The following is a 57,420-nucleotide window of genomic DNA, read 5'->3' on the forward strand; positions in this document are numbered from 1 at the left end:
AGGGTTGCCGCAAAAGGTGTTCCGCGAACGCGCGTGGTGCGCGCCCGCCGAAGTCTGCCTACCCGAGCGCCGACCGTCCGGTCAGTGCTCGACGATGGTTGCCCCGTCGCGGTCCGCCTCCAACGGATCCACGATCGCACCCTGCGCGGTCAACGTGCCCTGCGCCAGCCGAGTCACTCGCGGTGACACCGGCGGCTCCAGGGCGGCCACCACGCGGAGGCCGGAAAGGACGTCATCGGGACGCACGGACGGGGTGACCTGCCGTACGACCAGTTCGAGTATCGCACACGGGACGGCCGTGTCCCCGGAAGGTGCCGCCGCCTGCTCCGCCATATCAATATGAATAACCGCAGATCGGGCATCGAACGTCCGGCGCCCCTGCTTCGTCATCCGCTCGACCTGCACCTCCTCGGCGGCGGTGAAAGACTTCACGGCGGCGGCGAGCACGTCCGGCTCCACGCCGGGCAGCTCGATCCGCCAGGACGACGCCTCGATCCGGTCGGCGAGACTGCCCCCGCCGGCGACCACGGCGTCGACCACGTCGAGACCGGGCGAGAGGGCCGCGTCCAGCGCCGCGCGCAGCGCGTCCGGATCGACCGGCTCCCGCAACCCGATCTCCAGGTACTCGGCCTCGCTGGCGACCCCGGTGGGCGCCGCGCTGGCGTACGAGATCTTGGGGTGCGGGGTGAAACCCTGGGAATAGGCGATCGGGACACCGGCGCGACGCAGCGCACGCTCGAAGGCGCGGGCGAAGTCCCGGTGCGAGGTGAAGCGCAGCGGCCCGCGCTTGGCGTACCGGATCCGGACCCGCTGGACGACCGGCGCCTGGCCGCCTTCGGGTTGAGGCTTTCTGGCGATCGTGTGCTCCTCGGATTCTGCCTGCCTGTGCGCCCCATCCTGGCGCAGCGGTCGAGCCGCCACGCAGCCGGGTCCCCGTACGGTGATCGGGTCAGCGCCGCACCGTCACCTCCGGCAGCGCCGGTGGTCAGTGGGAGTGGCCGCTGACCGGCACCTTGAGGCCGTTGCCGCCCACCGGGGTCAGCGGCAGCAGCTTCTGGCCGGTGGGACCGATCTGGATCTCGGTGTCCATGGCCGGGCAGACGCCGCAGTCGAAACACGGCGTCCAGCGGCAGTCCTCCTGCTCGTACTCGCTGAGCGAGTCCTGCCAGTCCTGCCAGAGCCAGTCCTTGTCCAGGCCCGAGTCGAGGTGGTCCCAGGGCAGGACCTCCAGCTCGTCGCGCTCCCGGGTGGTGTACCAGTCGAGGTCCAACCCGAAGGCGGGCAGCGTCTCGGCCGCCGCGTCCACCCAGCGCCGGTACGAGAAGTGCTCGCTCCAGCCGTCGAACCGGCCGCCGTTCTCCCAGACCCGGCGGATCACCGCGCCGACCCGGCGGTCGCCCCGCGACAGCAGGCCCTCGATCAGCGACGGCTCACCGTCGTGGTAGCGGTAGCCGATCGCGCGGCCCAGCGAGCGGTCGGCGTTGATCGCCTGCTTGAGCAGCTTGAGCCGGTGGTCGATGACCTCCGGCGACTGCATGGACGCCCACTGGAACGGGGTGTGCGGCTTCGGCACGAACCCGCCGATGGAGACGGTGCAGCGGATGTCCTTGCTGCCGGTGGCGGCCCGACCGGCCCGGATGACCTCATGGGCCATCTCGGCGATCTCCAGCACGTCCTCGTCGGTCTCGGTGGGCAGACCGCACATGAAGTAGAGCTTCACCTGCCGCCAGCCGTTGGTGTACGCGGTGACGACCGTACGGATCAGGTCTTCCTTGGTCACCATCTTGTTGATGACCTTGCGGATCCGCTCCGACCCGCCCTCGGGGGCGAAGGTCAGGCCGGTCCGCCGGCCGTTGCGGGACAGCTCCTGGGCGAGGTCGATGTTGAACGCGTCCACCCGGGTCGACGGCAGCGACAACGACACGTTGGTGCCCTCGTACTGCTGGGCCAGGCCGGAGCACATGTCGCCGATCTCGGAGTGGTCGGCCGAGGAGAGCGACAGCAGGCCGACCTCGTGGAAACCGGAGAACTCCAACCCCTCGCGGACCATCTGGCCGACCGTGGTGATCGACCGCTCCCGTACCGGCCGGGTGATCATGCCGGCCTGGCAGAACCGGCACCCCCGGGTGCACCCCCGGAAGATCTCCACCGCGTACCGCTCGTGCACCGTCTCGGCCAGCGGCACCAGGGGCTTCTTCGGGTACGGCCAGGCGTCCAGATCCATCGTGGTGCGCTTGTGCACCCGGAACGGCACGTCCGCGCGGTTGGGCACTACCCGCTGGATCCGGCCGTCGGGCAGGTAGTCCACGTCGTAGAAGCGCGGCACGTAGACGCTCTCGGTCCGGGCCAGCCGCAGCAGCAGCTCGTCGCGGCCCCCGGGGCAGCCCTCGGCCTTCCACTGGCGGACGATCGTGGTGATCTCCAGGACGGCTTCCTCGCCGTCACCGAGCACCGCCGCGTCGACGAAGTCGGCGATCGGCTCCGGGTTGAACGCGGCGTGCCCGCCGGCCACGATCACCGGGTCGGCGTCGCCCCGCTCGGCGGCCAGCAGCGGGATGCCGGCCAGGTCGATCGCGGTGAGCAGGTTGGTGTAGCCCAGCTCGGTGGAGAACGACACACCGAACAGGTCGAAGTCCCGCACCGAGCGGTGCGCGTCGACGGTGAACTGCGGCACGCCGTGGCTGCGCATCAGCGCCTCCAGGTCCGGCCAGACCGCGTAGGTGCGCTCGGCGAGGACGTCCGGCAGCTCGTTGAGCACCTCGTAGAGGATCTGCACGCCCTGGTTGGGCAGGCCCACCTCGTACGCGTCCGGGTACATCAGCGCCCAGCGGACGGTCGCCGCGTCCCACTCCTTGACCACCGCGCCCAGCTCGCCACCGACGTACTGGATGGGCTTGGTGACCTGGGGCAGCAACGGCTCCAGGCGGGGCCAGACGGAGTTCGTCGCGGCGGGGCGCGGCGTGGTCGACGGGACGCTCATGATGCCCAAGGGTACGCGCCCGCCGGTCGGCCGCCGCGCCGCACCGGTCGATGGACCGCCGGACGGTACGGCCAGCTCACCGCCGTCGGACCGACGGGCGGGTTCGGCGGGCTGGCAGTGCGGTACTAACCTCGCAGGCGGCGCGAGAGGAGATTGCCGCGATGCCGGAGCCGCAGCCGGAAACCGACCGGCCGGCCGAGGGGCTCACCCCGGCCACCGACGCGGGCCGGGATCCGGCGGTCGACGACCGGCCGCCCCCGCCCGCCACACCAGCACCAGCACAGACCACCGGTCCCCGCACCGGCCCTGCGGGCACCCGCGAGCTGCCCGTGTTGCCGGAGGACGAGCCGTCGCCGTCCGGATCCGTCAGCCCGGCCGAGCCGACCGACTCGGAACGGCCGACAGACGCGTCCGCGACCGCCTCGGCGGCGGCCGCCGAGGCGGCGTCGGAGCCGGCCCCGGACCGGTCAGGCACGGCCGGCCCGACCACGGAGGCAGCCCCGGCGGAACCGACCCCGGGTCCGGCCCCGGAGGCAGCCCGGGCGGAACCTGCCCTCGACCCGACAGCAGCGGCAGTCCCGGCGGAACCGACTCCAGAGCCGGCCCCGACCTCGGAGGCAGGTTCGGAGCCGACCTCGGACGCAGCCCTGGAGCCGACCTCGGACGCAGCCCTGGAGCGGGTCTCCGACCGGTCGACAGGCGCGGTGGACCCGACCGACGGGTCGGCAACGACGAACGCGGCGGAGCGGACGAACGCGGCGGAGCCGACCACTGGGGCGGCAACGACGGGCGCGGCGGCTCGGTTCGCGCCTGACGTCGCCGACCAGCCGGCCGGCGAGGCCACGGTGGGCGTCCCGGAGCCGGGCCGGACCGGACCGGCCGGTACCCGGCAGATGGACGCGTTGCCCGACGAGCCGAGCGTCGGCCGGGTCAGTGGCTCGGCGCCGGTGCCACCGCCACGAGCGCCGGAACCCCGCCGGTTCTGGGGCCGGCCCGCGCGGTCCAGCCCACCTCCACCGCCACCCGGGCCGCCACCGCCGGTGGACCGGACCCTGGTGGACGGGACGCTGCTGGACGGGCCCCCGGAGAGTCGTACCCCGGTCGATCCCTGGGCGGGGGTGGACACCGGCGGCTGGGACCTGCCCTCGACGGGCTATCCGGCCCTGCCGCCGACCACGCACCACCCCGAGCCGGCATCGGCCCCGCCGTGGCCCGAGTCACCTCCGGCCGGGGCGCAGCCGGCAGCCGGGCCGTACCCGGCGGCGGAGCCCTACCCGGCCGCGGAGTCGTACCCGTCCGCCGAGCCCTTCTCGGCCCCGCCGTACCCGCACACCCCCGCGCAGCCGTATCCGCCCGCGGCAGGCGGGAGCCAGCCGCACCCGACCGGCCACCCGCAGGCGTACCCACTGCCGGGGCACCCGCCGGCGTCGTCGGCCGGCTATTCGGCCTCGGCGCGGCCGGTCTCCGCGCACCCGGTGTCGCCACCGCCGCCACCGCCACCACCGCCACCACCGCCACCACCGCCGCCACCGCCGCCACCGGTGTCGGCTCCGCCCCGGCCGGTGTCACCGCCGGCCGCGCCACCGGCACAGCGCCGGGCGGACCACCGGCCACCCCCGCCGCCCGCCGCGCCGCGTCGTCGACGGCGGCGCTGGCCTTCCCGGTTCCTGATGACGTTCCTGCTCAGCGTGATCTGCTGCTGCGGCTGCCCCGCGTACTTCGGCAAGCCGGCCTGGGACCAGTACCCGGCCGCCGCGAGCCTGCCCGAGGAGGTCGCGGACCTCCGCCTGCGCTCCGACGGCGGCGACGCGGTGCGGCGGCTGGAGGCCGGGGTGGGCGAGGCCCACCTGCTGACCGAGGACACCTTCGGCGGGGTCTACGGCACCTCGGACGGCAAGCGGGTGACGGTCTTCGGCGGTACCGGATTCCGGATCACCCCGGAGAGCGACGCCGAGGGCGAGATCGACAGGCTCACCGGCGAGTACGGGCTCGGGGAGCCGACGGTGGTGCGGACCGACGTCCGGGGGCGGCACGCCCGGTGTGCCACCGGCAGCGCCGACGACACCGCCGTGGTGGTCTGCACCTCGGTCGACCACGGCAGCCTCGCCACCGCCGTCTTCACCCGGCTCTCGGTCGATGACAGCGCCGCCCTCCTGGGCACACTCCGTAGTCAGATCATCACTATCAATCAAGGGTGATCTCGATGGCGTAAAGCTTTCGCTTTTTGCCCGTACCAATCCACTTTCGGGCCCACAATCGGGACATGTCGCGGCGTTGGCTCTTCGCCGATCAGCTAGGCCCACACTTCCTCGATGACCGGCACCAGGAGGTGCTGCTGATCGAGTCGAAGGCGGTCTTCCGGCGCCGGGTCTTCCACCGGCAGAAGGCGCACCTGGTGCTCTCCGCTCTGCGCCACCGCGCGGCGGAGCTCGGCGACCAGGCCCGGTACCTGCGCACCGAGACGTACGCGGAGGGGCTGCGCACGGTCCGCGAGCCGCTGGAGGTGTGCCACCCCACCTCCCGGCGGGCCCTGGCGTTCGTCGAGCGACAACCCCGGCTGACGGTGTTGCCGGCCCGTGGTTACGTCACCAGCCTGGCCGACTTCACCGACTGGGCCGATGGCCGACGGAGCGCGCTCCGGATGGATGCCTTCTACCGGTTCGCCCGGGAACGGCACGACGTGCTGATCGAGGCGGGTGAGCCGGTGGGCGGCCGGTGGAGCCTGGACACCGAGAACCGGCAGCCGCCGCCGAAGGACGTCGACCGGTTGGCGGTCCCCGCGCCACCGAAGCTGCGGGAGGACGACATCGACGCCGAGGTCCGGGCCGATCTGGACCGGTGGGAGCGGGAGGGGATCCGGTTCGCCGGCCGGGACGGGCCACGCCGCTTTCCGGCCAGCACCAAGGAGGCCCGGGCCCGGCTGCGGCACTTCCTGCGGCACCGGCTGCCCGCGTTCGGCCCGTACGAGGACGCGATGCTCGCCAACGACCCGTGGCTGGCCCACAGCGCGCTCTCCTCCTCGTTCAACCTGGGCCTGCTCGATCCGATGGAGGCAATCCGGGGCGCGGAACGGGCGTATCACGCCGACGGTGCCCCCCTGCCCAGCGTGGAGGGCTTCATTCGGCAGATCATGGGCTGGCGGGACTTCGTCTGGCAGCTCTACTGGTACTTCGACCGTGGCTGGCGGGACAACAACGCCCTGGCCGCCCGCAGGCACGTGCCGGACTGGTGGCAGGACCTGGACGCCGACGTGGTGCGGGCGCGGTGCCTCTCCGACGTGCTGGGCGAGGTCCGCGACCACGGCTGGACGCACCACATCCCCCGACTGATGGTGCTCGGCAACTACGCCCTGCAACGTGGCTGGCGGCCGACGGAGCTGGTGGACTGGTTCCACCGCAGCTTCGTCGACGGGTACGAGTGGGTGATGACCGCCAACGTGGTGGGCATGAGCCAGTACGCCGACCTCGGTCAGATGACCACCAAGCCGTACGCCTCGGGCGGGGCGTACATCAACCGGATGAGCGACTACTGCGGCGGCTGCCCTTACGACCCGAAGAAGCGCCTCGGCGAGGACGCCTGCCCGTTCACCGCCGGCTACTGGTCGTTCCTGCTGCGCAACCGGGAGCGGCTGCCGGGCAACGCGCGGATGGCCCGCTCGATGAAGCAGCTCGACCGGCTGGCCGACCTCGACGCGGTCGCCGACCAGGAACGACGGCGCGGCGACGATCCGCCGTGAGCCGCCTCAGGCCGGGGACTCGCCGGTGGTGGGCTCGTCCCGCTTGGGGGCGTAGCGCGGGACGTACTCCTGGCCGGTGAGCTTCTGGATCTCGCCCATCAGCTCGTCGGTCATCTCCCGCAGCGAGGTCCGGTCGTCCGGCCGCCCGGTGAAGTCCAACGGCTTGCCGAACCGGATCGTGATCCGGCCGTTGCCCGGCCGGGGCACCCGGGCGCCGATCGGCTGGACCTTCTCGGTGCCGATCATGCCGACCGGCACGATCGGCACCCCGGCGGCCACGGCGAGCCGGGCCGCGCCGGTCCGGCCACGGTAGAGCCGGCCGTCGGGCGAACGGGTCCCCTCCGGATAGATGGCCACCAGGTCACCGCCGCGCAGGGCGGGCAGGGCCGCGTCGAAGGCCGACAGCGCCGCACGTCCACCGGCCCGCTCCACCGGGATCGCGCCGAGGCCGGTGAGCACGACCCGGGAGAGCGTGCCCTTCGGGCCGGTACCGGTGAAGTACTCGGACTTGGCCCAGAAGGCCAGGTGTCGCGGAACCACGGTGCCGAGGAACAGCTCGTCGGCGACCGAGAGGTGGTTGCCGGCGAAGATGGCGCCCCCGGTCTTCGGGATGTGCTCGAGCCCCTCCACGTGGGGGCGGAAGGCCAGTCGGAGCACGGGTGCCACGGTGAGTTTGCTGATCGTGTAGAGCAGCGGCACTGGTCCTCCGGACGGTCGTACCCAACGGGGGTGGTGTCATTCGCCGAGCGGTGTCACGTTAGCCGACGCGGTCCCGTCACCCGGCACCGCCCGTTGCGTGCGCGTCCCCACCGACCCCCACCGGCAGGAGACCCACGTCACATCCGGTCGTGTCACATCCGGGCCGCCACCGTCCGTCGTTGCGGTGAACCCACGACGGACGGGAGACCAGAATGAGTCGGATCGACCTGACGGCGGTGGCGCCCGAGGCGTACCGGGCAGTGTCCGAGCTGGAGCGTTACACCCGCGAGCACGTCGAGCCCACCGTGCTGGAGCTGGTGAAGGTACGAGCGTCGATGCTGAACGGTTGTGCGTTCTGCGTGGACATGCACACCCGGGAGGCCCTGGCCGCCGGCGAGTCCAGCCGACGGCTCTTCGCGGTCGCCGCCTGGCGGGAGGCGCCCTTCTTCGACGAGCGGGAACGCACCGCGCTGGCCCTCACCGACAGCCTCACCCGGCTCGGCGAGCACGGGGTGCCCGACCAGGTGTGGGACGCGGCGGCCGAGGTCTGGTCGGCGCGGGAACTGGTCGACCTGACGGTCGCGGTGGCCACAATCAACGTGTGGAACCGGATCGTGGCGGCCACCCGACGTCAGCCGTCCACCGACGAGTGACGACCGGCGGGGCCACGCAGGCGGCCGGTGTGCTCGACGCGCACCGGCCGATGCTGCTCGGGCTGGCCTACCGGATGCTCGGCAGCCTGCCCGACGCCGAGGACGTGCTCCAGGAGGCGTACCTGCGCTGGTGGGGTGTCGACCGGGCGGCGGTGGCCGAGCCACGCCGATACCTGTCGCGGGTGGTCACCCGGCTCGCCGTCGACCGGCTCCGCGCCCGGCAGGCGACCCGGGAGACGTACGTGGGCACCTGGTTGCCCACCCCGGTCGCCACCGCGTCGTCGCCGTTCGGGCCGCTGGAGCAGGCCGAGCTGCGCGACACCCTCTCCGTCGCGCTGCTGCACGTGCTGGAACGGCTCACTCCGCCGGAACGCGCGGTCTACGTGCTGCGCACCGCGTTCGAACTGCCGTACCCCGAGATCGCCGAGCTGCTGGACCGGTCGGCGGCGGACTGCCGGCAGCTGTACCACCGGGGCGTACGGCGGATCGCCGGGGACACCCGGCGCTTCACCGCCGGCCCCGCCGAGCAGCGCCGGCTGTTGGAGGCCTTCCTCGCCGCCGCCCGCGACGGTGACCTGGCCCGGCTCGCCGCGCTGGTCTCGGCCGACGCCACCGCCTGGTCGGACTCCGGCGGCCGGGTCCGCGCGGCCCGCAACCCGGTCCGCGGCGCGGACCGGGTCACCCGTTTCTTCGCCGGTATCCACGGACCCCACCGCCCACCGCTGCGGGCCGTCGAGGTGCAGCTCAACGGCGCCCCCGGGTACGTCGTGCGACGGCCGGACGGCAACCGGTACGCGTTGACCGTGGCCGCCGCCGACGGCCGGCTCACCGGCCTGTACCTGGTAAGCAATCCGGAGAAACTGACCCGGCTGGGCGGGTGAACCGGTGGTCGGGGCGGCGGGGCGCGGACCCGCTGCTGCGGCGGTCAGTCCAGCTCGGGGAACCAGAGGGCGATCTCGCGCTTGGCGCTGTCCGGCGAGTCCGAGGCGTGCGCCAGGTTCTCCCGGTTCGACAGCGAGAAGTCGCCCCGGATGGTGCCGGCCACGGCCTTGCGTCCGTCGGTGGCGCCCACCAGGGCGCGTACCACGTCGATCACCTGGTCGCCGGAGAGCACCAGGGCGACCAGCGGTCCGCTGGTCATGAAGTCCTTCAGCGGCGGGTAGAACGCCTTGTCCACGTGCTCGGCGTAGTGCTCGTCGGCGAGCGCCGCGTCCATCGTCCGGGACACCAGTGCGTCGATCCGCAGCCCCTTACGCTCGAAGCGGGCGATGATCTCGCCGACCAGGCCCCGCCGGACGGCGTCGGGCTTGATCAGTACGAGGGTGCGCTCATCCGAGCTGCTGCTGGACACGCTGGGTTCCTCCTGTGAGCAGATGACGGCTGGGCTGGGTACGGTCAGCGTAGCGACCCGGTCCGGCCTCCGGCGCGGCGGCTGCTCTTCCCCTCCGTCGCCGGTCCGGCCTAGCCTGGCTCTGATCCCTGGGAGGTCCACTGTGGCAAATGGCGGGAGCCGACCCATCGCGCCGGTGCGCAAGCTGATCGCCGCGGTGCTCGGCACCGTGGCGGCCTTCGTGATCATGGTCGGGCTGGGCATGACGAGCTGGGCCATCGTGGCGCTCGGCGTCGCCCTGTTGGCCCTGGCGATCGCCCTGGCCACGGTGCGCGGCGGTGGTCGTACCTGGGTGATCGGGGTGGGACACGTGCACAGCGTCTCCGAGCCACCCACCCAGTACGCCTTCGGCCGGTGCGAGTTGCAGCTGGTGCTGGACGCGCCGGGGATGCCACCCCGGTCCAAGAAGATCATCGAGCCCCGGGTGCCGGTGGCCAAGTGGCCGTCGCTGGGGCAGACCCTGCCGATCCGGGTCGCCCTCGACGACCAGCGGCACGTCCGGGTCCTCTGGGACGAGGTGCCGACCCACGCCGAGACGGCCGTCGCCGGTGACCTGCCGCCGGAGTTCGCGATGGCCGAGCCGGTGGACGAGGTGCTGATCCAGCAGGAGGCCCCGCCGTGGGCCGGCCGGGGATCCGACGACGAGTTCCACGACGGGCTCCGGGACGACTTCCAGGCGGACTTCCGGCAGGACTTCCAGGACGACCGCCGGGACGACGCGTCGATCGTCGAGCCGACGCGCGACGGCCTGGACGACCCGGCTGGTCGGCCGGCGCACCGGGAGCCGGTGGTGCTGCACCAGCGCCCCGGCGGTCCGGTCGTGCTGGAGGGCACGGTGGTCGAGCTGCCCAGCGGCGCGGTGCTGCCGCGTCGGGCCACGCCCGCGCAACGACCGCCCGCCGAGGAACGCCCGGACCCGGTCGCCGAGCAGCCGGTCGGGGCGACCGGGCAGGCGGCAGCAACCGAGCAGGCGGCAGCAACCGGGCAACCGGCAGCAACCGAGCGGTCGGCAGCCACCGAGCAGGCGGGTCCGGCCACTGACGAGCAGCCGACGCCGGCCGCCGAGCAGGCGGCGTCGGCCGTGGGCGAGGAGCCGATGCCGGCCGTGGACGAGGAGCCGGTCCGGCCCACCCGGCGGTCGAACCCGTCCGGCTACCCGATGGGCGACCTGCCACCCGCGCAGCGCGCGGCCTCCCCCATCGAGGACCGCTTCGAGCCGGCCCCCGCCGGGGATCCCTTTGCCCCGACGGCCCCCGACGCCCCCTTCGAGCCGGCACCCGCCGAGGAGCGTTTCGAGCCCACACCTGCCGACGACCGGTTCGTCCCGACCGCGGCCGACGACCACTTCGTGTCGGCACCTGCCGACGAGCGGTTCGTGTCGGCACCTGCCGACGAGCGCTTCGAGTCGGCGGCACCTGCCGACGGCCCGTTCACCCCGGATGTTCCCGAGGACCGGTTCGCGGCGTCGGCGACCGGGCCGCGGGCCGCGGCCGGGCCGTGGGACGGTGAGCCGGATCCGATCGACCTGCCGCTGGACGACCCGCCGGCCGCCCGCGTACACCCGTCGGCCGCCAGCGCGCACCCATCGGCGCCGGTCCACCCCGACGACCTCGACCCGGCGATCTTCGGCTACCCCTCGGACGTGGCCGACGGCCCGATCAGCGGCGTCGGGATCACCGTGCTCGTCACCGACCTGGACCGGTCCCTGGACTTCTACCGGGACGTGCTCGGCTTCACCGAGGTCGACCGGGGTGCGGGCAACGCGGTGCTCGCCTCCGGCAGCACCCGACTGGTGCTGCGCGAGGTGAGCGAGGCGGCACCGATCAGCCGCCGCCTGGTCCACGTCAACCTGGAGGTCAACGACATCCAGGCGGCGTACGAGCGGCTTCGGGACACCGGCCTGCGCTTCACCTACGCGCCCCGGGTGGTCAACCGGGGCACCAAGCTGGAGGTCTGGGCCGCCGCGTTCCGCGACCCGGACGGTCACGGCATCGCTTTGACCCAGTGGCGTGCCCTGACCGGCGCCTGACCGGCCCACCGCCGACCGCACCGAGGCCGGCCGCACCACCGCCGGCCGCACCGCCGGCCGGCTGCACCGCGCCGCCGCCGGCCGGCCGGGCCGGTGGCACAGCCGGCCGGGTCAGCCGGCGGTGGGCCCGAGGATCTGCCGGCGTACGTGCAACGCGTACGCCCACACCAGCGCGAAGATCACGCCGAGGGCCAGCAGCGACCAGTGCAGCAGGCCACCGAGCAGAAGCACCCCCTGCAGCGCGGTGCCGGCGTGCCAGGCCCAGGGCCGGCGCATCATGCCGGCGAGCACCACCGCCGCCACGGCGACCGCCACCAGCAGCCCCATGGTGGCGCCGCTGAGTTCCGTGCCGAGCGCCCGGATCGGCTGGATGCCGATCAGCAACACCAGCGCCTCCAGCCCGAGCGTGGCGGCGCCGAGCCCGCGTACCGCCCCCTCCGGGTTGCGCAGCCCGGAGGGTCGCGGTTGCTGCCCGCTCATCGTTTCAGCAGCCGGCGGGCGTCGGCCACGGTCACCACCGAGCCGGTGACCAGCACACCCACCCCGCTCAACTCACCCGGTACGTCGTACTCGGCGGCGGCGACGGCCGCCTCGATGGCGTCGGGCATCTGCTCGGCGGTCTCCACCCGGTCCGGGCCGAAGACCTCGGCGGCCAGCGCGGCAAGCGTCTCGACCGGCATCGCCCGGGGCGAACTGTTGCGGGTCACCACCACCGTGTCGAGCACCGGCTCCAGCAGCTCCAGCAGGCTGGCGGCGTCCTTGTCGGCCAGCACGCCGAGCACCCCGACCAGCTTGCTGAACGCGAACTCCTCCTGCAGCGCGGTGACCGTGGCGGCCATGCCCTGGGCGTTGTGCGCCCCGTCGAGCAGGATCGTCGGTGCGGACCGGACCTTCTCCAGACGTCCCGGTGAGCTGGCGGTGGCGAAGCCCTCACGGACCGTCTCCACGTCGAGCTGCCGTTTAGCGCCGGCACCGAGGAAGGCCTCCACCGCAGCCAGCGCCACGGCCGCGTTCTGCGCCTGGTGCGCGCCGTGCAGCGGCAGGAAGATCTCCTCGTAGACGCCGCCGAGGCCCTGCAGGGTGAGCACCTGACCGCCGACGGCCACCGCCCGGCGCAGCACCCCGAACTCGCCGCCCTCCCGGGCGACGGTCGCCCCCACCTCGGCACACCGTTCCAGGATGGGCCGGGCGGCCTCCTCCTCCTGGGCGGCGGAGACCACCGTGGTGCCGGGGTGGATGATGCCGGCCTTGGCCAACGCGATGTCCTGGATGGTGTCGCCCAGCCACTCGGTGTGGTCCAGCCCGATCGGGGTGAGCACGCAGACCCCGGCCTGGATCACATTGGTGGCGTCCTCGGCCCCGCCCAGCCCGACCTCGACCACCGCCACGTCGACCGGGGCGTCGGCGAAGGTCGCGAACGCCAGCGCCGTGGTCATGTCGAAGTAGGTGAGCGGCTCGGCGGAACGCTGGTCGACCAGCTCGGCCAGCGGGGCGATCTCCCGGTACGTGGTGACGAACCGCTCCTCACTCACCGGTTCCCCGTCCAGGCTGATCCGCTCCCGGACGGTCTCCAGGTGCGGGCTGGTGTACCGCCCGGTGTGCAGGCCGAAGGCCCGCAGCAGCGAGTCGATCATCCGGGCCGTCGAGGTCTTGCCGTTCGTCCCGGTCAGGTGGATCGACGGGTACGCCCGCTGCGGGCTGCCGAGCAGGTCGAGCAGGCTCTCGATCCGGTCCAGCTCGAAGACCATCCGGGTGAAGCCACGCTCGGCCAGCTCGGCGTCGACCGCCGCGAACTCGCCCGACGACGAGCGGTCGGCCCGGCCGCGGGCGGTGGGTGCGGTGTTCTCGGTACGTTCGGTCACGACGGAAGCGCCTCCAGGGCGGCATCGATCCGGATCAGGTCGGCCTCGGCCACGGTGAGCCGGGCCCGGATCTTGGCGACCACGGGCTCCGGTGCCTTGCCGACGAAGGCCGGGTTGTCCAGCTTGGCGCGGGCCTGCGCCACCTCCTTCTCGGCGGCGGCCCGGTCCTTGGTCAGGCGGGCCCGCTCGGCGGCCAGGTCGATCGACCCCCGGGTGTCCAACTCGACGTTGACCGCACCGGCCATGGCCAGGGTGGCGCTGGCCTGGAAGTCGTCGCCGGGAGCGTCGAGCCGGACCAGGGAACGGATCAGCGGTTCGTGGGCCGCGATGCCCGCCCCGGGCAGGCCGTCCAGCCGCGCGGCGACCCGCTGCGTCGGGCGCAGCCCCTGGTCGGACCGGAACCGCCGGATCTCGGTCACCACCCGCTGGACGGTGCCGAGTTCGCGTTCCGCGGCGTCGTCGATCCGGGTACGGTCAGCCACCGGCCAACCGGCCGTGGTGACCGTCGCGCCCCCGGTCAGGGCGGTCCACAGCTCCTCGGTGACGAACGGGATCACCGGGTGCAGCAGCCGCAGCAGCTGGTCCAGCACGTGCCCGAGCACCCGGCGGGTCCGCTCGGCCGCCTCGCCACCGGCGGCGAGCACCGGCTTGCTCAACTCCACGTACCAGTCGCAGACGTCGTCCCAGGCGAAGTGGTAGAGCAGGTCGCAGACCTTCGCGAACTCGTACCCCTCGAACTGCTCGTCGACCTCGGCGGCGACGTGTGCCAGCCGGGACAGGATCCACCGGTCGACGGTGGAGAGCTGCTCGGCGGCGGGCAGCTCCCCGCCGGTGTGCGCGCCGTTGAGCAGCGCGAACCGGGTGGCGTTCCAGAGCTTGTTGCAGAAGTTCCGGGAGCCCTGACACCACTCCTCGCTGACCGGCACGTCGCCGCCGGGGTTGGCGCCCCGGGCGAGGGTGAAACGGGTGGCGTCGGCGCCGAACCGGTCGATCCAGTCCAGCGGGTCGACCACGTTGCCGAACGACTTCGACATCTTCTTGCCGTGCTCGTCGCGGACCATCCCGTGCAGGGCGACGGTGCCGAACGGCGGCGTGCCGTCCATCGCGTACAGGCCGAACATCATCATCCGGGCGACCCAGAAGAACAGGATGTCGTACCCGGTGACCAGCACGCTGGTCGGATAGAACCTGGCCAGGTCGGCGGTCCGGTCCGGCCAGCCCAGGGTGGAGAACGGCCACAGCCCGCTGGAGAACCAGGTGTCCAGCACGTCCTCGTCCTGGTGCCAGCCCGCACCGGTCGGCGGCTGCTCGTCGGGGCCGACGCAGACGATCTCGCCGGCCGGGCCGTACCAGACCGGGATGCGGTGGCCCCACCAGAGCTGGCGGGAGATGCACCAGTCGTGCATGTTGTCCACCCAGGCGAAGTACCGCTTGGCCAGCTCGGCCGGCTCGATCTTCACCCGGCCGTCGCGCACCGCGTCACCGGCCGCCTCGGCCAGCGGGGCGGTGTTGACGAACCACTGCAGCGACAGCCTCGGCTCGACGGTGGTCTTGCACCGCGAGCAGTGCCCCACCGCGTGCACGTACGGCCGCTTCTCGGCCACGATCAGGCCCTGCTCGCGCAGGGCGGCGACGATCGCCGGCCGGGCCTCGAACCGGTCGAGACCCTGGAACGGGCCGGGCGCGGTGATCACTCCCCGCTCGTCCATCACGGTCAACGCGGGCAGGTCGTGGCGCTGGCCGATCTCGAAGTCGTTCGGGTCGTGCGCCGGGGTCACCTTGACCATGCCGGTGCCGAAGGCCGGGTCGACGTGCGCGTCACCGACGATCGGGATCCGCCGCCCGGTCAGCGGCAGCTCCACCTCGGTACCGATCAGGTGCCGGTACCGCTCGTCGTCGGGGTGCACCGCCACCGCGGTGTCGCCGAGCATCGTCTCGGCCCGGGTGGTGGCCACCACCACGTCGGCGCTGTACCGGATGGAGACCAGCTCACCGTCGTCGTCGGTGTGCTCCACCTCGATGTCCGACAGCGCGGTCAGGCAGCGCGGACACCAGTTGATGATCCGGTTCGCCCGGTAGATCAGGCCGTCGTCGTACAGCTTCTTGAAAATAGTCTGTACGGCCCGCGACAGCCCCTCGTCCATGGTGAAGCGCTCGCGGTCCCAGTCGACCGAGTCGCCGAGCCGGCGCATCTGGCCGAGGATCGCCCCACCGGACTCCGCCTTCCACTGCCAGACCCGCTCGACGAACTTCTCCCGTCCGAGGTCGTGCCGGGACAGCCCCTCGGCGGCGAGCTGTCGCTCGACCACGTTCTGGGTGGCGATGCCGGCGTGGTCCATGCCGGGCAGCCAGAGCGCTTCGAAGCCCTGCATCCGCTTACGCCGGATCAGCGCGTCCTGGACCGTGTGGTCGAGGGCGTGCCCCATGTGCAGCACACCGGTGACGTTCGGCGGCGGGATGACGATGGTGAAGGGCGGCTTGTCGCTCTGCGCCGAGGCGCGGAAGTGGCCGGCGGCTACCCACTGCTCGTACCGTCGCTGCTCTACCTCGCCGGGCTGGTACTGGCCGGCAAGGGTCGGGGCGTCGGGGCGTCGGGCATCCAGTCTCTCGGTCACAGGCAAAGTCTACGGAGCGCTTCGGCGGACCCGGCGTGCGCCACCGCTGCTTCGCGTACGGTGTCGGCTATGTCCGACGCACATCTCACCCAGCGGCCGTACGACGACGACGGCGAGCTGATCGAGCTGACCGGGGAGCCCATCCAGCTCAGCAACCGGGACCCGGAGAACGGGTCCCGCCGGTCCGTGTTCGGCTCCCGCCGTTGGCGCTGGGCGATGGGGATCGCGCTCGCCGTCGGGGTACTCGGCGCCGGCGCCCTCGGGTCGGTGGCCTGGCGGGTGGCCCAGCAGAAGGACGCCGACCTGGCCACGCCCCCGGAGGTCGCCGGGCTGACCCGGGACAGTGACGAACGGGCCCGCAGTACCGCCGACTACCTGCGCAGCGGCCTCGCCGCCAACATCGACCTGGACCGCAGCTTCGGCAACGTCTACAACGACAAGGGACAGCCGCAGCGGCCGGTGCTCATCTTCGGCGGGACGACGCTGCTCTGGCAGCCCGAGCGGGACCTCGACACCCTGTTCGAGCTGATGGCGGACGAGGCCGGGGCGGTCGACGGCCTGCGCGAGGTGCCGGCGGGCCGGTTGGGCGGCACCATGAAGTGCGGAACCACCAGTGGTGACGGTGGCGATTTCGCGGTGTGCGGCTGGGCCGACCACGGCAGCGTGGTGATGGCGCTCTTCCCGGGCCGTCCGGTCGACGAGGCCGGCACCCTCCTGCGCACCATCCGCGAGGAGATCCAGACCCGCCGCTGACCATCCGCCGGTGCTGCGCTTCCGCGGCCGCCTGCCCCGGCGGGCGGGCACCGCGTGTCTCGGGCTGGAAACAGCAGTGAGGGCCATCCCTGTCGGGATGACCCTCACTGTAAGAATGTCCGGCGGTGTCCTACTCTCCCACACCCTCCCGAGTGCAGTACCATCGGCGCTGGAAGGCTTAGCTTCCGGGTTCGGAATGTAACCGGGCGTTTCCCTTCCGCCATGACCGCCGTAACCCTATCGACATATCAAACAACACCCACACACGGTGATGTCGTTCGTTTGTCAAGAGTTGCACAGTGGACGCGTAGCAGCTTCGTAGTCAAGTCCTCGGCCTATTAGTACCGGTCAACTCAACCCGTTACCGAGCTTACATTTCCGGCCTATCAACCCAGTCGTCTAGCTGGGGGCCTTACTCCACCAAAGGTGGATGGGATACCTCATCTTGAAGCGAGCTTCCCGCTTAGATGCTTTCAGCGGTTATCCCTTCCGAACGTAGCTAACCAGCCGTGCCCCTGGCGGGACAACTGGCACACCAGAGGTTCGTCCGTCCCGGTCCTCTCGTACTAGGGACAGCCCTTCTCAAGTATCCTACGCGCACGGCGGATAGGGACCGAACTGTCTCACGACGTTCTAAACCCAGCTCGCGTACCGCTTTAATGGGCGAACAGCCCAACCCTTGGGACCTGCTACAGCCCCAGGATGCGACGAGCCGACATCGAGGTGCCAAACCATCCCGTCGATATGGACTCTTGGGGAAGATCAGCCTGTTATCCCCGGGGTACCTTTTATCCGTTGAGCGACACCGCTTCCACACGCAAGTGCCGGATCACTAGTCCCGACTTTCGTCCCTGCTCGACCTGTCAGTCTCACAGTCAAGCTCCCTTGTGCACTTGCACTCAACACCTGATTGCCAACCAGGCTGAGGGAACCTTTGGGCGCCTCCGTTACCCTTTAGGAGGCAACCGCCCCAGTTAAACTACCCACCAGACACTGTCCCTGAACCGGATCACGGCCCGAAGTTAGATACCCAAATCAACCAGAGTGGTATTTCAAGATTGCCTCCACCCATACTGGCGTATGGACTTCACCGGCTCCCACCTATCCTACACAAGCTAATTCGGATACCAATGTCAAGCTATAGTAAAGGTCCCGGGGTCTTTCCGTCCTGCCGCGCGTAACGAGCATCTTTACTCGTAATGCAATTTCGCCGGGCCTGTGGTTGAGACAGTGGGGAAGTCGTTACGCCATTCGTGCAGGTCGGAACTTACCCGACAAGGAATTTCGCTACCTTAGGATGGTTATAGTTACCACCGCCGTTTACTGGCGCTTAAGTTCTCCGCTTCGCCCCGAAGAGCTAACAGGTCCCCTTAACGTTCCAGCACCGGGCAGGCGTCAGTCCATATACATCGAATTACTTCTTCGCATGGACCTGTGTTTTTAGTAAACAGTCGCTTCCCCCTGCTCTCTGCGGCCATACAACGCTCCACCCGCGCGGGGCTTCACGTCTCCGGCCCCCCTTCTCCCTAAGTTACGGGGGCAATTTGCCGAGTTCCTTAACCACAGTTCGCCCGATCGCCTCGGTATTCTCTACCTGACCACCTGTGTCGGTTTGGGGTACGGGCCGCTAAGAACTCGCTAGAGGCTTTTCTCGGCAGCATAGGATCACTGACTTCACCTGAATCGGCTCGGCATCACGTCTCAGCCTACATGCGCCACGGATTTGCCTATGGCACGGCCTACACGCTTACCCCGGCACAACCACCGGCCGGGATCAGCTACCTTCCTGCGTCACCCCATCGCTTGACTACTACCCGCCAGGTTCCCACGCTCCCCACCATCAACCCGAAGGCCTCAAGCAGTTCGGATGGTTAGCACAACGAAGTTCATCAGGGACGCTCTTTCGCGGGTACGGGAATATCAACCCGTTGTCCATCGACTACGCCTCTCGGCCTCGCCTTAGGTCCCGACTCACCCAGGGCGGATTAGCCTGGCCCTGGAACCCTTGGTCATCCGGCGGAAGGGTTTCTCACCCTTCTTTCGCTACTCATGCCTGCATTCTCACTCGTGCCGCGTCCACAACTCGATCACTCGGCTGCTTCACCCCCGGCACGACGCTCCCCTACCCATCCACACACCTGCACCCCCACCCAAAGACGGGGACGAAGTAAAAATGTGAATGCCACAGCTTCGGCGGTGTACTTGAGCCCCGCTACATTGTCGGCGCGGAACCACTTGACCAGTGAGCTATTACGCACTCTTTAAAGGGTGGCTGCTTCTAAGCCAACCTCCTGGTTGTCTATGCGATCCCACATCCTTTTCCACTTAGCACACGCTTAGGGGCCTTAGCTGGTGATCTGGGCTGTTTCCCTCTCGACTACGAAGCTTATCCCCCGCAGTCTCACTGCCGCGCTCTCACTTACCGGCATTCGGAGTTTGGCTGATTTCGGTAAGCTTGTGGGCCCCCTAGACCATCCAGTGCTCTACCTCCGGCAAGAAACACACGACGCTGCACCTAAATGCATTTCGGGGAGAACCAGCTATCACGGAGTTTGATTGGCCTTTCACCCCTAACCACAGGTCATCCCCCAACTTTTCAACGTTGGTGGGTTCGGCCCTCCACGTAGTCTTACCCACGCTTCAGCCTGCCCATGGCTAGATCACTCCGCTTCGGGTCTAGAGCATGCGACTCAAACGCCCTATTCAGACTCGCTTTCGCTACGGCTCCCCCACACGGGTTAACCTCGCCACATGCCACTAACTCGCAGGCTCATTCTTCAAAAGGCACGCCGTCACCCCTAAAGGCTCCGACGGATTGTAGGCGAACGGTTTCAGGTACTATTTCACTCCCCTCCCGGGGTACTTTTCACCATTCCCTCACGGTACTCGTCCGCTATCGGTCACCAGGAAGTATTTAGGCTTACCAGGTGGTCCTGGCAGATTCACGGCAGATTTCAGGAGTCCGCCGCTACTCGGGAACACCCACAGAAGACCAGCCACTTTCACCTACCGGACTCTCACCGACTACGGTCAGCCTTCCCAGACTGTTCAGCTAGCAACTGGCTTTATCACTCCTCACACGAGTGTCAGCTCGTGTAGCAGGGTCCCACAACCCCGACCACGCAACCCCTGACAGGTATCACACGCAACCGGTTTAGCCTCAATCCGCTTTCGCTCGCCACTACTCACGGAATCACTAAATTGTTTTCTCTTCCTACGGGTACTGAGATGTTTCACTTCCCCGCGTTCCCCCCACACACCCTATGTATTCAGATGCGGGTGACATCACATGACTGATGCCAGGTTTCCCCATTCGGACACCCTGGGATCACAGCTTGGTTGACAGCTCCCCCAGGCCTATCGCGGCCTCCCACGTCCTTCATCGGCTCCTGGTGCCAAGGCATCCACCGTTCGCCCTTGACAACTTGACCACAAAGATGCTCGCGTCCACTGTGCAATTCTCAACAAACGACCAACCCACAACCCACCAACCCCACACCAGCAACCCACCAGGATCCGGTATGCGAGGCCAGGCCATGCCTGGCAACCTCATCACAAGGCTCTGAAAAAACAACCATGGTTGTTCCTTCAGGACCCAACAGGGTGCTCTCCGCCTTCCCCCAGCCGCACCAGGATCACCGTTCCCACCACTCCGAAAAGCAGCTGTACTAGACGACCCCGACCGTTGCCAGGAGAAAACTCACCAGTGTCTCCGCCATTCGAGCACCCCACCACCACATTCGGGCAGTGCGGGCTCCTTACCGACTTTCGTCGGAAGGTGCTCCTTAGAAAGGAGGTGATCCAGCCGCACCTTCCGGTACGGCTACCTTGTTACGACTTCGTCCCAATCGCCAGCCCCACCTTCGACGGCTCCCTCCACAAGGGTTGGGCCACCGGCTTCGGGTGTTGCCGACTTTCGTGACGTGACGGGCGGTGTGTACAAGGCCCGGGAACGTATTCACCGCAGCGTTGCTGATCTGCGATTACTAGCGACTCCGACTTCACGGGGTCGAGTTGCAGACCCCGATCCGAACTGAGACCGGCTTTTTGGGATTCGCTCCACCTCACGGTATCGCAGCCCATTGTACCGGCCATTGTAGCATGCGTGAAGCCCTGGACATAAGGGGCATGATGACTTGACGTCATCCCCACCTTCCTCCGAGTTGACCCCGGCAGTCTTCGATGAGTCCCCGCCATAACGCGCTGGCAACATCGAACGAGGGTTGCGCTCGTTGCGGGACTTAACCCAACATCTCACGACACGAGCTGACGACAGCCATGCACCACCTGTGACCGCCCCCGAAGGACCCCCCATCTCTGGAGGTTTTGCGGCCATGTCAAACCCAGGTAAGGTTCTTCGCGTTGCATCGAATTAATCCGCATGCTCCGCCGCTTGTGCGGGCCCCCGTCAATTCCTTTGAGTTTTAGCCTTGCGGCCGTACTCCCCAGGCGGGGCGCTTAATGCGTTAGCTGCGGCACAGAGAACCGGAGAGGCCCCCCACACCTAGCGCCCAACGTTTACAGCGTGGACTACCAGGGTATCTAATCCTGTTCGCTCCCCACGCTTTCGCTCCTCAGCGTCAGTATCGGCCCAGAGACCCGCCTTCGCCACCGGTGTTCCTCCTGATATCTGCGCATTTCACCGCTACACCAGGAATTCCAGTCTCCCCTACCGAACTCTAGCCTGCCCGTATCGACTGCAAGCCCGCAGTTGAGCTGCGGGTTTTCACAGTCGACGCGACAAGCCGCCTACGAGCTCTTTACGCCCAATAAATCCGGACAACGCTCGCACCCTACGTCTTACCGCGGCTGCTGGCACGTAGTTGGCCGGTGCTTCTTCTGCAGGTACCGTCACTTGCGCTTCGTCCCTGCTGAAAGAGGTTTACAACCCGAAGGCCGTCATCCCTCACGCGGCGTCGCTGCATCAGGCTTCCGCCCATTGTGCAATATTCCCCACTGCTGCCTCCCGTAGGAGTCTGGGCCGTGTCTCAGTCCCAGTGTGGCCGGTCGCCCTCTCAGGCCGGCTACCCGTCGTCGCCTTGGTAGGCCATCACCCCACCAACAAGCTGATAGGCCGCGAGCCCATCCCAAGCCGAAAAACTTTCCACCACCAACCATGCGATCAGCAGTAATATTCGGTATTAGCCCCGGTTTCCCGGGGTTATCCCAAAGCCTGGGGCAGGTTGCTCACGTGTTACTCACCCGTTCGCCGCTCGAGTACCCCGAAGGGCCTTTCCGCTCGACTTGCATGTGTTAAGCACGCCGCCAGCGTTCGTCCTGAGCCAGGATCAAACTCTCCAACAAAAACTTGTCGAAAAATCAACCCCGACAACAAACAACATGTTGCCAAAGGAATCCGAAACCAACCGATCGAAACCGGCCAGCCCGGGGTATAAAACAATTGGCACTGGCTTATCAAGCACCCTGTTGAGTTCTCAAAGAACAACCACACACCAACCAGAAACCCGAATCTTTCGGGGCCCTGTCTGGGGCAACCGCTCTAACCTACCCGAACCGGTTTTCCGCGTCAACTTCGCAGTGGAAGTCTCACCTTCTACCAGCTCTTTCCACGCTGACGCACGCCGTATCCGGCGGTCGTTTCTGTCGTGGGAATCGGCAGACCGGCCGATCACCACTCTCGCGGTGACCCGCCCGGCTCCCTGCCGGCTTCAGCATTCTACCCGGTCGGCTTCGCGATTGCAACTCCATCTTGCTGAGTTCTTCGCACCGCCCGATCCCAGCCTCGCTCGGCGTCTCCGCCACGATCCTGGTGCCCGTTCTCGGCCGGTTTGCCCTGGCCTCCCCCGTGCAGAGAGAAAGTTACGCGTCCGCCCCGGAGAAGGCAAATCAATGATCGTCAATCATCCTGACGCGACGTCCTCCGCCAGTTCCGGCCCGCGGGTGCTACCCGTCCCACCGGCGCCGGGAGGTCACTCAGGGCTCATGATGCCCGCGGGACGGCCTATGCGGTGGCCTCCCGTGCCAGAGTGTCAGACATGGATGACGTGGGCAGGTCACCGGCGCTCGCCGAGGAGGCGCTCCTCGGCCTCCTCGTACCCTTCTGGCAGGTGGTCATCGGGGCGGTGGTCCTGGTCGCCGTCGTGATGTCGATCGGGCGACTGGCCCGCCGGGGCCCCTCCCGGATGACGACCGCCCTGCTGGTCACCGCCGCCGCCATCGCGGGCTTCGCACTGCTGGGGGTCCTGCTACAGGGTTAGCTCACCCCGTCGGCTGAACTCGCCGCCCCGCGTTCGCCTCGTGGCGTCGGGCCCCCGGCCCCCGCGCGGCTCACCGCCGGTGGTCGGCCCAGCGCCAGCGCCGGTGCCAGCACCCGCGATTGGCAGGGCCGGTGATCTGTTCAGCGCCCCCGGACGGCTCAGAGCCGGCGGTTGGCCAGGCTGGGCAGCTCGGCACGGATCCGGTCCAGCTGGTCGAGGTCGACGTCGACGACGCTGAGCCCCGGGCCGTCCGGCACCTGACCGAGCACGGTCCCCCACGGGTCGACCACCATGCTGCGCCCGAAGCAGGTCCGGCCGGGATCGTGGTCCCCCGTCTGGCCGGCGGCCACGACGAAACACTGGTTCTCGATCGCCCGCGCCCGCAGCAGCACCTCCCAGTGGTCCCGCCCGGTGTGCATCATGAACGCCGCCGGCACGACGAGCAGTTGGGCGCCACCGTCGGTGGCCAGTTGCCGGTACAGCTCGGGGAAGCGCAGGTCGTAACAGATGGACAGCCCCACCCGGACCCCGTCGACGGTGACCACCACCGGCTCGTCCCCCGCCGCCACCGTCGCCGACTCCCGGTAGGAGACCCGGCCGGGGATCTCCACGTCGTACAGATGGATCTTGCGGTAGCTGGCGGCGAGGGCGCCGGACCGGTCGAAGACCAGGGAGGTGTTGTAGGTGTGCTCGGGGTCCGGGCCGACCTCGTGGAAGGAGCCGGCGACGACCCAGATGCCCAGCCGGCCCGCCACCTCGGCGAAGAACGTACCCACCACGCCGTCGACCGGTTCCGGCTCGGGCAGCCCGGCCGCGGGGCCGAGGTAGTCGACGTACTCCGGTAGGACGGCGAGGTCGGCGCCGGCGTCAGCGGCGCGGACCAGCAGGGCTTCCGCGGCGGCCAGGTTCGCCGTCCGGTCGTCGCGGGCGTTCAGCTGGCAGACGGCGACACGCATGGCGCTCCTCGGCGGTACGGCCGCCGGCAGGCGGCGGGCTCGGGTATCCGACCACCGGCAGGGCGACTCGGCGGCGCAACCGCCGCAGACGGCGGCTCAGGGGTACAGCCGCCCACAGACGGCGGCTCAGGGGTACGGCCGCTCGCACAGCCGGCGGCTCAGGGCTACGGCCGCCCGCAGGTGGCGGCTCGGCGGGTCGGGCCGCCGTCGGGACGACGGTCCACGGGCTCGGCCGCCGGTGGCGGTGGCGGCGGTTAGGAAGCGTACGGCCGCCATCCGGTGCGACGGAGAGCGTCGACGGATGGCGGCCGGTGGGGCGACTCAGGCGGACTTCTCCTCGCGCTCCCGGCGGGCCCGGCGACCGGTGAACTCGCGGGGCACGATCGTCGGGTTGACGTTCTCCAGGACCACCTCGCGGGTGATCAGCACCCGGGCGGCGTCCGGGTTGCTCGGCACCTCGTACATCACGGAGAGCAGGACCTCCTCCATGATGGCGCGCAGACCCCGGGCCCCGGTGCCACGCAGCATCGCCTGGTCGGCGATGGCCTCCAGCGCCGGCGGCTCGAACTCCAGCTCGACGCCGTCGAGCTCCAGGAGGCGTTGGTACTGCTTGACAAGCGCGTTGCGCGGCTCGGTGAGGATCTGCACCAGGGCGGTGCGGTCCAGGCTGCGTACGTTGGTGATCACCGGCAGTCGGCCGATGAACTCGGGGATCAGCCCGAACTTGAGCATGTCCTCCGGCATCACCTGGCTGAGGATGTCGTCGGTGGAGCGCTCGGAGACCGCCCGTAGCCGGGCGCCGAAGCCGGTGCCGCCCTTGCCGGTGCGCGACTCGATGATCTGGTCCAGCCCCGCGAAGGCTCCACCCAGGATGAACAGCACGTTTGTGGTGTCGATCTGGATGAACTCCTGGTGGGGGTGCTTGCGTCCACCCTGCGGCGGGACGTTCGCCACGGTGCCCTCAAGGATCTTGAGCAGAGCCTGCTGGACGCCCTCGCCGGAGACGTCGCGGGTGATCGACGGGTTCTCCGACTTACGGGCGATCTTGTCGACCTCGTCGATGTAGATGATGCCGGTCTCGGCGCGCTTGATGTCGTAGTCCGCGGCCTGGATCAGCTTGAGGAGGATGTTCTCCACGTCCTCACCGACGTAGCCGGCCTCGGTGAGCGCGGTGGCGTCGGCGATCGCGAACGGGACGTTGAGCATCCGGGCGAGGGTCTGCCCGAGGTGGGTCTTGCCACACCCGGTCGGCCCGATCAGCAGGATGTTGGACTTGGCCACCTCGACGCCCTCGTGGCCGGAGCCCGGCGCGTTGGCCGCCTCGGCCTGGATGCGCTTGTAGTGGTTGTAGACCGCGACGGCGAGCGCCTTCTTGGCCTGGTCCTGACCGATGACGTAGTTGTCGAGGAACTGGCAGATCTCCATCGGCTTGGGAAGCTCTTCCCACTTCACCTCGCCGGACTCGGCCAACTCCTCCTCGATGATCTCGTTACAGAGATCGATGCACTCGTCGCAGATGTAGACCCCGGGCCCCGCGATGAGCTTCTTGACCTGCTTCTGCGACTTGCCGCAGAAGGAGCACTTGAGTAGGTCGCCGCCGTCACCGATCCGTGCCACCTACGTTCTCCCTGCACTCATCGGCCGGAGCACCGGCCCTGACCTGCGAACCTTGCGGTCCGTCGTCCCTGCCTGACCTCGCCGGTCCGACCCAACGAAGCGGTACGGACCCGACGTTACCCGCTGGGGAAGGTTTCTCCGACCCCCAAAACGGGTGTGTCAGAGGCCGACCGGGAACGTCGCTCCCGGGTCGACCTCTGACCCGAAACTCTCTCAGCTGGCGGCGCTGGAGGCCAGCAGACCCTTCTTGCGGCTGGTCAGGATGGTGTCGACCAGCCCGTACTCCTTGGACTCCTCGGCCGTCATGATCTTGTCACGGTCGATGTCCTTGCGGACCAGGTCGATCGGGCGGTTGCAGTGCCGGGAGAGCATGTCCTCCAGCTGCGTCCGCATCCGCAGGATCTCCCGGGCCTGGATCTCGATGTCCGAGCCCTGCCCGTACCCACCCTCGGTGGCGGGCTGGTGGATGATGATCCGCGAGTTCGGCAGCGCCATCCGCTTGCCCGGGGTGCCCGCCGCGAGCAGCACCGCCGCCGCGCTGGCCGCCTGCCCGAGGCAGACGGTCTGGATGTCCGGCCGGACGTACTGCATGGTGTCGTAGATCGCCGTCATCGCGGTGAACGAACCACCCGGCGAGTTGATGTACATGATGATGTCGCGGTCCGGGTCGGTGCCCTCCAGCGTGAGCAGCTGGGCCATCACGTCGTTGGCCGACGCGTCGTCCACCTGGACGCCGAGGAAGATGATCCGGTCCTCGAAGAGCTTGTTGTACGGGTTGGACTCCTTGACCCCGTACGAGGTGCGCTCGACGAACGACGGCAGGACGTAACGGTTGTGCACGGCCGCGAACTGGGGCGGCAAACTCAGGTCGGTCATCGTCAGCTCCTCAGCTCAGGGTCCCGGCGCCTTCCGGAACCTGGGTGGCTCCGGTGATCACCTTGTCGATGAAGCCGTAGTCCATCGCCTCCTGGGCGGTGAACCAGCGGTCCCGATCCGAGTCCGCCTCGATCTGGGCCTGGTCCTGGCCGGTGTGGTGCGCCACCCGCTCCTGGAACATCCGCTTGGTGTAGAGCATCTGCTCGGCCTGGATGGCGATGTCGGAGGCCGTACCGCCCATGCCGCCCGAGGGCTGGTGCATCATGATCCGCGCGTGCGGGAGGGCGTACCGCTTGCCCCTGGTGCCCGCGCAGAGCAGCAGCTGGCCCATGGAGGCCGCCATGCCCATCGCCACGGTCGACACGTCGTTGTCGATGTACTGCATGGTGTCGTAGATCGCCATGCCGGAGTAGACCGAGCCACCCGGCGAGTTGATCCAGAGGAAGATGTCCCGGTCCGGGTCCTCCGCCGCGAGCAGCAGCAGCTGCGCGCAGATGCGGTTGGCCACCTGGTCGTTGACCTCGCTGCCCAGGAAGATGATCCGCTCCTTGAGCAACCGGTTGTAGACCGAGTCGTCGAGGTTGCCAATTGAGTCGCCACCGCGGGCTTCGATCGCCCGGCTCGGCGTCCTTGGGATGTGCATGTCGGTCATGGCAGCCCTTCGCTCTCCGTACCGTCGTACCCGACACTAACCGTTGAGTCGGACGGCAGCGCCCCGGTCGGGGCACTGTTCGCTCTCAGCGCACCGGGCGCTGCGGACGTACCCGCAAAAGGGTTTCGGCCGCCGAACGCCGCGAGCGGCGGACGACGGCCCGACCCGGACGATCAGTGCTCGTGGTTGTGCTCGGCCTCTTCCTGGGCGCGCAGCGCGTCGAGGGTGACCTCGTTGCCGGCCGAGTCCTTGATCTTGATGCGCTCCATCACCGAGGCCAGCGCCTTGCCCCGCCGGACGTCGCCGAAGACGGCGGCCGCCGCGCCGGAGCGGGCCAGCTGGTCGTAGTACTGCTGCGGGGGCATCCCGGCGCGCTGCGCCCGGTGCACGATCTCGTGCCCGAACTCGTCGTCGGAGACCTGGACGTCCTCGGCGTCGGCCAGGGTGTCCAGCAGCAGCTGGATCTTGACCCCGTCGGTGGCCGCCTCGGTCAGCTCGGCGTCGATCTGCTCCTCGGTCTTCTCCTCGGCGGCGAGGTACTCCTCCATCGAGGCGCCGATCCGCTCCAGCTGGTCGACCATGGCCGCCTTGCGGCTCTCGACCTCCTCGCGGACCACGCCCTCCGGCGCGGGCACCTCGGCGGCGGCGACCAGCTGCTCCAGGGCCTTGTCCCGGGCGGCGTAGATCTGCTCGACCCGCTTGCCCTTGCTGACCTTCTCCCGAAGGTCGGCCCGGAGCTCCTCGATGGTGTCGAACTCGCTGGCCAGCTGCGCGAACTCGTCGTTCAGCTCGGGCAGGTCCTTCTCCTTGACGGTGCGGACGGTCACCGCGACGTCGGCCTCCCGGCCGGCGAAGTCGCCACCGACGAGCTGGGTGGTGAAGGTGGTGCTGTCCCCGGCGGCCAGGCCGACCAGGGCCTCGTCCAGCCCCGGCAGGAGCTGCTTGCTGCCCACCTCGTGGGAGATGTTGCTCGCCGAACCGCCCGGCACGTCCTCGCCGTCGACGGTGGCGTTCAGGTCGATCTGCACGTAGTCGCCCTCGGCGGCGGCGCGCTCGACGGTCTTGAGCGTGGCGAACCGCTCCCGCAGGCCCTTGACCTGGTCGTCGATCTCGCTCTCGTCGATCTGCAGCTCGTCCACGGTCACCTCGATGGTGGCCGGGTCCGGCAGGGTCAGCTCGGGGCGGACGTCCACCTCGGCAGTGAAGTTGAGCGAGTCACCGTCGTTGAACTCGGTGATCTCGACCTCGGGGCGGCCGAGGGTCTTCAAGTCGTGCTCGCGGACCGCGGCGAGGATGTTCTGCGGGATGGCGTCCTGCACCACCTCGTTGAGCACGGCACCCCGGCCCACCCGCTGGTCGATCACGGCGGCCGGGATCTTGCCGCGCCGGAAGCCGGGCACCTGGACCTGCTGGCCGATCTCCCGGTACGCCTTCTTGAGGCTCGGCTCGAGCTCGACGAACGGCACCTCGATGGCGAGCCGCACGCGCGTCGGGCTCAGAGTCTCGACGGTGCTCTTCACAGGCGTACTCCTTGAACGGATCTCGGTTGAATCTGGGCGTCTCGCGGTGACGACCGGTCGCCACGGCAGGGATTGCGCCCATCGAGTGTAGGCGAGCCGGCCCGACGGCTCGGCAGCGCCCGGCGGACCACCGGCGAAGGCGGCCCACCGACGACAGTCGGGGTGGCGGGATTTGAACCCACGGCCCCTCGCTCCCAAAGCGAGTGCGCTACCAAGCTGCGCCACACCCCGTGGCGACGTGCAGTCTATGCCGTCCGCGCCCGCCGGGGACCCCGGGGCCGCCGTCGCCGCGCCGCCCGGGCCCGCCCGGCGGGTGAGCTGACTGCACGGCCGGCCCGGAGACCGGGTACGCTGTCGGCGCGCCCCTAGCGGGGTGTGCGCGGGCGTAGCTCAATGGTAGAGCTTCAGTCTTCCAAACTGACTACGCGGGTTCGATTCCCGTCGCCCGCTCCACAGCATGCCGGTCCAGGCCCGAGCTGGTACGAGGCGGCCCGAACCGCAACCTCAGCCTGCTCGACGCCCGGCGCAACTTTGCCGTCCACGGAGCAGCCGACCCGAAGGACCTGAGGCACGTCCGGCCGCCCCCTGTCCGAGGAACATCCGCTCGGTGGTCGAGGCCGGGCTCCCTAGCCGGTCAGCTCCTGACGCCCCAGGGTGCCGGAGTCGTTGGTCGGACGGGGACGTCCTCGGTGCTGTGCTCGCGCCTGGAGCTGCCCCCACGTCGTCGCCACCGCCTCGTCGAAAGGCAACAGCACCACGCCGGATCGCCACTGCACGAGGTCAGCCAACTTGCGTGGACCCCAACTCCGCAGCACGGTCCACTTGGTCAATTCTCCGAGCGTCACGAACGTGATGCACAGCGTCTTACCGGCCAGACGGGCACGAAGCCGGTCGTGCAGCCGGCCCCGCAGAATCGCCGACGCGACGTCGGTACCTGACTGACCGGGCGGCGCAAGACCGGGCGCTCCCGGGATCAGGGCCTTGATCGACTCGGTTGGGCTGAAATGGCTGGGTCGAAGCACCGTGGATACCGCCACATCAGCCCAACCGAGTCGATCAAGCCGGGCGGACCAGATCATGCCGGGCGGACCAGACCAAGGCCCGATCGGGGTGGGCACCCCGGGGTGACAGGGCCGAGCGTGCTGGCGTGTCAGCAGGTGGGAGGGCGGGGGCGGGAGCACTCCCGTACTGCGGGACGCGGACAGATCGAAAGCTGCCGACGCCGAACATTGACTCCGACAACGATTGGAGTCGATATGCCTGCTGGCAGTAGGGCCGCCCTGGCGGCCGTTGCCGGGCTCGTCGTGGCGGCCGGGGTACTCGTGCCGCCCGCCGTCCCGGCGCAGTCCGCACCACCGAACGCCCCGACCACCGCCACGAAGGCCGCCACCACCGAGACCACCGCCACGAAGGCGACCACCACGCGAGCCACCGCTGAGGTGGGCGCGCTGGCGGCCGTACCGCTGGAGCGGTTGACGGTGAGCACCACGCAGGTCGCCGCCGGGCTGGAGCGGTTGACGGTGAGCACGACGCAGGTCGCCGCCGGGCTGCGGCGGCCGACCGCGATCCATGCTCCGGACGACGGCTCCGGGCGGTTGTTCATCACCGAGAAGGTCGGCACCGTGCGGGTGTACGACGAGCAGGACGGGCTCGCCGCCACCCCACTGCTGGACCTCACCGACCGGGTCTCCACCAGCGGCAACGAGCGCGGTCTGCTCGGGATCGTGACCTCGCCGGAGTTCGCCACCAGCCGGACGGTCTACGTGGTCTACACGGCGCTGGCCGACGGGGCGGTGACGCTGTCCCGGTTCGTGCTGGACAGCGCCGGGCAGCAGCCGGTGCCGGCGGCCCGGGAGGAGATCCTGCTCAGCCAGCCGCACGCGCAGTTCGCCAACCACAACGGTGGGCAGGTCACGTTCGGACCCGACGGGTACCTGTACTGGAGTATCGGTGACGGCGGCAGCGCCGACGACCCGCTGAACAGCGGGCAGGACCTGGGCACCCTGCTCGGCAAGATCCTGCGGCTGGACGTCTCCCGTAGCTGCGACGGGCGGCCGTACTGCGTGCCGGCCGACAACCCGTTCGTCGGCACCGCCGGGGCGCGGGCGGAGATCTGGGCGTACGGGCTGCGCAACCCGTGGCGCTTCTCCATCGATCCGGCCGACGGCTCGCTCTGGATCGCCGACGTGGGGCAGGGCACCTTCGAGGAGGTCAACCACCTCACCGCGGGACAGCAGGGTGCCAACCTGGGCTGGTCCTGCCGGGAGGGCCCCCAGGTGTTCAACCCCGACCGCTGCGTGGCCGGCGCGTCGTACGTCGATCCGGTCTACCACTACCGGACCTCCGTCGACGGTTGCGCCATCATCGGCGGCCACGTCTACCGGGGTACGGAGTACGCCGACATCGCCACCGGCACGTACCTGGCCACCGACTACTGCTCGGGTACCGCGTTCGTGATCCGTCCCGACGGCGCCGGTGGGTACGCCAGCCGGCAGCTCGGCGAGCTGACCATCCAGCCGACCAGTCTGGGGCTGAACGGAGACGGGGAGATCTACCTGGTCAACGACCTGCCGGGGCAGCTGCACCGGGTGTCGTTCGGGGCCACCCAGCCGCCGGCCACCTGCACGGTGAGCCACCGGGTGGACAGCCAGTGGGGTACCGGGTTCACCGCCACCGTGACGGTGACCAACACCGGTTCGGCCCCGGTCGCCGGCTGGACGGTCGGCTGGACGTACGCCGGCAACCAGCGGGTGACCAGCGGCTGGAACGCGGAGATCAGCCAGCAGGGCACGGCGGTCACCGCCCGCAACGCCGGCTGGAACGCCACCGTCGCGCCGGGGGCCACGGTGACCTTCGGGTACCTGGCCAGCAGCTCCGGCACGAACAGCCCGCCGACCGCCTTCACCCTCAACGGCGCACCCTGCGCCTGACCACCGGGCGACCGGCCAGACCGCGCACGACGAACGGCCCGCCGGCGAAGGTGCCGACGGGCCGTTCGGGCACCTACTGGCTACAGGTGGTCGTGATGCTTGCGGGTACGGCGGCGGCCGCCACGATCATCCCGAAGGTCGTCGAGCCGCCCGGGAGCAGCGTCGCGTTGTAGGTGGCGTTGCGGACCGAGACGGTGTCCCCGGTGCCCTCGGCCACCCCGCCCCAGAGCGTCTGGATCCGCTCGCCGGCGGACCACCGCCAGCCGACCCGCCAGCTGTGCAACGGCCGGTCACCGGGGTTGCGGACGGTGACCGTGGCCATGAATCCGCCGGCCCAACTGGAGTCCACGGTGATCGCCGCCGCGCACTGCACCTGCGCCTGCCCGAGGGTCCGCGCCGGTCCCCCGATGAGGTACGGGTCCCAGGTGCCGGCCGCGTCGCTGAACCGGAACCAGTACTCGGTGTCGGGGGTCAGCCCGGTGACGGTCACCGTGCCGTAGCGCTGCGGCCCGGTGACGGCCGAGGCCACCGGGTTCTGCTTCTGCTGGGCGTCGGCCTGGCTGGCGAACAACGTCACCCGCATCGGCGGGTCGTAGCCGCAGGGCGGGCTGAGCAGCATCGAGTACGAGATCGTCAGGCTGGTGGTGGTCGCGCCGGTCACCTGGCCGCTGATCGGCAGGGCCGGTGGACAGGCGAACGTCGGCGTGGGCGTCGGTGCGGGCGTGGTCGCGGCGGCACCGGCCGAACCGGGCGCGCCGATCGAGCCGGGTGCGCCGTTCGAGCCGGGTGCACCGGCCGCGCCGGCTGAGCCGGCCCAGCCGGTCAGGGCCAGCGTGGCGGTGGCGAGGATCGTGCCGAACGTACGGAGCATTCGTACCTCCTTGGTGTTGCGGGGTTGTTCGCCGCCACCCACGGGCAGCGTCGAGGGAGGTGCCCACCCCGCGTGCCCCACCCAGCTGAGCTCGTCAGCGCTGGCTCCCGCGCGACCGAGCCACAGTCTGGCATTCGATGAACATCAATTCAACGGATCGCTCGGCCGACCGTGTTTACCTCCGGTGCGCGCCGAAGCGTCTACCGGGTGGGAGGTACACACTCACATGCCACGATCCCGGGACCTGACGCCGCCGGCGGGCTTCGCCGAGTTCGTCACGGCGCGCTCCGACGCGTTGCTGCGGTCCGCCTGGCTGCTCACCGGTGACGCCGGACGCGCCGAGGACCTGTTGCAGACGGTGCTGGCGGACGCCTGGCGGCGCTGGGGCACCATCGCCAACGCCGACCACCCGGAGGCGTACCTGCGCCGGGCCCTGTTCACCACCTACGTCTCCTGGTGGCGACGGCGTTGGCGGGCGGAGATCCCGAGTCCGCCACCGGACGAGCCCGGGTACGGCGACATGGCCGGCGACTCCGCGAACCGCGACGCCCTCCGGCGTGCCCTGGCCCGACTCAGCCGCCAGCAACGGGCGGTCGTGGTGCTGCGCTACGTCGAGGACCTGACCGTCGAGCAGACCGCCGAGCTGCTCGGGTGTTCCCTCGGCACGGTCAAGGTGCAGGCCTCCCGCGCCCTGCGAACGCTGCGTACCGATCCGCATCTCGAGCTGTTCGCCATCTGGAGGTCTTGACGTGACGCACGAGGACGAGGACATCGGGTACCTGTTGCGGGAGTCCGTTCCCCCGCTGCGGACGCCGCCGGACCGGGTGGGCGCGGTCGGCCGGCGGGTCCGGCGGCACCGACGTCGCCGGGTCGGCCTCGGCGCGCTCGCCGTGGCCCTGGTGGCCGGTCTCGCCTTCGGCGGGGTACGGCTCGGCACCGGTAACGAGCACTCCCCCGCGCCGCCGGCGGTGACCCCCACCGTCGACGACCAGGCCCGCTGCCCGACCGACGCGCGGGAGTTCCCGGACCCCCGCACAGCCCGGTACGGCGGAAACGGCCCGTTGGTGCCGGCGGGAGCCGTGGAGATCGTCGCCTGCGAAGTGCCCGCGACGGAAGGTGCCGAGCCGCGCGAGCCCCGGGTGCTGACCGACGGCGTCGACGAGATCGTCCGGGTGCTCGACGCTCTGCCGCCCTGGCCGGTCCGTCCCGGTGCCGCAACGCCGGCCGGCGACCACGAACTGCGCTGCACCGCCGTGGCCCGACACCACGAGCTGGCCTACGTCCTGCGTTACCCCGACCGCCCATCGGTGACCGTGCACACCAGCGGCAACTGCCAGACGGTGCGGCAGGGACCGTCCGGGCGGGGACTGGATCCGGCGCTGTTCGACACCTTCCTCCAGCGGTACCGGGAGCAGTTGGCCGCGCGTACCCCCGCCGTGACCATCGCCACGCCGACCTGCCCGCCGAGCCTGCCCACCGGGCGGCTCCGGCTGACCCCGACACGCACCGGCCCGCCCGACCGGATCAGGGTCAACAACCCCGGCGGCAACCCGGGACTGCCGACCAGGCTGGTGGCGGTGGCCGCCTGCCGGTACGAGGTGGGCGACACCCTCGCCCGGCTGACCGGACAGCGGCGGGAGCGGGACGACGCCGACGCCCTCCGCCCGGCGCTCAACGCCACCTTCGAACGGGATCGGGTCACCGACTGCGGCAGTTATCCCGGGTACCCGCCGCCGACCGGGCTGGACGTGCTGCTCGTCGCGGACGCCACCGGGGCCACCGCCGAGTTCTGGCTACGGCGGGCTCCCTGCGGGGCGCTCGTGGCCGGCCGGAGCAGCGGCATCACACCCACCGAGACCCTGCTGACCGGCGTCGACCGGATGTTCGGACCATCTCCCCGGTGACGCCGATCCGCCACCGCACGCCGCCGGGCCGGGGCGCATGCCACGGCTGCGTACCATGCGGGCCGGGCATCCCAGCGGAGGTGGCGGTACATGGCAGGCCGGCAGGACGGGTACGCGCTCGGCGTCGACCTGGGCACCTCGAACACGGTGGCGGTGCTGCGGCACCCCGACGGGCGGACCCGTCCACTGCTGGTCGACGGCGAGCCGATCGTCGCCTCCGGCGTCTACGCCGACACCGACGGACGGCTGCACGTCGGCCGGGACGCCCGGCGGCTGGCCCAGGCCGACCCCGACGGGTACGAGCCGAACCCGAAGCGCCGCGTCGACGAGCCCACCGTCCGCCTCGGTGGCCGGGAGTACCAGCCGGCCGAGCTGCTCGCCGCGATCCTGCAGGCGGTGGCCGCCGCCGCGGTGGAGGCGACCGGTTTCCTGCCCCCGGCCGTGGTCACCTGCCCGGCGACCTGGGACGACACCCGCCGGCAGGTACTCGCCGACGCGCTGCTGCGGGCCGGCTGGCCGTCGGCGGCCGAGCACACCATGAGCGGGCCGATCCCGCCGGGGACCCGGCTGCTGCGCGAGCCGGTGGCGGCGGCCCGCTACTACGCCCAGGTGCTGCGCCGGCCGGTGCCGGTCGGGGCCGCCATCGCGGTCTTCGACCTCGGCGGCGGCACCCTCGACGTGACCGTGGTACGCAACCAGGGCGCCGACCCGTGGGGCGACTCGGGTTTCGCCGTCGTCGCCTCTGGCGGCGCCGACGACCTCGGCGGGCTGGACCTGGACGCGGCCCTGGTCCAGCGGGTCGGTGAGCTGGTCGTGGCGACCGACCCGGCGGTGTGGCACCGGCTGACCGACCCGCAGACCACCACGCAGTGGCGGGACCAGCTCCACCTCTGGGAGCACGTCCGGGGTGCGAAGGAGATGCTCTCCCGGGCCACCGTCGCCCCGGTGGCCGTGCCGGGCCTGGAGGCCGCCGTCCCGCTCACCCGGGACGACCTGGAACGCCTCGCCACCCCGCTGGTACGCCGGGCGGTCGCCGTGACCCGGGAGGTGATCGAGGCGGCCGGACTCGCCCCGGCGGAGCTGGCCGGGCTCTTCCTGGTCGGCGGCTCGTCGCGGGTGCCGCTGGTCGCCCGGTTGCTGCACGCCGAGCTGGGCGTCGCACCGACCGTGCTGGAGCAGCCGGAGCTGCCGGTCGCCGAGGGGGCGCTGACCGACCTGCCCGTCCCGGGTCGCGGGACCCTGCCGGCGGCGACGACCCCGGCCCAGCCTGTCCCCGCCGGCCAGCCGGCCCAGGTCGTCCCCGTCGGCCAGCCGGCCCAGGCTGTCCCCGCCGGCCAGCCCAGTCATGCCGGCCCGCCGGCCCAGGTCGTCCCCGCCGGCCCGGCCGTCACCAGGGCCTGGCCGGAGCCGTCCGCGGCGGCCGGGGCCGGTCCGCCGCCACCTACCGCGTTCGGGCCGTACCCACCGAACGGACCGGCCCCGGGCGGACCCGGCGGGTCATCGGCCGGGCGGGGGCGGCGCGGGTGGTGGATCACCCTCGGGGCCGTCGCCGCGCTCGCCGGGATGGTCGGCGCGGCGGTGCTCTACCTGACCCGTGACCGCTACCCCGACCTGGAGTTCCATCCACTGACCGAGGCCGGCCGGATCGCCGCCGGACCGGACCGGCCGACGGACATGTTCACCGCCGTCCGCCGGGACCGGGCGTACCTGGCCCACCCGCTTGCCGACAACCGGCTCCGGGTGGTCGCCGTCGACACCGGCACCGGTGACGAACTCTGGCGGCGGGAGACCACGACCGCCGCCGAGCGGTGGGCGGGGATCGTCGCGGGGCCGGAGGTGGTCGCGGTCCTCGCCGACGCCGCCGGGGACGCCACCGAACGCGACCTGGTGCTGCTCGACGACGAATCCGGCGAGCAGCGCTGGCGGCAGTCGGTACGCGGTGACGACGAGGTGTTCCTCAGCGAGGACACGGTGGTGCTGGTCGACCGGACCGCCGAACGGCTGCGCGGGCTCCGGGTGGCCGACGGGCGGGAGGTCTGGTCCCACCCGTTCCCCCGGGACACCTCCGACAACGCCCGGACCAGCGTCTACCCGGTCACCTCGGCCGGGGCGGTAAACGGACCGGCGTACCCCGACGGGCAGCCCCGCGACCTCTGGCACGGCAACGCCCGGCGGCTCGTGCAGGTGGGCGCGGACCGGTCGGTCCGGCTGGTCGACATGGTCGACGGCACGATCGTCGACAGCCGGGCCAACGTCGCCGACCACGACGACCTGGTGGTCGCCCACGAGGACCGGTTGTACGTCGCCAACGACGACAGCGGATACCGGCTGGTCTCGTACGACCTGACGAAGCTGGGCGAGCCGACCGTCCTCTACACCGCAGACGGCAACCGCCGACCGGAGGCCCTGGTCGCCTGCGGTGGGCAGCGGGCCTGCCTGCTGGAGGTGCCGGACTTCACCTCGGCCGGCACGGAGGTGGTGTCCGCCGAGGCCGGCGAGGAGACCCGGCGCTGGGCGGCACCGGAGGCCACCGGCCTGGTCGCCGTCGGCGAACACCTGCTCGCCTCGCGTACCTCACCGGAACCGGCGGTGACCCTCTTCGATCCGCGGGGACGGCCGGTGCTGGCCGACCGCGACGGGGTGGCGGTCCGCCTGGACGCGGGCAACCTGCTGGTCTTCGCCACGACGCTGACCTCCTCGGCCACCGACCGCAGCGTCGCCGGGGTGTGGGCCGAGTCCGGCCAGGTGACCGAGCTGGGCCAGCTCAAGGGGGTACGCGGCGACTCGTGCTCGTGGCACACCACGGTCATCGCCTGCGGTGCGGACCAGGGCTTCGTGCTGCACCGGTTCGCCGGGGACGGCTGAACGGCGTACGGGCACCACCCGACCGGTACGGATGAACGGCGGTCGGCCGGGTATGCAGCCGCCGATCTGACGGGGGACGACCATGGTCGCGGCGGTCCGCGACCGGAACGCGCGGGCGGGCGGCGACGAGCCGACCCGCCCACGCGCTCTCCGACGCCCGCCGCTGGTCCCGGATTGTCGGCCCGGGTTGTCGGCCCGGCTCGCCGCCGGCCCGGATACGTTCGGCGCGTCGCCGCGCCGGCCGGATACGTTCGGCGCGTCGCCGGCCGGATGCGTTCGGCGCGTCGCCGGCCGGATGCGTTCGGCCCGGCCCGGTCAGGTGCCGGTGATCCAGTTCCAGGCCGAGATGACCCACTCGGTCTGTTGCAGGTAGGCGACGCCCAGCCCGACGAGGAAGACCGTGGTGGCCGCGTGTGCTCCCCGGGCGCTGCGCCGGATCCGACCCAGCTGCCGCTCCAGGATCACCCGGCCCAGCAACCGGGAGAGCGCGAAGAGGCCGACCGCCACCAGCAGGCTCAGCAGGAAGGTGAGCAGCGGGCCGACCAGGTCACCGCCGCCGGAGATCGCCCAGATGCCCCAGCAGACGAAGGCGAAGAGCACGCCGGCGGCACTCCACTCGGCCCCCACCCGCAGCTGCTCCAGGTGCCAGCTCAGCGGCCGACGCGGTTGCCCGCCCCCACCGCCCGGCCAGCCAGTCCCGGTCGGTTCGTGCTCAACCGTGGGAAACGATTCGGTACGGGGAGCGCGCGGCCGACCGACCGAGGCCACACCCCGGCGGAACGCCTCACCCGGCGACGGCGGGCCGGAGTCCTGGGGCGGCATGCCGGCCCCGTGTGGTGGCATCCCGGCACCGTGGGGCGGTGGTGCCCCCGGTCCCCGCTGCGGTGGCACCCCGACGCCTGGCTGCGGTGCCACCTCGACGGTCCGCTCGGCCCACGGCTGTGTCTGGTCTGCCATTTCAATCCTCCCCATGACCGACGCCGGCAACGGCCGCCGTCACTTTGAGGGTAGCCAGCCGGCACATCCGCCGGAGACCGCCCACCCCCGCCGGCCCGGGCCCACGCGAGGGGCCTGCGGACGGTACGGTCGACTGATGGGTGATGCGGAGCGACGCCGACGCAGGCAGCGGCACCACTCGGACACCGAGAGAACGGCCGGATCGACCGGCTCCGCCCCGTCAGACGCTGGCTCAGCCGATCCAGGCGTGGGCTCTGCCACGTCCGCCGCAACGTCGGTCACCTTCGACACCACCTCGGCCACGCCACGCGCCGGTACTGCCACCGCCGGCACGTCCGGCAGGTCCGGCGGGGTGGGTGGTCAGGGCCGGCCGGGCGGGCGGCACCCGACGACCTCGGGGTCGCCCGACGGCGCCGATCCGCCCCGGCCCCGGCGCGGCACCGAGGAGCGCGACGGTGACCGGGGGTTGCGGGGCCTGGTCGGGTCGGGTTCCTCGCAGGTCGGGCTGGGCGCCGCCCTGCGGGCCAGGGACGCGGCCCGGCCGACCGACGAGGACCTGGCCCGCGCCGAGGAGCGGGTGGTCGTGGTGCGCCGCAACTGGACGCCCCGCGAGGACCTGCCCCGCTCCCCGCGTTGATCCAGGCCGGTCAGGGCAGGTCGGGCAGCTTACGGCTCTGCTCGTACTCGGCGACCTGGGCGATCCGCCGGGCGTGCCGGTCGTTGCCGGAGAACGGCGTGCCGAGGAAGGCCTCCACGAGCGCGGTGGCCTCGTCCAGCGTGTGCTGCCGGGCCCCGACGGCCACGATGTTGGCGTCGTTGTGCTGCCGGGACAGCTGCGCGGTCTCGACATTCCAGGCCAGTGCCGCCCGTACCCCGGGGACCTTGTTCGCGGCGATCTGCTCGCCGTTGCCCGAGCCGCCGATGACCACGCCCAGGCTTCCCTGGTCGGCCACCACCCGGTCGCCGGTGTGCAGGCAGAAGGCCGGGTAGTCGTCGTCGGGGTCGAAGGCGTGCGGGCCGACGTCGACCACGTCGTAGCCCTGCGTGGCCAGGTGATTGGCCAGGTGCACCTTCAACTCGAAACCGGCGTGGTCGGATCCCAGATAGACGCGCATACCGGAAAGTCTGTCAGGCCCGGAAACCCTGACGGCGCGCGGGCGGCACCCCGGCCCCGCCCGGCCCCGCCGAACCGGTCGGACCGGCCGAACGCCCCTCACCGGGCCGCCCGTCACAGGGCTGCCGGGCGTCCACCGTGGTCCCCCTGGACGGGGCCGCACAGTCACGGGCCGGGCCGCCCGCTGGGGCAGCCCGGCCCGGTCCGTCGGGTCGACGGTAGGTCAGCTGGGCAGTTCGGCGACGACCAGGCCGCCCCGGGCCTTCGGGGTGAACCAGGTGCTCTTGCGCGGCATCTTCTCCCGGGCGAGGTTGACCGCCACGAAGTCGTCCACGGTCACCGGCGCGATCAGGATCGCCAGCTCGGCGCGGCCGGCCGCCACCTCGCCGGTGAGCCAGGCCGCCGGGTAGTCCCCGCCGACGTAGGTGATCCGCTTGTCACCCGGGTCGAGGCCGAGTGCGTCGCGCAGCAGCAACCGCTCGACCAGGGCGTGGTCCAGGTTCTCCAACTGGCCACCGTCGGTGTGCGGCAGGCTCACCGCGTACCCCTGGTCGGGAAGCTGGAGGTGCACGGTGCCGCCGGTCGCCGGAACCTCGACCGGGCCGGTGATCGGGGTAACCGTGGCGCCGGCGGCGCGCAACCGGTCGAGCAGCTCGGCCGGGGTGGCGGTCAGCTCGCTGACCAGCCGGTTGTACGGCTGGATGGCGACCGAGTCGGGGGTGGTCACCACGGCCAGGAAGCGGGGCAGGCCGCCGGTCTGCGCGGCCAGGCTGCGGTGGTTGCCGTCGGCGACCACCAGTTCGCCGCCGCCGGCGAGCGCGGCCAGCTCGTCCTGCTGCGGGCCGGGGCCCAGCAGCCAGATGGCGTGGGTACGCCCGGACTGGTCGGTGTCGGTCGCGGCGGGTACGCCGGCCGTCTCGGTCGCCGCCGCGAGCGCACGGTGCAGCTCGTCACCCCGGCCGGTCTGCAGCAGCAGTACCGGCGAGAGCAGGTGACCCAGCGCCTCGGCCAGTGCCACCCGCTCACGCACCTTGGCGATGAAGACGTCCTCGTTGCGGATGACCAGGCCGGGCTCGTCGGCGCTGGTGGAGATCTGGTCGGTGTCGACCATGGCGAACAGCCCGTAGGCCGGGGCCTCCCCCGGCGCGCTGATCCGGTACAACACGAGGACCTGCTCGGCCGGGGTGTAGCTGCCGTCGGCCTTCGCCTCGGCCAGCCGGGACACCGCGGCCGGCAGCGCGTCGAGGAACGACGTACCCAGGCTCTCCGGGGCCCGGTGCGGCATCTCGATGCCGAGGGCACTGTGCGGGTTCGTCTCGATGATCGCGGTGATCTCCGCGTCGTCGGCGAACTCGTCGTAGTTCTGCGCGCCGGTGCCGCCAGTGGTGATCCAGGCCCGGGCGATCGGATGCACGACCGTCATGTCCACCCACGCTACCGGCGACGGATCTCCCCCGGACGCGCACCCCAGCTGAACCCCGAAGGAAGGGCCCCTTGTTAACGGCCTGCGGTGAGAGGGGTGCCCTTCTCTACCGAAAGCGTTAACAAGGGGCCCTTCCTTGCACCTGTCAGGTGAAGATGGGGTCGAGGGTGCGGGAGCGCTTCAGCTCGAAGAAGCCGGGAGTGCCGGCGACCAGCAGGACGCCGTCCCAGAGGCGGCCGGCGGCCTCGCCCTTGGGGGCCGGGGTCACCACCGGGCCGAAGAAGGCGACCGGTGTGCCGTCGGGGCCGGGTGCGTGGATCACCGGGGTGCCGACATCGGTGCCGACCGGCCGCATCCCCGCCTCGTGGCTGGCCCGCAGTGCCTCGTCGAGGTCGGTGGAGTCGGCCGCCTCTGCCAGCGTCGGGTCCAGGCCGACCTCGGTCAGCGCGGCGGAGTACAGCTCCCGGCTCAGCGGCTCACGGCCCAGGTGGATCCGGGTGCCCAGGGCGGTGTACAGCGCGCGGACCTCGTCCGGGCCGTACCGCTGCCTGACCGCGATGCAGACCCGTACCGGTCCCCACCCGGTCCGCAGCGCCTCCCGGTACTGCTCGGGCAGGTCCCGTCCCTCGTTGAGCACCGAGAGGCTCATCACGTTGAAGCGGACCGTCACGTCCCGGACCTGCTCCACCTCCAGCAGCCAGCGGGAGGTGAGCCAGGCCCACGGACAGATCGGGTCGAACCACATGTCGACGGTGGCGCGCTCAGCCACGGTGGGATCCCTTCGCGACAGGGGCGCCGACGCTTCGGCACCCTGCTCCGATCCTCACCCCGACGGCCATCGAACGGCGCCGGAATGAGAGCGTGAGCTAGCCCACCACCGGGCGTCCGTGCGTGCAAGACTCGACCGGGCCGGACCGTCACGAGCGGCCGGCGGACGAGCACCACCGCAGGGTACGGCGAGAAACGGGATGGAGACAGACAGTGCCGGGAGTGCGCAACCTCACCCAGGTCGAGGCCACCGAGCGGGCTCGCCTGCTCGACGTGACCGGATACGACATCAGCCTGGACCTGTCGACCGCCGTGCTGGCGACGCAGGGCCGCACCTTCCGATCGGTGACGGAGGTCCGGTTCCGGTGCGCCGAGCCGGGGGCGGGCACCTTCATCGAGGTCGCCGCCGAGTCGGTGCACTCGGCCACGTTGAACGGCGCGCCGGTGGAGCTGGCCGACTGGTCGGCCGAGAGGGGGCTGACGCTCACCGGCCTGGCCGCCGAGAACGTGCTGGTGGTCGAGGCCGACTTCGCGTACTCCAACAGCGGGCAGGGCCTGCACCGGACGGTCGACCCGGTCGACGGTGAGACGTACCTCTACAGCCAGTTCGAGACCGCGGACGCGCAGCGGGTGTACGCCTGCTTCGACCAGCCCGACCTGAAGAGCGTCTACACCTGGCACGCCACCGTCCCGGCGCACTGGCGGGTGATCTCCAACATGCCGGTGGCGGCCGAGGAGCCGGCCGGCGACGACACCCGGACGGTCCACTTCGCCACCTCGGCCCGGATGAGCACCTACATCACCGCGCTCTGCGCCGGGCCGTACCACGAGGTGCGGTACACCCACGACGGCATCGACCTGGGGTACTTCTGCCGGGCGAGCATGGCCGAGCACCTGGACGCCGACGAGCTGAACCTGATCACCACGCAGGGTTTCGACTTCTTCCACGAGCAGTTCGGGGTGCGGTACCCGCTGCCCAAGTACGACCAGATCTGGGTGCCGGACTTCAACGCCGGCGCGATGGAGAACTTCGGCTGCGTCACGCACGCCGAGTCGCACTACATCTTCCGCTCCCAGGTCACCGACTTCGAGTACGAGCAGCGCGCCAACACCGTCCTGCACGAGCTGGCCCACATGTGGTTCGGCAACCTGGTCACCATGCGCTGGTGGAACGACCTGTGGCTGAACGAGTCGTTCGCCGAGTGGGCCAGCCACTGGTGCAACACCCACGCCACCCGCTTCACCGACGCCTGGACGACCTTCCTGTCGCTGCGCAAGAACTGGGGCTACCGGCAGGACCAGCTCTCCTCCACCCACCCGGTCTACACCGAGATGCCGGACCTGGAGGCGGTCGAGGTCAACTTCGACGGCATCACGTACGCCAAGGGCGCGAGCGTGCTCAAGCAGCTCGTCGCGTACGTCGGGATCGAGCCGTTCCTGGCCGGCCTGCGCAGCTACTTCGGCAAGCACGCCTGGGGCAACGCCACCTTCGACGACCTGCTCACCGACTTGGAGTCGGCCTCGGGCCGGGAGCTGCGCAAGTTCGCCGCCCAGTGGCTGGAGACCGCGCAGGTCAACACGTTGCGCCCGGAGGTCACCGTCGGGCCGGACGGCACGTACCAGCAGGTGGTGGTCCGGCAGGAGGCGCCGGCCGAGCACCCGACGCTGCGTACCCACCGGATCGGGGTGGGTCTCTACGACCTGACCGACGGTCGGTTGGTCCGCCGGGAGCTGGTCGAGGTCGACGTGGCGGGCGAGCGGACCGAGCTGACCGCGCTGCACGGTCGGCCCGCCGCCGACGTGCTGCTGCTCAACGACGAGGACCTCAGCTACACCAAGCTGCGCCTGGACGAGGCGTCGATGGCCACGGTGGTGCAGCACATCGCCGGGTTCGAGTCGTCGCTGGCCCGCGCGCTGTGCTGGGCGGCCGCCTGGGACATGGTCCGGGACGCCGAGCTGGCCGCCCGCGACTACGTGGCGCTGGTGGTCGCCGGGCTGCCCGCCGAGACCGACATCAACCTGGTCACCGCCACCCTGCGGCAGGCCACCTCGGCGTTGACCTTCTACGCCGACCCGGAGTGGGCGCCGACCGGCTGGGCCGACCTGTCCCGGGCCGCGAAGGCCACCCTGGCCGGCACCGAGCCGGGTAGCGGGTTCCAGCTCGCCTGGGCCCGTGGGTACGCCTCGACGGCCCGGTCCGCCGAGGACCTGGCGACGCTGCGTGGCTGGTTGGACGGTACGGGTGCGCCGCAGGGGCTGACCATCGACACCGAGCTGCGCTGGTCGCTGCTGGGCGCGCTGGTGGCCAACGGTGCCGCCGGGGTCGCCGAGATCGAGGCGGAGCTGGCCCGGGACCGTACCGCCAGCGGCGAGCGGGAGGCCGCGTACGTCCACGCGCTGGTGCCGACCGCCGAGAACAAGGCGGCGGTCTGGGCGCTGCTGACCGGGGCCCAGGCGCTGCCGAACTGGCGGCACCGGGCGTTGCTGCAGGGCTTCTCCCACCCGGTGCAGGTGGAACTGGTCACGCCCTACCGAGAGCGGTACTTCGCCGTGGTGGCGCAGGTGTGGGCCACCCTGGACAGCGAGCCGGCGCAGGAGTTCACCCAGTTGGCGTACCCGGCCTATCTGGTGGAGGAGGAGACGGTGGCGGCCACCGACGAGTGGCTGGCCGGTGCCGGCCACCCGGCGCCGCTGCGGCGGCTGGTGGCCGAGGGGCGCGACGGCGTGCTGCGCGCGTTGCAGGCCCGCGCCCGCGACGCCCGCAGCGCCTGACCGACGGCGTACGACGGCCCGGGGCTTCGGCTCCGGGCCGTCGTCGTTCCCGGTGGCGCGGTGTCCCCGCCCCGCCAGGTGCTGCCCGCGGAGCTGACCGGCCTGATGCCCCGGCCAGGGCAGCCGAGGTCGGCGCAGACGACGACACCCGGCCGCGGTGGCGGGCCGGGTGTCGGTGGTTAGCGGGGTACCCCTCTCGACCGGATGCGTTAAGAGGGGGCCCTTCCTTACGCTTTGCCGGCGTGGCTGGCGAGCTGGTCGAGGCCGTTGATGATGCCGCCGGCCAGGTCGCCCACGCCGAAGGCCGCCACCATGGAGAGCGCGGCCAGTTTGGCGTACGTGTCGGGGATGCGCTTACGGGCCTGCCGGCCGGTGACCACCTCCAGCTGACGCTGGTTGGGTGAGACGGCGATCAGCACCGACTCGTCCGGGTCGGCGAGCTGGCGGTGCAGCCGCTGGGCGTGCTCACGGACCGGCTCGTCCAGCGCGCCGACGTAGACCGAGAAGACCAGTCCGGTGCCCTGGTCGGCCAGGCGCAGGGCCTCGTCGATGCGCAGCAGCTGCCGGGTCGAGAACGGCCCGTCCAGCACCTCGGGCGGGCTGCCCGGCCCGGCCGTCTGCTTCTCACCAACGGTCACTTGCGCCTCCGGTTCCCCCGGCCGGCGCCTCGACGCCGGCCTGCTGCTGCGTGCCACTGGTCAGCGCCGGTGCCTGCGCGCCTGCGGCGAGCACGGTGCCGGCGGAGTCGGCCAGCTGCTCCGGACGGCCCAGGAACCAGACCGGAGTGAAGTCGAAGGGTCGGCCCGGCCGGTAGCGCTTGGTGCCGCCCCGGCCGCCACGGCCACCGGCGAGCACCAGGCCGGCGATCACCAGCACCGCGGCAGCCGGGATGCCGACGAAGATCAGCAGAGTCTCGGTTACAGACAATCCCAACGCCCCCAGGCGGAAGAGTGACCTTGAGTAACGGGTCGGACGGAAGTCATGTCGCCGACCACCCGGATCCGCTGCCATTCACGTTAGCGGAGTCGACCGCCCGCCAGATTGCGGGGTGGCGATCCCACCCGCCGCTGGCCTGCTCGACCTCGGCGACCACCGCGACCAGACGGGCGTCTTCTCCCATTCGTCCGGTGAGCAACGCGCCAACCGGCAACCCGCCGTCCACGGAGGCACCGACCGGCAGCGAGACCGACGGAGCACCCGTGAGGTTGAACACGGCGCAGTAGGGCGAGAACCGCCGCTGCCGGTCGAACTCCACCGCCGGGTCACCGGGGTCGGTGAACCAGCCCACCGGGGCCTGCGGCGCGGCCAGGGTGGGGCAGAGCAGCAGATCGCCACCGGCGATCGCGGCGGCCTGCTCCAGCGCGGTCAGGTCGTGCGGCTCGGCCATCCCGTCATCCTGCCCCGTCGGACCACGAACACCCCGCCGACAGACCGGCGAACCGGCACTTACGCCGGTTTCGTCACGTCGACCGTGGCGGCGAGAGCCTCGGCCGCCCGCCAGCAGTCGTGGTACGTCGAGTAGAGCGGCACCGGGGCGAACCGGATGATGTCCGGCTCCCGCGAGTCGGCGATCACCCCGTGCTCGTACCGCAGGCGGCTGGCCAGTTCGGCGGCGCTGCCGACGCCGATGCGGACGGAGAGCTGGCAGCCCCGGCGGTCCGGATCACGCGGGGTGACCACGGTCAGCGGGCGGTCGGCGGTGACCTCGTCCAGCAGTTGCCCAAGCCAGCCGGTGAGCCGGATGCTGCGCTCGCGCAGGGCAGGCATGCCCACCGCGTCGAACAGCTCCAGCGAGGTCCGTACCGGTCCCATCGCCAGCAGCGGTTGGCAGGAGACCTGCCAGGCGTCGGCGGTGGCCGGCGGCCGGGAGACCTGGGCCATCTCGAACCGGGTGGCCAGGTCGTTGCCCCACCACCCCTCGAAGCGGGGCAGGTCCGGATCGCCCAGGTGCCGCTCGTGGACGAAGAGACCGGCCAGGGCCCCCGGGCCGGAGTTGAGGTACTTGTAGGTGCACCAGGCGGCGAAGTCGACGTCCCAGTCGTGCAGGGACAGCGGCACGTTGCCCACCGCGTGGGCCAGGTCCCAGCCGACCACCGCCCCGGCGGCCCGGCCGGCGGCGGTGATCGCCGGGATGTCCATCAGCTCGCCGGTGAGGTAGTTCACCCCGCCCAGCAGGACCAGGGCGACCCGCTCCCCCTCGGCGGCCAGGTACGCCGTGACGTCCTCGGTGCGCAGGGTGTCCTCGCCGGCGCGGGGCCGCAGCCGGACGACCGTCTCGTCCGGGTCCAGGCCGTGGAAGCGGGCCTGGCTGCGCACCGCGTAGCTGTCCGAGGGGAAGGCGGCGTCCTCGATGACGATCCTGGTCCGCTCGCCGGCCGGGCGGTAGAAGGAGACCATCAGCAGGTGCAGGTTGACCGTGAGGGTGTTCATCACCACGGTCTCGGTGGTCCGGGCGCCGACCAGTCGGGCGGTCGGCCCGGTCAACAGCTCGTGGTACCGGGTCCACGGGCGCTGCGACTCGAACCAGCCCTCCACCCCGATCTGGCTCCAGGTGTCCAGGTCGGCCAGGAGGTCGGTCCGGGTGGCCCGGGGTTGCAGGCCCAGCGAGTTGCCGGCGAAGTACGCCGTCTCCGGGTAGCGCCCGCCCTCGGCCGGCGGCACGTGGAACAGGTGCCGGTGGCCGGGATCGGCGGCATCGCGCCGCTGGGCTTCGGCCTCGTGGGTGGTCATGGTGCGTCTCACTCTCCGGTCACATCGCGGTACGGGCCGACCACAGCTCGGGGAAGACCACCCGGGCCATGCTGCGCTGCAACCATGTCACCCCGGCGGACCCGCCGCTGCCGGCCTTGGCACCCATGGTGCGCTGCACCGCCTTGAGATGGTTCCACCGCCAGTCGCCGAACTCCTCGGCCACCCCGGCCAGCGCCTCACCCAGCATCCGCAGCTGGTTCTCCGGCCCCGGCTCTGCGTAGACGCGCACCCAGGCGGCCTCGACGGCCGGGTGCGGCTGGTGCTCGTCGGCGACGTCCCGGGCCAGCAGCTCGGCGGGCAGGTCGTGGCCGTGCCGGGCGAGCAGGGCGAGCACGTCGTCCCAGAGGCTCGGTGCGGCGAGGGTCGCCCGCAGGTCGGCGTGGACCTGCTCCTGCCGGCGGAACGGGCGGATCAGCGCCGGGTCGCGCAGGCCGAGCAGGAACTCCAGGTGCCGGTACATCGCCGACTGGAAGCCGGACCCCTCACCGAGCAGGTCGCGGAAGCGGTTGAAGTCGGCCGGGGTCATCCAGCTCAGCCCCCGCCAGGCCGCGTTGAGCCCCTGCAGGTGCAGGGTGGCCCGGCGCAGCGGGGCGAGCGCCGCCCAGATCCGGTCGGCGCGCAGGTCCCGTTGGGCCTGGCGCAGTTCGTGACAGGTCAGCCCGAAGTACAGCTCCATGATCTGGCTGACCACCAGGAAGGACATCTCGCCCGGGTCGTCGCTCAGCGGTTGTTGCAGGGTGTGCAGGGTGCTGGCGTGCACGTACGCGTCGTACGGCACCCGGTCGGTGAACTCCAGGGTCGGCTGACCGCCGTTACGGGCCGCCCGGGACACCCGCTGCCCGGCGGTGACGGGCCGCACCGCCGTCGGGGGCGTCAGCTCCCGCAGATTCGTCTCCACCACTGGTCTCCCTTCGTGCGCCGGTACTTCATGATCTCCCGGTCTCCACCGCCGGAGGAATGCCGGATCAACGGCGCTCGCCCCCGGTCACCTGTCATCCTGAAACCGATAGTCGTGAGACGGTTTCGGATCTGAAAGGTGACCGTGGTGGACGACATGGACTGGGCGCTGCTGCGGGAGTTGCAGGCCGACGCCCGGCTCTCCTTCAGCGAGTTGTCCCGCCGGGTGCACCTGTCCCCGCCCGCGGTGGCCGAACGGGTCCGCCGGCTGGAGGAGTCCGGGGTGATCACCGGGTACCACGCGCGGGTGGACCTGACCCGGGCCGGCCGGCGGGTGGTCGCGCTGATCCGGATGTCCTGTTACGGACCGCGGTGCATCCTGCACGACCCGACGGTGCCCGACTGGCCGGAGATCCTGGAGATCCACCGGATCACCGGTGACGCGTGCAGCGTGCTGAAGGTCGCCGCCGCGTCGATCGGCGCGTTCGAGCAGGTGATCGACCGGCTGGCCCCGTACGGCCAGCCGTCGAGCACGATGGTGCTCTCCACCCCGCTCGACCGGCAGCCGCTCGGGCCACTCTGACCGGCCGGACGAGCCGTACCGGTGGGCGCGGAACAGGGCCCAGGTACCCCGAACGGGTTAGTCGCCGGGGCAGGGGGAAAGCGCGGCGGGTCGCCCCAGCAGGACCGGTGCACCGGTGCCGGAAGGGAGGATCATGCGGGGTCCACGACCGGACGGCAGCCGGGTGCTCGCCGCCACTTCCACCGTACTCGCTCTGATCGGGACGTTCGTCCTGGTCGGCGCATTCGTCCTGGTCGGCGCGGAGCCGGCCCGAGCGGGTGACAACACCTTCATCGAGGTCACCCCGAACAGCGTCCAGGCCGGCAAGCGGGTAAGCATCCGGGCCAGCTGCGACAACAGCAACAACCGGCAGGCCGAGGCGCACTCGGACGCCTTCAGCGGCCGGGTGACGCTGCGCCCGGACAACGGGTTCCTCACCGGCTCGGCGACGGTGCCGAGCAACCGGGAGCCGGGTGACTACCCGGTCGAGCTGCGGTGCTCCAGCAACACCAGCGGCGGCAACAACACCGGGGACACCGCCGTCACCCACCTGACCGTGCTCAACATGACCCAGCCCAGCAAGGGCCCGGCGACCGGGGGCGGCGGCACCGCCGACGGCCCGGGTACCGGCTCGCTGCTGGTCGTCGGCGGGATCGCCACGCTGGCCGTGGTGGCGGGCTTCGGCCTGGTCAACCGGCGGCGGCCCGGGACCGGTTCCTGACCCGGTCGCCGACGTGGCCGCCTCCCGAGGACGTACCCGGCGGGCCGGGCGTCGACCGCTGCGGGCGGTCGGCCGCTCGGGGCGGGCGCTCGGCCGGCTGGTGGTGCGCACCACGGCCCGGCTGCGTCGGGTCGCCGGACAGGTGGTCACCGTCAGCGTCAGCACCACCTACGGCGCGGCCGGCGGCACCGGGGCGACCCCCCGACCGCCGGGGACCGACCGGCACCGGCCCACCGGCCGGCGGCCCTGGCCCGCCGGCCGGTCCGGGATCCTGGCCGGGCGCTCCGGGCCGGGCGCGCCGGTGCTGGTGGTGGCCACCCTGATGGTGCTGGTGGTCGCCGTGCTCGGGGTCGAACGGGTGGCCGGGATCAGCGTGCTGCCGGACCGGCTCACCGCCGGGCTACGTCCACCACCGAAGGACTTCCCGGTGCTGCCGGCGAGCCCGCCGGTGGGCATCACCATCCCGAAGATCGACGTGGCCGCGCCGGTGCACGCCGTCGGGGTGGCCCCCGACGGCACGATCGGCGTGCCGGAGGCCGCCCGCGCCCAGGAGGCGGCCTGGTACGACCAGGGCCCCACCCCCGGCCAGTACGGCCCGGCGGTGATCGTCGGCCACGTCGACACGCACACCGGTCCGGCGGTCTTCCACCAGCTCAAGCTGCTGCGGGCCGGTGACCGGGTGGAGGTGACCCGCCAGGACCGGTCCCGGGCGGTCTTCGAGGTCGAGTCGGTGGAACGGTTCGACAAGGAGCGGTTCCCGGCGGACGAGATCTTCGGCGACTTCAGCCGCCCGTACCTGCGGCTGATCACCTGCGGCGGTCGGTGGGTCGGGGGTCCGACCGGCTACGCCGACAACGTGGTGGTCTTCGCGTCCCTGGTCGACGCCGAACCGCCTGAGGCGACATGACCCGGACCGCGGGGCTCGGGCAGCGGCCTCGGGCTCAGGCGGCGGCTTCCGGCTCGCGCAGGTCCAGCCAGTCGGCCCAGCGGGGATCCGGGGCCCGGTGACCGAGCACCCGCCACGCGGTGCCCTTCGGGGCCGCCGGCAGGGCGTGCAGCCGCCAACCCAGCTCGGCCGGGGTCTTGTCCCCCTTGGTGTGGTTGCACCGGGCGCAGGCGGCGACCACGTTCTCCCAGGCGTGCCGGCCGCCCCGGCTGCGCGGGAAGACGTGGTCGATGGTCTCGGCCGGCCCCCGGCAGTACGCGCACCGCCAGCCGTCGCGGGCGAAGATCGCCCGCCGGGAGAGGCCGACGTGGGTGCGGTACGGCACCCGGACGAACCGGGTCAGCCGCACCACGGAGGGCACCGGTAACGCGTTGCGCGCGCTGTGCAGGATGCCCTCCCCGTCGGCCACACAGATGGCCTTGGCGGAGAGCACGAGGATGGCGGCCCGACGTACCGACACGACACACAGCGGCTCGTACGTGGCGTTGAGGACCAACGCGCCGGAGCCCGCTGTGGGTCGTATGTCAGGCATCGGGTTCACCCTCCCGGTCCAGTGCGTTCCCGCCCGTGACCGACCGACCGTCACGGGACACGACGCGACGACGGCCGACGTGGGTGGGACCACCGACGTCCGCTGGGCCAATAGTCCCTGATCGGAACCGGGATTGCACGCACTAATCCGGGGTACCGCCCGGAAGCTTCCCCCGGCCGTGGCAAGATGACCGGTTTCGGTCCGCTCCGCCCCGCAGGGGTACGCCGCACCGGGTCGCCCGCCGCCCGCCGGGCGTGCCCCGGGGCCGGGCGGGTCGGCGGCGGAGCGGCCCGGCGGGTGCGGTACGAAGACACCGTGACCAATGTCAGTCGTACGCTCGTCGCCGGCCCCACCCCCGAGGCACCGGCCTCCCCCTCGGCCGATTGTCTGGACGACGTCCTGTGCGATGCCGTCTGGGACGTCACCGGCTCGTTCTGGTTCGCCGAGGGCAGCTACTGGATCCTGCTCAAGCCGCTGCGGATCGTCCTGATCCTGCTGGTGGCGGTGCTGCTCCGCTGGTTGGTGAACCGGACCATCAAGCGGCTGGTCCGGACGACCACCGACGCCTCCGTGCCGACCCTGCTGCGACCGCTGCGGGAGCGGATCCCCGAGGCCTCGCCGACCCCTGCCCAGTTCGTGCCGGAGCGGCGCCGGCAGCGGGCCGAGGCGATCGGTTCGGTGCTGCGCAGCGGGGCCACCGCGTTCATCCTCGGCATCGCGCTGCTGATGGTGCTCAAGGAGTTCAGCTTCGATCTCGCCCCGCTGCTGGCCAGCGCCGGCATCGCCGGGGTGGCGCTCGGCTTCGGCGCACAGAGCCTGGTCAAGGACCTGCTCGCCGGGCTTTTCATGTTGATCGAGGACCAGTACGGCGTGGGCGACACGGTCGACCTCGGCGAGGCCACCGGCACGGTGGAGGCGGTCGGGCTGCGGGTCACCACGGTCCGCGACGGTCGCGGGGTGCTCTGGTACATCCGTAACGGGGAGATCATCCGGGTCGGCAACAAGAGCCAGGGCTGGGCCCTGGTCGTGGTGGACCTGCCGGTCGGCTTCGCCAACACCGAGGAGGTCTCCGCGGTGCTCCGGACGGCGGCGGCCTCGGTGTCGCTGGACCCGGAGTTGTCCCCGGAGATCGTCGAGCCGCCCACGGTGCTGGGCGTGGAGCAGATGACGGTGGACGGCGCGGTGATCCGTACCGTGGTGAAGACGACGGCGGACGGCCAGTTCGCGGTGGGCCGGGAGTTGCGCCGACGGCTGGCCGAGGCCCTGGAGAACTCCGGGATCACCGCCCAGATCGCCGCCGCCCGGTACTACCCGGGCCTGCCCGTCGAACCCGGCCCCGGCGGCCCGACCGTCCGGCCCGCCGGCCCGACCGGCCCGCCCACCGGCTCGACCGGTACCCCGCCCGCCGGCCCGACCGGCCCGACCGGCACGGGCAGCACGGGCAGCACGGGCGCCGGCCCGGACGGCCGCCCGTAGCCAGGGGCCGGCGTCCGGTCGAACGGCCGCCCGCCGGCCCACTGTCCGGCGTCCACCGCTCGCCGGGAATCGACGGGTTTCGGCCCGGCCGGCCCCTCGGGTATCGTCCGTTCGTTCAGTCGGAGATGCGACCGTCGAGCCGTTCGCCCTAGCCAGTTGTCAGACGATCGGGCAGAATCCGGTACACGCTCCCTGCGGAGCGTGATCATTTCCTCGCTGCTCCGTAGATCCGACGACGGTTCCCGGGCGCACCGTCACTGACCGGTGGCCGACCTGGGGGGACCATGGAGGCCCGGTGTCCGACGAGCGACCTGCCGAGGAGCGGGCAGCCACCTTCGGTGAGGTGTTCTCCCAGCGTGAATACCGGGCAGTGCTCAGCGCCACCACCCTCGCCTGGGTCGGCGACTACATCGCCAAGGCCGCCGTCACCGTGCTGGTCTACCGGGAGAGCGAGTCGGTCGCCCTCTCCGCCGCCGCCTTCGCGGTCAGCTTCCTGCCCTGGCTGATCGGCGGGCCGCTGCTCGCCACGATCGCCGAGCGGTACCGCTACCGGCAGGTGATGGTGACCTGCGACCTCATCCGGATGGCCCTGGTCAGCCTGGTCGCCATCCCGGGCATGCCGGTCTGGACGATCCTCTGTCTGCTGTTCCTCACCACGCTGGCCAATCCGCCGAGTCAGGCGGCCCGGTCGGCGCTGATGCCGTTGATCCTGACCGGTGACCGGCTGGTGGTGGGGCTGTCCATCAACGCCAGCGTGGGCCAGGCCGCACAGGTCGTCGGCTACCTGCTGGGTGCCGCCATCGCCACCGTGAACCCGACCCTCGCGTTGCTCGTCAACGCGACCACGTTCGCCCTCTCCGCCGTCCTGGTCCGGCTCGGGGTGCGCGACCGTCCGCCGGCGATGAACGCCGCGCACCGCAGTGACCTGCTGCGCGAGACCGGCGAGGGCTTCCGGATCGTCTTCGGCAACCCGGCTCTGCGGGCCATCGCCGTACTGGTGTTCAGCTCGATGCTCTTCGCCATCGTGCCGGAGGGGCTGGCCGCGGCCTGGGCGCGCACGGGCAGCAGCGGCGGGCTGGACGCGGGGGTGGCGCAGGCGGTCATCATGGCCGCGAATCCGGTCGGCTTCATTCTCGGCGGCCTGCTGATCGGGCGGACGGTCACGCCGGCCCGCCGGGTGCGGCTGATCCGGCCGATGGCGGTGATCGCCCCACTGGTGCTGGTGCCGGCCCTGCTGGACCCGCCACCGTTGGCCGTCGCGCTGCTCGCCGCCGGCTGCGGATTCGCCGTCGGCGGCCTGTTGCCGGTCGCCAACGGGTTGTTCGTCCGGGCCCTGCCCGACGGTTTCCGGGCCCGCGCGTTCGGGGTGATGGCCACCGGTCTCCAGGTGATCCAGGGCGTCGCGGTGCTGACCACGGGTCTGCTCGCCGAACGGTTCTCCATCCCGCTGGTGGTCGGGCTCTGGAGCGCCGCCGGGGTGCTGCTCATGCTCCTGGTGGTCGCCAACCTGCCGACCCACCTCTGGAACGCCAGCCTGGCCGCCCGGGGGCCGACTGGGGCCGCCCCGCCCGCCGCCGAGGTAGACGGGTCCGTCCCACCCCGACCCCGGTCAGCCGACCCCACCGCCGCCGACGCGCCCACCCGCTGAGCCACCGGCCCGGTGCCGTCGGCCGGGTGTGACCGAGCCCGCAGCGCCGGGCGGCGGTACGCGCCGGACGACGCTGCGGCGGCCTGGCAGGATGGGAGCGTGAATGCCGCAGGAGAGTCCGGCCAGCCGTCGACGACCTTCTTCGAGGCGGTCGGAGGCGAGCCCACCTTCCGCCGGCTGGTCGACGAGTTCTACGCCGGGGTGGCCACCGACCCGGTGCTGCGTCCGATGTACCCGGAGGAGGACCTGGGGCCCGCCGCGGAGCGGCTGACGCTCTTCCTAATGCAGTACTGGGGCGGGCCGAACACCTACTCCAGCCAGCGGGGTCACCCCCGGCTGCGGATGCGGCACGCCCCGTTCCGGGTCGGCGCCGTCGAACGGGACGCCTGGCTGCTGCACATGCGGCGGGCGGTCGACCGGCTCGACCTCACCCCGGAGGCGGCCGGCACCCTCTGGGACTACCTGGAACGGGCCGCGTACTTCATGGTCAACGTCATGGACGACCCGGCCCACCCCGCGTGACGGCCGGCCGGCCACCGCGTCGGGGTCAGAGCAGGGCGCCCTCGTCGTGCAGCCAGTCCACGAAGGTGCTGGCGACCGCGGCACCACAGTCGAGCATCTCCACCAGGAGCGCGTCGTGCGCCCCGGCCCCGAGCGGCACCTGCAACTCGGCGTAGATCGGCAGCTGACCCCGCTCGGTGGGGTCACCGATGTAGGCCTTGCAGAACCGGCGGGTGTGGTTCCACTCGTTGACCACCCGGTAGGCCCGGTCGGCCCAGTCCGGCGGCACGGTCGCGTGTGGACGGGCCCGCATCACCAGGATCTCGTCCTCCGGGCCCTCCAGGGTCACCAGCACGGCGTGCCGTTCCCACATGGCCAGCAGGTTGCCGTCGCCGTCGGCCAGGTAACGCACGTCGAGCCGGTCGAGTGCGGCGCAGACCCGGCCGAGGGTCACCGGCGCCACGGTGTCCGGCAGGTCCGTCATCGTGGGCCGTTCGGCGGGCGCAGCGTCGTCCCCTGGTGGACGGGGCGACGGCGGCCCGACCCGGACCTTGTCGTCCACTGTGATCCCGCTTCGAGTTGCCTGGTCGCCGCCCTCTGCGGAACCTGGCCGCCATGACCACCACGGCATCGCTCGCGCACCTCACTCCCCAGCGGATCCAGTCGCCTACGGTGCGTTGGATCCGAGGATGGACGGTACCCGGACAGCCGGGCTGAGGCATCCCCCCAACGGCAGCCCCAGCCCGGAAGAACGACCGAGGGTCAGCCGAACGGCCGAGTCCGGATCGGGTTGACGACAAGATCCGCGACCTTCTGCGACCAGGCCGCCCCGAAAGGTCCCACCAGGGCGACCCATCGGCCGGCGACCCGTACCCCGACGTCGGTCGGCGCGTCGGCGTCGGCCCGGCCGAGGAATCCCATCCGGACCACCGCCTGGATCAGCCGCTGGTTGACCTCGACGCGTTCGGCTGTCGAGTCGTCCGGGGAGACCAGCACCGGGACGTGGTCCAACAACGCGTCGCGGACCGCCCGCTGGCCGACCGCCCGGCCGGCCACCCCGTGCTCGGCGGCCGAGCGCAGCGCACCGGCCGCCGCCGCCGCGATCCGCCGTACCTCGGCCACCGGCACCGTCTCCACCGGCCGGGACGCCGGCGGGGGCAGCGGCCAGCGCCACTGCGCGTCCCGGCGGCCGGGCAGGGTCGCGCCGTCGCCGTCGAGCACGGCCAGCAGTTCACCGGCGGAGACGGTGGCATCGCCGGGGCCGGGCCCGGTGACCGTCCGGACCACCAGCACGTTCCACGGCAGCCGGGCCCAGATGGCGGTACGGCCGGCGGACGCGTCCGACCGGAGCCGGACCACCGCGTCGGGGGCCAACCGGACCAGCCGGGCCAGGAACGCCCCGGCGTCGGTGGTGCCGACCAGCCCGTGCCCGCCGCCGCCCGCCGGGGCCGGCGACGTCGCACCGCCCGGGTGGGTCGCGCTCATGTCGTCCCCTCACCGCCGGACATGGCGGCGTCGCCGGCCGGGGCGTACGTCAGCAGGAAGGCCCGCTCCTCGGCGGTCATCCGCCGGGGCGACTGCCGCGTCAGGTCGAAGGGCACCAGCACCGAACGGGCCCGGCTGGCCAGCACCTCGCCGTCGTACAGCTCGTAGGCGACGGTGAACCGGGAGGCCTTGATCTCCTCCACCCAGAGTTCGATGCGCACGGTCGGGGCCGCCTCCGCGGTGGCCCGGCCCAGCGCGTAGTCGACCGGGCGCAGGTAGTCGACCTCGTGCCGGCGGATGACCACCCCGTCGGCGAGCGAGCCCACCCCCCAGGCCCGGCCCCCGGCGAACATCAACGCCACCCGCGCCTCCTCGTACAGGGTGAGGAAGCGCGAGTTGTTGACGTGGCCGTACGCGTCCAGGTCGGACCAGCGCAGCGTGCAGTGGTAGACGAAGCGGTCAGTCACGGGTGAGCTTGCGGTAGGTCACCCGGTGCGGGCGGGCCGCCTCGGCGCCCAGGCGATCGATCTTGTTCTTCTCGTACGCCTCGAAGTTGCCCTCGAACCAGAACCACCGCGACGGGTCCTCGTCGTCGCCCTCCCAGGCCAGGATGTGCGTGGCCACCCGGTCGAGGAACATCCGGTCGTGGGAGATGACCACGGCGCAGCCGGGGAACTCCAGCAGCGCGTTCTCCAGGCTGGAGAGGGTCTCCACGTCCAGGTCGTTGGTGGGCTCGTCGAGCAGGATCACGTTCCCGCCGATCTTGAGCGTCAGCGCCAGGTTGAGCCGGTTGCGCTCGCCGCCGGAGAGCACCTTGGTCGGCTTCTGCTGGTCCGGGCCCTTGAAGCCGAACGCGGCGATGTACGCCCGGGACGGCATCTCGACCTTGCCCACCATCAGGTGGTCCAGCCCGTCGGAGACGACCTCCCAGACCGTCTTGTCACCGGCCAGGCCCTGCCGGTTCTGGTCGACGTACGACAGCGAGACGGTCGGGCCGACCTTGACCTCGCCGCCGGTCGGCTGCTCCAGCCCGACGATGGTCTTGAACAGGGTGGTCTTGCCGACGCCGTTCGGGCCGATGATGCCGACGATGCCGTTGCGCGGCAGCGAGAAGGACAGGTTGTCGATCAGCAGCCGGTCGCCGAAGCCCTTGCTGAGGTGGTGTGCCTCGATGACCGTGCTGCCCAGGCGGGGACCCGGCGGGATCTGGATCTCCTCGAAGTCCAGCTTGCGGGTCTTCTCCGCCTCGGCGGCCATCTCGTCGTACCTGTCGAGCCGGGCCTTGGACTTGGTCTGGCGGGCCTTGGCGTTGGAGCGGACCCACTCCAGTTCCTCGGTGAGCCGCTTCTTCATCTTGGCGTCCCGGCGGCCCTCGACGGCCAGCCGGGCGGCCTTCTTCTCCAGGTAGGTGGAGTAGTTGCCCTCGTAGCCGACGGCCCGGCCACGGTCCAGCTCCAGGATCCAGCCGGCCACGTTGTCCAGGAAGTACCGGTCGTGGGTGATCGCCATGACGGTGCCGGCGTACTTGGCCAGGTGCTGCTCCAGCCAGGAGACGCTCTCCGCGTCCAGGTGGTTGGTGGGCTCGTCGAGCAGCAGCAGGTCGGGAGCCTCCAGCAGCAGCTTGCAGAGGGCGACCCGGCGGCGCTCACCCCCGGAGAGCTGGGTGACGTCGGCGTCCGGCGGCGGGCAGCGCAGGGCGTCCATGGCCAGTTCGAGCTTGGAGTCGATGTCCCACGCGTCG

46 protein-coding genes, 2 tRNA genes, 3 rRNA genes and 3 pseudogenes (1 of these 54 cut by a window edge) are annotated in these 57,420 nt (G+C 71.2%); 22 read left to right on the plus strand and 32 right to left on the minus strand.

The window, feature by feature from the left end; translation table 11 throughout:
• Window positions 1–81: 81 nt before the first annotated feature.
• Entirely contained in the window at window positions 82–801 is a 720-nt protein-coding gene (locus tag ACN28G_RS19300) for a TIGR03936 family radical SAM-associated protein (protein WP_091447101.1), read from the minus strand.
• Between the two features lie 184 nt (window positions 802–985).
• Window positions 986–2,980: a TIGR03960 family B12-binding radical SAM protein gene (locus ACN28G_RS19305; RefSeq protein WP_091442513.1), complete on the minus strand. Its 1,995-nt coding sequence runs from the start codon at window positions 2,978–2,980 to the stop codon at window positions 986–988.
• A 161-nt stretch (window positions 2,981–3,141) separates the two neighbouring features.
• On the opposite strand from ACN28G_RS19305, the gene ACN28G_RS19310 reads away from it, so the two are divergent.
• Complete coding sequence (locus ACN28G_RS19310) at window positions 3,142–5,178, plus strand: hypothetical protein (protein WP_421480033.1); 2,037 nt, start codon at window positions 3,142–3,144, stop codon at window positions 5,176–5,178.
• A gap of 65 nt (window positions 5,179–5,243) precedes the next feature.
• Window positions 5,244–6,716, plus strand: coding sequence for a cryptochrome/photolyase family protein (locus ACN28G_RS19315; protein WP_091442524.1), 1,473 nt, complete (start codon window positions 5,244–5,246; stop codon window positions 6,714–6,716).
• 6 nt (window positions 6,717–6,722) lie between these two features.
• On the opposite strand, the gene ACN28G_RS19320 is transcribed toward ACN28G_RS19315, so the two are convergent.
• Window positions 6,723–7,415: a lysophospholipid acyltransferase family protein gene (locus tag ACN28G_RS19320; protein ID WP_091442528.1), complete on the minus strand. Its 693-nt coding sequence runs from the start codon at window positions 7,413–7,415 to the stop codon at window positions 6,723–6,725.
• A 212-nt stretch (window positions 7,416–7,627) separates the two neighbouring features.
• Here ACN28G_RS19320 and ACN28G_RS19325 point away from each other — a divergent pair, with 212 nt between their 5' ends.
• Window positions 7,628–8,068, plus strand: coding sequence for a carboxymuconolactone decarboxylase family protein (locus tag ACN28G_RS19325; protein WP_091442532.1), 441 nt, complete (start codon window positions 7,628–7,630; stop codon window positions 8,066–8,068).
• Window positions 8,065–8,949, plus strand: a complete 885-nt coding sequence (sigJ, locus tag ACN28G_RS19330; RefSeq protein WP_229688472.1) for an RNA polymerase sigma factor SigJ — start codon at window positions 8,065–8,067, stop codon at window positions 8,947–8,949. The genes ACN28G_RS19325 and sigJ overlap by 4 nt, the downstream gene beginning before the upstream one ends.
• Window positions 8,950–8,993: 44 nt before the next feature.
• Here the strand turns inward: sigJ and ndk are convergent, their stop codons facing one another.
• On the minus strand, window positions 8,994–9,419 hold the full coding sequence (gene ndk / locus ACN28G_RS19335; protein ID WP_091442535.1) for a nucleoside-diphosphate kinase: 426 nt from the start codon (window positions 9,417–9,419) through the stop codon (window positions 8,994–8,996).
• 142 nt (window positions 9,420–9,561) lie between these two features.
• On the opposite strand from ndk, the pseudogene ACN28G_RS19340 reads away from it, so the two are divergent.
• Both ACN28G_RS19340 and ACN28G_RS19345 read left to right on the plus strand, forming a co-directional pair.
• Window positions 9,562–10,575 (plus strand): annotated as a pseudogene (locus tag ACN28G_RS19340) (glyoxalase/bleomycin resistance/dioxygenase family protein); the annotation flags it as partial.
• A 42-nt stretch (window positions 10,576–10,617) separates the two neighbouring features.
• The gene (locus ACN28G_RS19345; protein WP_229688480.1) at window positions 10,618–11,487 is read left to right on the plus strand and encodes a VOC family protein; all 870 of its coding nucleotides are present in this window, start codon (window positions 10,618–10,620) and stop codon (window positions 11,485–11,487) included.
• A 111-nt stretch (window positions 11,488–11,598) separates the two neighbouring features.
• Here the strand turns inward: ACN28G_RS19345 and ACN28G_RS19350 are convergent, their stop codons facing one another.
• The 3 genes from ACN28G_RS19350 to ACN28G_RS19360 form a co-directional block, all read right to left on the minus strand.
• Window positions 11,599–11,967: a DUF4233 domain-containing protein gene (locus tag ACN28G_RS19350; RefSeq protein ID WP_091442541.1), complete on the minus strand. Its 369-nt coding sequence runs from the start codon at window positions 11,965–11,967 to the stop codon at window positions 11,599–11,601.
• Window positions 11,964–13,235, minus strand: a complete 1,272-nt coding sequence (locus tag ACN28G_RS19355; RefSeq protein WP_091447112.1) for a bifunctional folylpolyglutamate synthase/dihydrofolate synthase — start codon at window positions 13,233–13,235, stop codon at window positions 11,964–11,966. The genes ACN28G_RS19350 and ACN28G_RS19355 overlap by 4 nt, the downstream gene beginning before the upstream one ends.
• A 110-nt stretch (window positions 13,236–13,345) precedes the next feature.
• Window positions 13,346–15,964 (minus strand): valine--tRNA ligase, encoded by a 2,619-nt coding sequence (locus tag ACN28G_RS19360; RefSeq protein WP_091442544.1) that lies wholly within the window; start codon window positions 15,962–15,964, stop codon window positions 13,346–13,348.
• Between the two features lie 69 nt (window positions 15,965–16,033).
• Here ACN28G_RS19360 and ACN28G_RS19365 point away from each other — a divergent pair, with 69 nt between their 5' ends.
• Window positions 16,034–16,717, plus strand: coding sequence for a hypothetical protein (locus ACN28G_RS19365; RefSeq protein WP_091442547.1), 684 nt, complete (start codon window positions 16,034–16,036; stop codon window positions 16,715–16,717).
• A 117-nt stretch (window positions 16,718–16,834) separates the two neighbouring features.
• Here the strand turns inward: ACN28G_RS19365 and rrf are convergent.
• From rrf to ACN28G_RS19380, 3 genes are all read right to left on the minus strand, one after another.
• A 5S ribosomal RNA gene (rrf, locus tag ACN28G_RS19370) occupies window positions 16,835–16,951 on the minus strand.
• A gap of 84 nt (window positions 16,952–17,035) precedes the next feature.
• Window positions 17,036–20,148: ribosomal RNA gene (locus tag ACN28G_RS19375) — 23S ribosomal RNA — on the minus strand.
• A 358-nt stretch (window positions 20,149–20,506) separates the two neighbouring features.
• Window positions 20,507–22,021 (minus strand): 16S ribosomal RNA (locus ACN28G_RS19380).
• Together the 16S, 23S and 5S rRNA genes form the textbook arrangement of a ribosomal RNA operon.
• Window positions 22,022–22,713: 692 nt before the next feature.
• Between ACN28G_RS19380 and ACN28G_RS19385 the strand changes: the two genes are divergently transcribed.
• Complete coding sequence (locus ACN28G_RS19385) at window positions 22,714–22,935, plus strand: hypothetical protein (protein ID WP_091442549.1); 222 nt, start codon at window positions 22,714–22,716, stop codon at window positions 22,933–22,935.
• Window positions 22,936–23,093: 158 nt separating this feature from the next.
• Here ACN28G_RS19385 and ACN28G_RS19390 read toward each other — a convergent pair whose 3' ends face one another.
• The 6 genes from ACN28G_RS19390 to ACN28G_RS19415 form a co-directional block, all read right to left on the minus strand.
• On the minus strand, window positions 23,094–23,891 hold the full coding sequence (locus tag ACN28G_RS19390; protein WP_091442552.1) for a carbon-nitrogen hydrolase family protein: 798 nt from the start codon (window positions 23,889–23,891) through the stop codon (window positions 23,094–23,096).
• 321 nt (window positions 23,892–24,212) lie between these two features.
• Window positions 24,213–25,508: an ATP-dependent Clp protease ATP-binding subunit ClpX gene (gene clpX, locus ACN28G_RS19395; RefSeq protein ID WP_091442555.1), complete on the minus strand. Its 1,296-nt coding sequence runs from the start codon at window positions 25,506–25,508 to the stop codon at window positions 24,213–24,215.
• A gap of 213 nt (window positions 25,509–25,721) precedes the next feature.
• On the minus strand, window positions 25,722–26,384 hold the full coding sequence (locus ACN28G_RS19400; protein ID WP_091442560.1) for an ATP-dependent Clp protease proteolytic subunit: 663 nt from the start codon (window positions 26,382–26,384) through the stop codon (window positions 25,722–25,724).
• Window positions 26,385–26,394: 10 nt separating this feature from the next.
• A complete protein-coding gene (locus tag ACN28G_RS19405; RefSeq protein ID WP_091442563.1) occupies window positions 26,395–27,036 on the minus strand; it encodes an ATP-dependent Clp protease proteolytic subunit in 642 nt (213 codons plus the stop codon).
• Window positions 27,037–27,209: 173 nt separating this feature from the next.
• Window positions 27,210–28,556, minus strand: coding sequence for a trigger factor (tig, locus tag ACN28G_RS19410; protein WP_175440628.1), 1,347 nt, complete (start codon window positions 28,554–28,556; stop codon window positions 27,210–27,212).
• 157 nt (window positions 28,557–28,713) lie between these two features.
• Window positions 28,714–28,787, minus strand: a tRNA-Pro gene (locus tag ACN28G_RS19415).
• A gap of 148 nt (window positions 28,788–28,935) precedes the next feature.
• Between ACN28G_RS19415 and ACN28G_RS19420 the strand changes: the two genes are divergently transcribed.
• Window positions 28,936–29,009 (plus strand) — tRNA-Gly (locus tag ACN28G_RS19420).
• Window positions 29,010–29,032: 23 nt separating this feature from the next.
• A pseudogene (locus ACN28G_RS19425) lies at window positions 29,033–29,128 on the plus strand (hypothetical protein); the annotation flags it as partial.
• 54 nt (window positions 29,129–29,182) lie between these two features.
• Here the strand turns inward: ACN28G_RS19425 and ACN28G_RS19430 are convergent.
• Window positions 29,183–29,635, minus strand: coding sequence for a hypothetical protein (locus ACN28G_RS19430; RefSeq protein WP_421480034.1), 453 nt, complete (start codon window positions 29,633–29,635; stop codon window positions 29,183–29,185).
• A 177-nt stretch (window positions 29,636–29,812) separates the two neighbouring features.
• Between ACN28G_RS19430 and ACN28G_RS19435 the strand changes: the two genes are divergently transcribed.
• Complete coding sequence (locus ACN28G_RS19435; RefSeq protein WP_421480035.1) at window positions 29,813–31,486, plus strand: PQQ-dependent sugar dehydrogenase; 1,674 nt, start codon at window positions 29,813–29,815, stop codon at window positions 31,484–31,486.
• 73 nt (window positions 31,487–31,559) lie between these two features.
• On the opposite strand, the gene ACN28G_RS19440 is transcribed toward ACN28G_RS19435, so the two are convergent.
• Complete coding sequence (locus ACN28G_RS19440; protein ID WP_421480036.1) at window positions 31,560–32,357, minus strand: cellulose binding domain-containing protein; 798 nt, start codon at window positions 32,355–32,357, stop codon at window positions 31,560–31,562.
• Window positions 32,358–32,583: 226 nt separating this feature from the next.
• Between ACN28G_RS19440 and ACN28G_RS19445 the strand changes: the two genes are divergently transcribed.
• The 3 genes from ACN28G_RS19445 (at window position 32,584) to ACN28G_RS19455 (ending at window position 37,126) form a co-directional block, all read left to right on the plus strand.
• Complete coding sequence (locus ACN28G_RS19445; protein WP_091442575.1) at window positions 32,584–33,105, plus strand: SigE family RNA polymerase sigma factor; 522 nt, start codon at window positions 32,584–32,586, stop codon at window positions 33,103–33,105.
• Window position 33,106: 1 nt separating this feature from the next.
• On the plus strand, window positions 33,107–34,261 hold the full coding sequence (locus ACN28G_RS19450) for a hypothetical protein (protein WP_091442579.1): 1,155 nt from the start codon (window positions 33,107–33,109) through the stop codon (window positions 34,259–34,261).
• 90 nt (window positions 34,262–34,351) lie between these two features.
• The gene (locus ACN28G_RS19455; protein ID WP_421480037.1) at window positions 34,352–37,126 is read left to right on the plus strand and encodes an Hsp70 family protein; all 2,775 of its coding nucleotides are present in this window, start codon (window positions 34,352–34,354) and stop codon (window positions 37,124–37,126) included.
• A 315-nt stretch (window positions 37,127–37,441) separates the two neighbouring features.
• On the opposite strand, the gene ACN28G_RS19460 is transcribed toward ACN28G_RS19455, so the two are convergent.
• Window positions 37,442–38,083, minus strand: coding sequence for a hypothetical protein (locus ACN28G_RS19460; protein ID WP_091442587.1), 642 nt, complete (start codon window positions 38,081–38,083; stop codon window positions 37,442–37,444).
• A gap of 352 nt (window positions 38,084–38,435) precedes the next feature.
• On the opposite strand from ACN28G_RS19460, the gene ACN28G_RS19465 reads away from it, so the two are divergent.
• Window positions 38,436–38,720, plus strand: a complete 285-nt coding sequence (locus tag ACN28G_RS19465; protein WP_229688529.1) for a hypothetical protein — start codon at window positions 38,436–38,438, stop codon at window positions 38,718–38,720.
• A 10-nt stretch (window positions 38,721–38,730) separates the two neighbouring features.
• On the opposite strand, the gene ACN28G_RS19470 is transcribed toward ACN28G_RS19465, so the two are convergent.
• From ACN28G_RS19470 to ACN28G_RS19480, 3 genes are all read right to left on the minus strand, one after another.
• On the minus strand, window positions 38,731–39,198 hold the full coding sequence (locus ACN28G_RS19470) for a ribose-5-phosphate isomerase (RefSeq protein ID WP_091442593.1): 468 nt from the start codon (window positions 39,196–39,198) through the stop codon (window positions 38,731–38,733).
• A gap of 222 nt (window positions 39,199–39,420) precedes the next feature.
• A complete protein-coding gene (locus ACN28G_RS19475) occupies window positions 39,421–40,620 on the minus strand; it encodes a DUF1015 family protein (protein ID WP_421480038.1) in 1,200 nt (399 codons plus the stop codon).
• Between the two features lie 145 nt (window positions 40,621–40,765).
• Entirely contained in the window at window positions 40,766–41,365 is a 600-nt protein-coding gene (locus ACN28G_RS19480; RefSeq protein ID WP_373868387.1) for a disulfide bond formation protein DsbA, read from the minus strand.
• 245 nt (window positions 41,366–41,610) lie between these two features.
• Here ACN28G_RS19480 and pepN point away from each other — a divergent pair, with 245 nt between their 5' ends.
• Entirely contained in the window at window positions 41,611–44,160 is a 2,550-nt protein-coding gene (gene pepN, locus ACN28G_RS19485) for an aminopeptidase N (protein ID WP_421480039.1), read from the plus strand.
• 227 nt (window positions 44,161–44,387) lie between these two features.
• Here the strand turns inward: pepN and ACN28G_RS19490 are convergent, their stop codons facing one another.
• From ACN28G_RS19490 to ACN28G_RS19510, 5 genes and pseudogenes are all read right to left on the minus strand, one after another.
• Complete coding sequence (locus ACN28G_RS19490) at window positions 44,388–44,798, minus strand: DUF5130 family protein (RefSeq protein WP_091442610.1); 411 nt, start codon at window positions 44,796–44,798, stop codon at window positions 44,388–44,390.
• Complete coding sequence (locus ACN28G_RS19495; RefSeq protein WP_421480939.1) at window positions 44,785–45,069, minus strand: hypothetical protein; 285 nt, start codon at window positions 45,067–45,069, stop codon at window positions 44,785–44,787. The genes ACN28G_RS19490 and ACN28G_RS19495 overlap by 14 nt, the downstream gene beginning before the upstream one ends.
• A gap of 70 nt (window positions 45,070–45,139) precedes the next feature.
• Window positions 45,140–45,499 (minus strand): annotated as a pseudogene (locus tag ACN28G_RS19500) (amidase family protein); the annotation flags it as partial.
• Between the two features lie 107 nt (window positions 45,500–45,606).
• Window positions 45,607–46,890, minus strand: coding sequence for a kynureninase (gene kynU / locus ACN28G_RS19505; protein WP_421480040.1), 1,284 nt, complete (start codon window positions 46,888–46,890; stop codon window positions 45,607–45,609).
• Window positions 46,891–46,909: 19 nt separating this feature from the next.
• Window positions 46,910–47,809 carry a tryptophan 2,3-dioxygenase gene (locus tag ACN28G_RS19510; protein WP_091447124.1) on the minus strand — a complete coding sequence of 300 codons (900 nt, stop codon included), beginning with the start codon at window positions 47,807–47,809 and terminating at the stop codon, window positions 46,910–46,912.
• A gap of 147 nt (window positions 47,810–47,956) precedes the next feature.
• On the opposite strand from ACN28G_RS19510, the gene ACN28G_RS19515 reads away from it, so the two are divergent.
• The 3 genes from ACN28G_RS19515 to ACN28G_RS19525 all read left to right on the plus strand — a co-directional run bounded on the left by ACN28G_RS19515 (window position 47,957) and on the right by ACN28G_RS19525 (window position 49,998).
• Entirely contained in the window at window positions 47,957–48,391 is a 435-nt protein-coding gene (locus ACN28G_RS19515; protein ID WP_091447128.1) for an Lrp/AsnC family transcriptional regulator, read from the plus strand.
• A gap of 133 nt (window positions 48,392–48,524) precedes the next feature.
• On the plus strand, window positions 48,525–49,091 hold the full coding sequence (locus tag ACN28G_RS19520; RefSeq protein ID WP_421480041.1) for a hypothetical protein: 567 nt from the start codon (window positions 48,525–48,527) through the stop codon (window positions 49,089–49,091).
• Window positions 49,092–49,104: 13 nt separating this feature from the next.
• Window positions 49,105–49,998 carry a class F sortase gene (locus tag ACN28G_RS19525; RefSeq protein ID WP_421480042.1) on the plus strand — a complete coding sequence of 298 codons (894 nt, stop codon included), beginning with the start codon at window positions 49,105–49,107 and terminating at the stop codon, window positions 49,996–49,998.
• Window positions 49,999–50,032: 34 nt separating this feature from the next.
• Here ACN28G_RS19525 and ACN28G_RS19530 read toward each other — a convergent pair whose 3' ends face one another.
• The gene (locus tag ACN28G_RS19530; protein WP_091447139.1) at window positions 50,033–50,569 is read right to left on the minus strand and encodes an HNH endonuclease; all 537 of its coding nucleotides are present in this window, start codon (window positions 50,567–50,569) and stop codon (window positions 50,033–50,035) included.
• Between the two features lie 186 nt (window positions 50,570–50,755).
• On the opposite strand from ACN28G_RS19530, the gene ACN28G_RS19535 reads away from it, so the two are divergent.
• The 3 genes from ACN28G_RS19535 (at window position 50,756) to ACN28G_RS19545 (ending at window position 54,215) form a co-directional block, all read left to right on the plus strand.
• Complete coding sequence (locus tag ACN28G_RS19535) at window positions 50,756–52,045, plus strand: mechanosensitive ion channel family protein (protein ID WP_421480043.1); 1,290 nt, start codon at window positions 50,756–50,758, stop codon at window positions 52,043–52,045.
• Window positions 52,046–52,340: 295 nt separating this feature from the next.
• Complete coding sequence (locus tag ACN28G_RS19540) at window positions 52,341–53,693, plus strand: MFS transporter (protein ID WP_091442616.1); 1,353 nt, start codon at window positions 52,341–52,343, stop codon at window positions 53,691–53,693.
• 99 nt (window positions 53,694–53,792) lie between these two features.
• Window positions 53,793–54,215: a globin gene (locus ACN28G_RS19545; protein ID WP_091442620.1), complete on the plus strand. Its 423-nt coding sequence runs from the start codon at window positions 53,793–53,795 to the stop codon at window positions 54,213–54,215.
• Window positions 54,216–54,240: 25 nt separating this feature from the next.
• On the opposite strand, the gene ACN28G_RS19550 is transcribed toward ACN28G_RS19545, so the two are convergent.
• From ACN28G_RS19550 to ettA, 4 genes are all read right to left on the minus strand, one after another.
• Window positions 54,241–54,825: a YbjN domain-containing protein gene (locus ACN28G_RS19550; protein WP_421480044.1), complete on the minus strand. Its 585-nt coding sequence runs from the start codon at window positions 54,823–54,825 to the stop codon at window positions 54,241–54,243.
• A 131-nt stretch (window positions 54,826–54,956) separates the two neighbouring features.
• The gene (locus tag ACN28G_RS19555; RefSeq protein ID WP_421480045.1) at window positions 54,957–55,679 is read right to left on the minus strand and encodes a hypothetical protein; all 723 of its coding nucleotides are present in this window, start codon (window positions 55,677–55,679) and stop codon (window positions 54,957–54,959) included.
• The gene (locus ACN28G_RS19560; protein ID WP_091442631.1) at window positions 55,676–56,146 is read right to left on the minus strand and encodes an acyl-CoA thioesterase; all 471 of its coding nucleotides are present in this window, start codon (window positions 56,144–56,146) and stop codon (window positions 55,676–55,678) included. Before ACN28G_RS19560 ends, ACN28G_RS19555 begins: the two co-directional genes overlap by 4 nt.
• On the minus strand, window positions 56,139–57,420 hold the 3' portion of the coding sequence (gene ettA / locus ACN28G_RS19565) for an energy-dependent translational throttle protein EttA (RefSeq protein WP_421480046.1). 395 nt of this gene lie beyond the right edge of the window; 1,282 of the gene's 1,677 nt are visible here — the last part of the coding sequence; its start codon lies beyond the right edge, outside the window — the gene reads right to left on this strand; its stop codon occupies window positions 56,139–56,141. Before ettA ends, ACN28G_RS19560 begins: the two co-directional genes overlap by 8 nt.

The sequence above is a fragment of the Micromonospora sp. WMMA1923 genome (assembly GCF_049179195.1).
Lineage (GTDB): Bacteria > Actinomycetota > Actinomycetes > Mycobacteriales > Micromonosporaceae > Micromonospora > Micromonospora yangpuensis.

Bases quoted from the DNA above. Each gene is read 5' to 3' on its own strand.
- ACN28G_RS19445 (WP_091442575.1), top strand. From the start codon at position 32,584: ATGCCACGATCCCGGGACCTGACGCCGCCGGCGGGCTTCGCCGAGTTC.
- ACN28G_RS19550 (WP_421480044.1), bottom strand. From the start codon at position 54,825: ATGCCGTGGTGGTCATGGCGGCCAGGTTCCGCAGAGGGCGGCGACCAG.
- ACN28G_RS19530 (WP_091447139.1), bottom strand. From the start codon at position 50,569: ATGCCTGACATACGACCCACAGCGGGCTCCGGCGCGTTGGTCCTCAAC.
- ACN28G_RS19555 (WP_421480045.1), bottom strand. From the start codon at position 55,679: ATGAGCGCGACCCACCCGGGCGGTGCGACGTCGCCGGCCCCGGCGGGC.
- ACN28G_RS19305 (WP_091442513.1), bottom strand. From the start codon at position 2,980: ATGAGCGTCCCGTCGACCACGCCGCGCCCCGCCGCGACGAACTCCGTC.
- ACN28G_RS19385 (WP_091442549.1), top strand. From the start codon at position 22,714: ATGGATGACGTGGGCAGGTCACCGGCGCTCGCCGAGGAGGCGCTCCTC.
- ACN28G_RS19310 (WP_421480033.1), top strand. From the start codon at position 3,142: ATGCCGGAGCCGCAGCCGGAAACCGACCGGCCGGCCGAGGGGCTCACC.
- ACN28G_RS19430 (WP_421480034.1), bottom strand. From the start codon at position 29,635: ATGATCTGGTCCGCCCGGCTTGATCGACTCGGTTGGGCTGATGTGGCG.
- ACN28G_RS19455 (WP_421480037.1), top strand. From the start codon at position 34,352: ATGGCAGGCCGGCAGGACGGGTACGCGCTCGGCGTCGACCTGGGCACC.
- ACN28G_RS19355 (WP_091447112.1), bottom strand. From the start codon at position 13,235: ATGGTCTTCGAGCTGGACCGGATCGAGAGCCTGCTCGACCTGCTCGGC.
- ACN28G_RS19350 (WP_091442541.1), bottom strand. From the start codon at position 11,967: ATGAGCGGGCAGCAACCGCGACCCTCCGGGCTGCGCAACCCGGAGGGG.
- ACN28G_RS19325 (WP_091442532.1), top strand. From the start codon at position 7,628: ATGAGTCGGATCGACCTGACGGCGGTGGCGCCCGAGGCGTACCGGGCA.
- ACN28G_RS19520 (WP_421480041.1), top strand. From the start codon at position 48,525: ATGCGGGGTCCACGACCGGACGGCAGCCGGGTGCTCGCCGCCACTTCC.
- ACN28G_RS19405 (WP_091442563.1), bottom strand. From the start codon at position 27,036: ATGACCGACATGCACATCCCAAGGACGCCGAGCCGGGCGATCGAAGCC.
- ACN28G_RS19460 (WP_091442587.1), bottom strand. From the start codon at position 38,083: ATGGCAGACCAGACACAGCCGTGGGCCGAGCGGACCGTCGAGGTGGCA.
- ACN28G_RS19400 (WP_091442560.1), bottom strand. From the start codon at position 26,384: ATGACCGACCTGAGTTTGCCGCCCCAGTTCGCGGCCGTGCACAACCGT.
- ACN28G_RS19470 (WP_091442593.1), bottom strand. From the start codon at position 39,198: ATGCGCGTCTATCTGGGATCCGACCACGCCGGTTTCGAGTTGAAGGTG.
- ACN28G_RS19365 (WP_091442547.1), top strand. From the start codon at position 16,034: ATGTCCGACGCACATCTCACCCAGCGGCCGTACGACGACGACGGCGAG.
- ACN28G_RS19480 (WP_373868387.1), bottom strand. From the start codon at position 41,365: ATGTGGTTCGACCCGATCTGTCCGTGGGCCTGGCTCACCTCCCGCTGG.
- ACN28G_RS19345 (WP_229688480.1), top strand. From the start codon at position 10,618: ATGGGCGACCTGCCACCCGCGCAGCGCGCGGCCTCCCCCATCGAGGAC.
- ACN28G_RS19315 (WP_091442524.1), top strand. From the start codon at position 5,244: ATGTCGCGGCGTTGGCTCTTCGCCGATCAGCTAGGCCCACACTTCCTC.
- kynU (WP_421480040.1), bottom strand. From the start codon at position 46,890: ATGACCACCCACGAGGCCGAAGCCCAGCGGCGCGATGCCGCCGATCCC.
- ACN28G_RS19435 (WP_421480035.1), top strand. From the start codon at position 29,813: ATGCCTGCTGGCAGTAGGGCCGCCCTGGCGGCCGTTGCCGGGCTCGTC.
- ACN28G_RS19440 (WP_421480036.1), bottom strand. From the start codon at position 32,357: ATGCTCCGTACGTTCGGCACGATCCTCGCCACCGCCACGCTGGCCCTG.
- ACN28G_RS19535 (WP_421480043.1), top strand. From the start codon at position 50,756: ATGACCGGTTTCGGTCCGCTCCGCCCCGCAGGGGTACGCCGCACCGGG.
- ACN28G_RS19390 (WP_091442552.1), bottom strand. From the start codon at position 23,891: ATGCGTGTCGCCGTCTGCCAGCTGAACGCCCGCGACGACCGGACGGCG.
- ACN28G_RS19475 (WP_421480038.1), bottom strand. From the start codon at position 40,620: ATGACGGTCGTGCATCCGATCGCCCGGGCCTGGATCACCACTGGCGGC.